This window comes from Arthrobacter sp. BPSS-3, from assembly GCF_044628475.1.
In the GTDB taxonomy this organism is placed as follows: Bacteria; Actinomycetota; Actinomycetes; order Actinomycetales; family Micrococcaceae; genus Arthrobacter.
Window position 1 is genome coordinate 115,344 of the sequence record NZ_JBIMMV010000003.1, and the last position, 57,671, is coordinate 173,014.

Sequence of the window (57,671 nt, forward strand, 5' to 3'; positions counted from 1 at the left end):
GTCCGCCACCTGCGAATCCAGGCTGGGGCGCAGTTCCTCGGGCAGCGGCATCGGCCAGACCAGCTCGCCGGCGCGGTCCGCGGCGGCCTTCAGGGCGCCGGTGACGGACTCGGAGCCCATGACGCCGGCGGTGCGGTTGCCCAGGGCGATCAGCTGCGCGCCGGTGAGGGTGGCGACGTCGATGATCACGTCCGGGTGCTCCTCGCTGGCCGCGACGATGCCGTCGGCCATGACCAGGCGGCCCTCGGCGTCGGTGTTCAGCACCTCGACGGTCTTGCCGCCGAAGATGGTGAGGACGTCGGCGGGGCGCTGGGCCGCACCGGAGGGCATGTTCTCGGCGATGCAGAGCCAGGCGGTGGCCTTGACCGGCAGGCCCATCTCGGCCAGGGCCAGGACGGTGTTAAGGACGACGGCGGCGCCCGCCATGTCCGACTTCATCTCACCCATGCCCAGGTGCGGCTTGAGCGAGATGCCGCCGGTGTCGAAGGTGATGCCCTTGCCCACCAGGGCAACCTTGGCGGTGGCCTTGGCCGGCGCGTACTCGACCTTGACCAGGCGCGGCTGGCGGGTGGAACCCTTGCCGACACCCAGGATGCCGCCGAAGCCGTCCTTTTCGAGGCGCTTCTCGTCCCAGACGGTCACCTTGACCGGCAGGCCCTTGGCCAGGTCCTTGGCGGCCTCGGCGAAGGTCTCCGGGTAGAGGTGGCTCGGCGGCTGGTTGACCAGGGTGCGGGTGGCGTTGACGGCCTTGCCGATCAGCGCGGCGCGGTCCAGGGCCGGCTGCAGAAGGCCCTTGGTAGCGGCAAGGTCGGTGAGAATGCGCACGTTGCGGACCGGATCCTTGAGCCCGTCTTTGGAGGAGCGGTGTTCGGTGTAGGCGTAGGCACCCATGGCCGCACCCTCGGCGATCGCGGCGACGGCGGCGGGGTCCGGGGCGGGCAGGGCCAGGGTCACGGTGCCCAGGCCGGCCAGCTGCCGGACGGCCGAGCCGGCGGCGCGGCGCAGGGCCTCCTCGCCCAGGGCGGTGCCGGGCGTGACCTTGCCGACGCCGGCGAGGACCAGGACCGGGGCTCCGGCCTCGGGCAGGCCGGGCAGGCGGTGTGCCTGGTCGGCGGCACCGGTGACGCCGAGGGCGGCCAGCGAGTCGGCGAGGGCCTCGGCGGCCTTGGCGGTCAACGGGTTCTCCAGCAGGACGGGGCCGTCGGTGCCCTGTCCGACGCCCACGACGAGGGCATCGGAGGGGGACTTCTTCACGTCTCCGGCGACGGCGCTCAGTTTGACTTCGGTATTCTTGACCACCAGGACAGTCCTCAATTCTCTGTGCTTCGTAAGCAGGGACTGCATGTTTGGCGCCCTGCCATGGGACCCGGGCCACCGGGAACGACGTACGTCCCGCCGGCATCACCCGGGCCGGCCCTCAGGCCAGCTTCGATCGTAGTCTCTTGCCGCGGCCGGAACCGCATTTTCTGAGACGTGGCCCACAGTGGAGGCAGGAATTAGCCCGGCGGCCGGGGCGTTGGACCTGACAAAGGACAAATGCCGCGGCGACGCGGGCCCTGCGCCCAAGGCACCGCAGCCCCGCCGGGCGCCGGCAGTGCCCGCCAGACGGCCCCGCTGGTGCCGCAAGGAGGAAAGGAATACGTGATGGAACGGATAACAGGTTCCCTGCTTGATCCGGCAACGCTGTACGTCCGTGACGACGCGCTGTTCCACAGCCCCGAACTGAGGGGCCTTGACCTGCTGATGGGCTTCACGGGCTTCGCCGATGCCGGCCACGTGGTCCGTCAGATCACCACGGAACTGGTCGACAACCTGGACGCAGAGCTGGTGGCGGAGTTCGACGCCGACCAGCTGATGGACTACCGGTCCCGCCGCCCGCAGATCAGCTTCGTCGAGGACCACCTGCAGGACTACCAGGCGCCCCGCCTCTCGCTGTACCGGTTACGCGACGGGCTGGGCAAACCGTTCCTCCTCCTCGCCGGGTTCGAACCGGACCTGCAGTGGGAGCGGTTCGCGCGCGCCGTCGTCGGCATCGTGGAGGAACTCGACGTCAACCTCACCGCCTGGATCCACTCCATCCCGATGCCCGTGCCGCACACCCGCCCGGTTGGCGTCACGGTCCACGGCAACCGCCCGGACCTGATCGAGGGCATCTCCGTCTGGAAGCCCACCGTTGAGGTTCCCGCGGCCATCGGCCACATCCTGGAGCTGCGCCTCGAGGCCGCGCACCGGGACGTGGCCGGTTACGTCATCCACGTGCCGCACTACCTGGCTGAGGCCGAATACCCGAACGCCGCCGTCGCCGGCCTGGAATACCTCGGCGCCGCGACCGCGCTGATGCTGCCCACCGACCGCCTCCGTGAGGCGGGCCGGGAGGTCGGCCGCCAGATCGCCGAGCAGATCGAGGCCTCCGAAGACGTCCAGCAGGTGGTGTCCCGGCTCGAGACCCGCTACGACGAGAAGGCCGAGGGTACGGTCCGCCGCTCCCTGCTGGCCGACGAGAACGACCAGCTGCCCAACGCCGACGACCTCGGAGCCGCGGTGGAGGCCTACCTGGCCCGTAAAGAACCCGGCGAATAAATAATCTTTATCCGTCGCGGGGGCATAATGGGGGAGTGACGTACCCCCGTGCCTGGCTCATCTGGATCATCGGGGTTTTCGCCTATCTGGTTGCCGTGAGCCAGCGCACCTCCTTCGGGGTCGTCGGCCTCGAAGCCACCGCCCGCTTCCACGCCAGCGCGGCCGAAATCTCCTTCTTCACCGTCCTGCAGCTGCTGGTCTACGCGGCGTTGCAGATCCCCGTGGGCATCCTGGTCGACAGGTTCGGCTCCCGGGCCATGCTGGCAGGCGGCGCCCTGCTGATGGGCCTGGGCCAGCTCCAGCTCGCCTTCGCCGACAGCATCCCCGGCGGCGTGCTGGGCCGCGTCCTGGTGGGTGCGGGGGACGCGATGACATTTGTCTCCGTGATCCGGCTCATCCCGCTCTGGTTCGCCGCCTCCCGGGTTCCGCTGCTGACCCAGCTCACCGGCATGTCCGGCCAGCTCGGCCAGCTCTTTTCCGTGGTGCCCTTCGCCTTGATCCTGCATTCCGCCGGCTGGACCCCCGCCTTCCTGACCCTCGCCGGCATGTCCGGGCTCGCCCTGGTCCTGACCGTGGTGCTGCTCCAGGACCTGCCGCCCGGGCACCCCGCACCGGCCCCGGCCCAGGGGCTGCGCGCCACGGGGGTATCGCTCGGCGACGCCTGGCGGCAGCCGGGAACCCGGCTGGGCCTCTGGAGCCACTTCACCGTGCAGTTCAGCGGCACCGTCTTCGCGATGACGTGGGGCTACCCCTTCCTGATTTCCGCGCAGGGGCTGAACGCCGGGACGGTGTCCGCCCTCATGGCCCTCTATGTCGCCGCCGCGATCGTGGCCGGTCCGTTGATGGGGAGCTTCGTCGCGCGGCACCCGCTGCGCCGTTCCACCATGGTGCTGCTGATCTCCGGGGCCACCGCCGCCGCGTGGGCCGCGGTCCTGCTGCAGCCCGGGCGGTCGCCGCTGTGGCTGCTGGCCGTCCTGGTGGTGGTGCTGGCCGTCGGCGGCCCGGGCTCCATGATCGGCTTCGACTTCGCCCGCACCTTCAACCCGGCCCACCGGATCGGGACCGCCACCGGCATCGTGAACGTGGGTGGTTTCATCGCCGCGCTGCTGGCGATCTTCCTGATCGGGCTCGCCCTCGACTTCCAGCACGGGGCGGGACTCTCGCCCGGCGGCCTCTACAGCCTGGACGCCTTCCGGGTGGCGCTTTGCGTGCATTTCATCCTGCTGGGCGGCGGCGCGACGGCGATCCTCATCATCCGGCGCAAGGTCCGCCGGCAGATGGCCGCACAGGGCGTGGTGGTCCCGCCGCTGCGGGACGCGATCGCCCGGCAGCGGCGCGTCGTGGCCGAACGACGGCGCGACGGCGGCACCGTCCGCTAGCTCCGCGGGCGCTGCTCCTGCTGCTTATCCACATAACGGCTCTGACCTGCTGACCGCGTGCGGTGCCCGGGGCGAAGCTGACGGCATGACAGCTCCCGATCACCTGACAATTTCCGGTCCCGCCGACGTCCTTGGTTTCATCCCGCACACACTGGGCTATTGGCCGGCCAGCAGCGTGGTGGCGATGACCATGCAGGGAAAGCGCCTCGGCGCCACCCTCAGGGTCGACCTCCCCGGCCCCGGCCGATTCGACCGGGCACACCTGCGCGCCTTCGCCCGTTCAGTTGCCGGCTACCTTGTGGCGGACCGGGACGCCGACGGCTCTCTCCTGGCCCTCTTCACCGCGCCGCCCGCGGAGGGCGAGGCCGCCGAACCGGGCCCCGTCAGCCACCCGGCGCCGCCGCAGCAGGCCGTGGACCGGCTGCTCCGGGAATTGGAGACCGCGCTGGCCTCCGCGGGGCTGCCAGTCCGGGACGCCTGGATCGTGGGGGACTGCTACTGGCGCAACGCCCACTGCTCGGACCCGGGCTGCTGCGCACCACCGGGCCGGCCCATCGAGGAGATCCGCGACAGCGTCCTCAGCGCCGAGATGGTGTTCCGCGGCAGCCGGGTGGGTGCGGCGCCGGGAACCGCCGGTTCTGCCGGGGCGCCCGGATTGTCCGGGCCGGCGGGAATGGGCGGTTCGGCGGATCACAGCCGACCGGGCCGGGACCCGGCCGGAGTGCTCGCGGTTGAGCGGGGCTTCCTCGACGGGTTCGGCACGCGCTGGCGGGACCGGCGGCAGTTCGAGGCGGTCCTCGACGTCTGGGAATGCGTCCTCGACGGGCCACCGGCAACACCTGATCGGGATCCCGCGCCAAGCAGTGTTGCGGCCCGGACTGCGGACGGGATGCCGGATGATCTGGCCGGCTACCTTCGGGCCACCCTGTGCGTGGCGTCCTGGCGGGATGCGGTGCTGGTCCTGGCCGCGGCCGGACGGCGGCCGGCCGTCGCCGGAGCGGAGGACTTCGGCCTGCTGGACGAAGGGCCGGGCGCCGACCCCCTGCTGCCGGACGGAATGACCCGGCCCGCAAATGCCCCGGCGGGAAGCCCCGGACCGGCCGCGCGGACCCTTCCGCCCCCGCCGGGGTATGGGGAGGTCCTCCTCGGCCTGGAGCCCGTCACTCCGGACTGGCGGCGGCTGTCGCGACTGGACGCTGTGCTGGATGTTCTCTCCACCTGCGGCGCCGGGGAGTCCCGGGCCGCGGCCCTCACCGGCCGCGGCTGGATCGAGTGGTGCCGGGGCCGCGGCTCCTACGCCGCGGCACTTTACGGCGCGGCCGCCGCCGAGTACCCGGGGTATCGTCTCGCGGAGCTGCTCGGAGAGCTGGCGCGGCGCGGAACCCTCTGCGGCTGGGCGGCCAGGAAGGAGTCGGCCTGGCAGAAATTCGACCCGGACGCCGCCTAGCCCGGACGCCGGACGGGCCCCTGATTCGGAAAAGCATGAGACAATGAAGGTCGAGACCCGGTTGGGTCCGTGTATCTGGTGTGTGTAGCGAACCTTGGAAACAGGGAACATTACGGTCGCTCCGGCAGTTCTACCTAGTGGCTCTGCTGGTCCCGATTTCACCTGATGGAAAACACGGACTTGACAGGGTCATAGTGGTGTTGCCCGTATGGCGATTCCACAGACCACCGCTAGAAAGGTTTTCTGTGACCCCGTCTTCCCAGAAGAAGGACCCCGCCGACCAGGCCGTCTTGTCCCCCGAGGAGAAGAAGGCGGCGGCGAATGCCAAGCGCGCCGCCACCCGTGCAGCGAACAAGGCTGCCAAGGATGCGGCCGCCGCCGCGGGCGACGACTCCGCCGCCGACGCCAAGCCTGCGCCCAAGAAGCGCGGCCCCAAGCCCGGCGCGAAGGCCGCCGCCGAGGCCGCCAACAAGTCCCAGGACGAGGATATTGACGAAGTTGAGGTCGACGAGGACCTCGACGACGTCACGCCCGACGCCACCGAACTGACCGAGGAGGGCGAGGAGGCGGCCGGCAAGACTGCCGCAGCCCCTACCGGATCCGGCTTCGTCTACTCCGACGCGGATGACGACGACGCCCCGGTCCAGCAGGTCATGTCCGCCGGCGCTACCGCCGACCCCGTCAAGGACTACCTCAAGCAGATCGGTAAGGTCGCCCTGCTGAACGCCGAGCAGGAAGTCGACCTCGCGCTCCGCATCGAGGCCGGCCTGTTCGCCGAGGAGAAGCTCGCCGCGGACGACGGATCCATGGATCCGAAGCTCAAGCGCGAACTCGAATACATCATCCACGACGGCAAGCGCGCCAAGAACCACCTGCTGGAGGCCAACCTCCGCCTCGTGGTCTCCCTGGCCAAGCGCTACACCGGCCGCGGCATGCTCTTCCTGGACCTGATCCAGGAAGGCAACCTGGGCCTCATCCGCGCGGTCGAGAAGTTCGACTACACCAAGGGCTTCAAGTTCTCCACCTACGCCACCTGGTGGATCCGTCAGGCCATCACCCGCGCCATGGCGGACCAGGCCCGCACCATCCGAATCCCGGTGCACATGGTCGAGGTCATCAACAAGCTCGCCCGCGTCCAGCGCCAGATGCTCCAGGACCTGGGCCGCGAACCCACGCCGGAAGAGCTGGCCCTCGAGCTGGACATGACGCCGGAAAAGGTCGTCGAGGTCCAGAAGTACGGCCGCGAACCCATCTCGCTGCACACCCCGCTGGGTGAGGATGGCGACTCGGAGTTCGGCGACCTGATCGAGGACTCCGAGGCCGTCGTCCCCGCCGATGCGGTGAGCTTCACCCTGCTGCAGGAACAGCTGCACTCGGTGCTCGACACCCTCTCGGAGCGCGAGGCCGGCGTCGTCGCCATGCGCTTCGGCCTGACCGACGGCCAGCCGAAGACTTTAGACGAAATCGGCAAGGTCTACGGCGTGACCCGCGAACGCATCCGCCAGATCGAATCCAAGACCATGTCCAAGCTGCGCCACCCGTCGCGGTCGCAGGTCCTCCGGGACTACCTGGACTAAGTCCCAGCATCACCGCCGGCACTGCCGGCACACCTCAGCGGGGCCGTGTCCCGCCCGGGCCCACCAGGGCCGGGCAAGGGCGGCCCCGCTGTCGTATACCCCGCCGTCGCATGCGCCGGGTGGCGCCGGCCTTCCCGGTCGGCGTTGCCGGGATATCAGCGCCGCAGGTTGAAACGACGAAGGGCCCCTCCGCAGTGGAGGGGCCCTTCGCAGTGGAGGTCTTAGTCGACCGGAACCGGTTCCTTTTCGTTGAGGCGGCCCGACTCGTCGTGCCAGTCGGAGCTGAGCGGGCGAAGGTTCGGTTCAACGGCGCGTGCGTGGTGGGCGCAGAAGAGAAGCTCACCGCCGGAGGCTCCGAGGACAACGCGGACATATGCCTGAGCTCCGCAACGGTCACACCGGTCAGCGGTAGTGAGTGTGCGGTCCGCAACTGCTGTGGTCATGTTCGGCCTCCTTAGTAGATCGATACGTCTATATAACCAGCATTCGCTCCCAATCCATGGCACGGATGGGCCACTTTCGCTGTGCGCGTATCACGTCCCCGTAACGGCGTGCGCCGGGCCACATTCCGTCGGGGAGTGGCAACCAAAAGAGCGGCCCGCGGCCGACTACCCTAGGAAGAGCGTATTTTCCGCGTTTCACCGAAGGAGTTCCCCACCCGTGGCACCAAGTTCTGATTACACCGCCCGGCACCTTTCCGTGCTGGAGGGCCTGGAGGCCGTCCGCAAACGCCCCGGCATGTACATCGGATCCACGGACTCACGGGGCCTTATGCACTGCCTCTGGGAGATCATCGACAACTCCGTCGACGAGGCCCTGGCCGGCTTCGGCCACGACATCAAGATCATCCTGCACGCGGACAACTCGGTGGAGATCCACGACGACGGCCGCGGCATCCCGATCGACGTCGAACCCAAGACCGGCCTCACCGGCGTCGAGGTCGTCTTCACCAAGCTGCACGCCGGCGGCAAGTTCGGCGGAGGCTCCTACACCGCCTCCGGCGGCCTGCACGGCGTCGGCGCCTCCGTGGTCAACGCCCTCTCTTCCCGCCTGGACGTCGAGGTGGACCGCGGCGGCAAGACCTACAAGATGTCCTTCCGCCGCGGCGAACCGGGCCGCTTCAAGGACCCCGGTACCCGCCCCGACCCGGCCGCGGTCTTCGAGCCGTTCGTCGACGGCTCCGTGCTCGACGTCGTCGGCAAGGCCAAGCGCGGCGTCACCGGCACCCGCATCCGCTACTGGGCGGACCGGCAGATCTTCACCCCGGACGCCAAGTTCTCCTACGAGGACCTCACCGCCCGCGCCCGGCAGACCTCCTTCCTGGTGCCCGGCCTCAAACTCACCGTGCGCGACGAGCGGAAGGTTCCGGGCACGCCCGGGGAGGCCGGCCCGCACGAGGAGGTCTTCCACCACGACGGCGGCATCTCCGAATTCGTCGAATTCCTCGCCGCGGACCCGGCGGTCACCGACGTCTGGCGGCTGCACGGCGCCGGCAAGTTCAAGGAGACCGTCCCCGTCCTGGACGAGCGCGGCCACAGCCAGCTCGCCGAGGTCGAACGCGACTGCGAAGTTGATGTGGCCCTGCGCTGGGGCATCGGCTACGACAGCACGGTCCGCAGCTTCGTCAACATCATCTCCACCCCGAAGGGCGGCACCCACCAGTCCGGCTTCGAGCAGGCCCTGGTGAAGACCTTCCGCAAGGCCGTCGAGGCCAACGCCCGGAAGCTCAAGGCCGGCAACGACAAGCTGGAGAAGGACGACATCTTCGCCGGGCTCACCGCCGTTCTTACCGTCCGCCTGGCCGAACCGCAGTTCGAGGGCCAGACCAAGGAAATCCTCGGCACCTCCGCGGTCCGGGCGATCGTCGCGAAGGTGGTGGAGCGGGAAATCAACGCCAAGCTCACCTCCGCCAACCGCAACGACAAGGCCCAGTCGGCGCTGCTGCTGGAAAAGGTCGTCAGCGAGATGAAATCCCGCATCTCGGCCCGCGTCCACAAGGAAACCCAGCGGCGCAAGAACGCCCTGGAAACCTCCTCGATGCCGACCAAGCTGGCGGACTGCCGCACGGACGACGTCGAACGCTCCGAACTGTTCATCGTCGAGGGCGACTCCGCGCTCGGCACCGCCAAACTGGCCCGCTCCTCGGACTTCCAGGCGCTGCTGCCGATCCGCGGCAAGATCCTCAACGTCCAGAAAGCCTCGGTGGGGGACATGCTCTCCAACGCCGAATGCGCCGCGCTGATCCAGGTGGTGGGAGCAGGCTCCGGCCGCAGCTTCGACATCTCGGCCGCGCGGTACGGCAAGGTCATCCTGATGACCGACGCCGACGTCGACGGCGCCCACATCCGCACGCTTCTGCTGACGCTGTTCTTCCGCTACATGCGGCCCATGATCGACGAGGGCCGCGTCTTCGCCGCCGTTCCGCCGCTGCACCGGGTGGAGGTCATCAACGCCGGCCAGAAGGCCAACGAGATGATCTACACCTACTCGGAGGCCGAGGTGCACCAGCTGCTGGGCCGGCTGGCGAAGGAAGGCAAGCGCTACAAGGAACCGATCCAGCGCTACAAGGGCCTGGGCGAGATGGACGCCGAGCAGCTCGCGGAGACGACCATGGATCCGCGGCACCGCACGCTGCGGAAGGTCCGGGTGGAGAACGCCCGCCAGGCCGAGGAGATCTTCGACCTGCTGATGGGCTCCGACGTCGCCCCGCGCAAGGACTTCATCATCGCCGGCGCCGCCAGCCTGGACCGGGAACGCATCGACGCCTAAGGCGCAAGGGTCGAAGGCGCCGCCCGCATCAGCTCAGCCGAGCAGGCCGGGCACAATCAGCAGCGCCGTCGGCGCTGCGAGCAGCAGGATGCAGGCCGCCAGCACCGCGTAGCGCAGCCCCTGCTGCAGCGGTGGCTGGGGCGAGAGCAGCCGGCTGACCCGGGTCGCCGTCGTCACCATGGCACCCGCCCCGCCGGTGGCCCCGGGCTGGGCGCTGTCCGCCTCTGAACTGCCGAAGGCCATCCGCGCCGCCGGTGCCGCGCCGGGGCCGGTGCCCGTGGCCGAGCCGCTGGCCACGATGGCGATGGCCTTGATCAGCGTGGCCTTGCTCTCGGTCTTGAGCGCGACGTCGTCGGCCAGCATCTCGATCAGTGAATTGACCGCCTCCTGGGCCAGCCGGGTGGTCGGCAGCCAGGGCAGGGCCTGGCGCCAGGCGGCAAAGGCCCAGAGGAGCAGATGGTGCCGCTGGCTGAGGTGGGCGTTCTCGTGGCTGAGGACCGCCCGCAGCTCGCCGGGTTCCAGCGCCGCCATCAGGCCGTCGGAGAGGACAGTCACGGAGCGGGCGCCGCCGGGCAGGCAGTAGGCCACCGGGGAGTCGTGGCTGATCACCATGGTGCGGGCCGCCTCAGCCGATGGGGAGGCCAGCAGGGCCAGGAGCTCACGGTGCCGCCGGCGCTGCCGCTGGATTTTGTAATAGGTCAGCAGCAGCGTGAAGACCAGGTGGGCGCTCAGCAGTGCGGCCGCGGACAGCGCGAAGATGTGCCAGAAGCCCAGCTCGGTGGTGGGTTCGTTGCGGAACACCATGCCCGCGAGGCCGCGTAGGCCGGCGATCAGGTTGTCCCCGATGGGTTCCAGCCCGTAGACCAGCATGGCGCCGATCATGGACAGGCCGCCGGCGAGGGCGATCGCCTGCCAGAGCAGCATCGCCGTCGAGGGGGAACGGGCGGGCCATTGGGCGCGCGAAAGGAGGATAGGCACCGGCCACGCCAGCGCTATCGCCAGGACCGCCAGAAAATATGAGGTCCAGAACACCGCTGTTAGTTGTGGTCCAGCAGTTTGCGCAGGGTTTCGGCCTCGGTGGGGGAGACGGAGCCGATGAAGCGGGCCAGGACGGCCTCACGGTCCGGTGCGGAGCCGAGGACCTCGTGCATCAGTTCGGCGGTGTGGTCCGCGCGGCTGGACACGGCCTGATAGCGGTGCGGGCGGGTGCCGCGTTCGCGCTCCACCAGGCCCTTGCGCTCCAGCCGGGAGAGGACCGTCAGGACCGTGGTGACGGCCAGGTCCTTGCCCTCGTGTCCCTCGGTACCGCCGGGGGCGCGGGTGCTTGTGGCCAGCAGGTCGCGCAGGGTGTTGGCCGTCGCGGCCTCCTGTCCCGCCCAGAGCAGGTCCATGACTGCCCGTTCCAGTTCCCCAAGACTTGCCATTGCCTGTGTCCTTCTAAGATGCCTCCCCGCCGGCGGCTGCCGCGGGAGGTCGTTAATTACTACAGCTTTCAATTTACCGTTTTTTCGCCCGACTTTCTACATGCAGTAGAACAGGGCCCCGGCGTGTCACCACGGGCCTTGGCGGCGATCCGTTGCGGCCCGGGGTGAGCCGTGCCACGCTGGGTGCGTACGGTCCGGCCAATGTTCTACACTCTGTAGAAGTAGCAATTCTACGAACTGTAGAAAACTCTCGGGAACCTAACCAAAGGGACTGCCATGGACGCCTTGGAAATTGCACGCTGGCAATTCGGGATCACCACCGTCTATCACTTCATGATGGTGCCGCTGACGATCGGCCTGGGCCTTGTGGTGGCGGTGATCCAGACCCTCTGGTACCGCACCGGCAAGCCCGAATACCTCCGCATGACCAAGTTCTGGGGCAAGCTGTTCCTGATCAACTTCATCATGGGCGTCGCCACCGGCATCGTGCAGGAATTCCAGTTCGGCATGGCCTGGAGCGAGTACAGCCGCTTCGTTGGGGATGTCTTCGGCGCCCCGCTGGCCCTCGAGGCGCTGCTGGCGTTCTTCGTCGAGTCCACCTTCCTGGGCCTCTGGATCTTCGGCTGGAAGCAGCTCAAGCGCGGCGTCCACTTGGCCTGCCTCTGGATCGCCGTCATCGGCTCCGCGCTCTCGGCCTACTTCATCATCGTCGCCAACAGCTGGATGCAGCACCCAGTGGGTGTCGAGATGATCAACGGCCGCCCGGTCATGACCGACGCCTGGGCCGTGTTCACCAACAACACCGCCCTCGTGGCCGTGCCCCACACGCTCTTCGGCGCCCTCGCCGTCGCCGGCGCGTTCCTGCTCGGCATCGCCTGGTACCACCTGTGGCGCCGCCGGTATGACGGGATCGATACGGTCGGTGCCGACGGCCGGGTCATCCCCGGCGAGTCCAGCGTCCCTGGCCGCGACCGTGCCGACCACGCCGTCTGGATCCGCTCGCTGCGGATCGGCGCCGTCGTCGCCATGATCTCCTTCGCCGGCACCGCCGTCACCGGCGACCTGCAAGGGAAGCTGATGTTCGTCCAACAGCCCATGAAGATGGCCGCCGCGGAGGCCGCCTGCCACGACGGGACCGGCTTCTCCATCCTGAGCATCGGCAACGTCGGCTCCAAGAACTGCGACGACGTCGTCGCCGTCATCGAGGTGCCGGGCCTGCTCTCCTTCCTGGCCAAGGGCGACTTCAGCACCGAGGTCAAGGGCGTCAACAGCCTGCTGGAACAGTACAAGGCCGACTACGGCACCCACCTGCCGGACAGCCCCATCTACGGCGACCGCGCCGGCAGGGAAATCCAGTACGTCCCCGTCATGGAGGTCACCTACTGGGGCTTCCGGATGATGATCGGTTTCGGCGGCCTCGCCGCTGCCGCTGCCGCCGCCGCGCTCTGGGCCACCCGCAAGGGCACCGTCCCGGCCTCCCGCGGCCTCATGCGGCTGGCCGTCTTCGGGATCCTGGCCCCCTTCGGCGCCAACGCCGCCGGCTGGATCTTCACCGAGATGGGCCGCCAGCCCTTCGTCGTCGCCCCCAACCCGGACGCCAGCGGCATCGACCAGGTCTTCATGTTCACCGCCGCTGCTGTCTCCCCGGGGGTGTCCGCCGGGGAACTGATCACCTCGCTGGTGGTCCTGACCGCCGTCTACGCCCTCCTGCTGGTGGTGGAGGTGAAGCTGCTGGTCAAGTACGTCCGCGGCGGCGTGGTCTCCGCCATGCCGGAACTCGCGCACGTCCCGGCGGACGAGAACGAGGACAAGACGCCCCCGGGCGGCACCCCCGGAACGCCGGGAGCCGACGATGTCCTGGCCTTCGCCTACTGAGCGCCCCGCCCACCACGTACATGACCCGACACTGACAGAGGACACCCAGCATGGAACTGCTCCCCACGATCTGGTTCATCGCCATTGCGGTGCTGTGGACCGGCTACCTCTTCCTCGAAGGCTTCGACCTGGGCGTCGGCATGCTGATGAAGCTCTTCGCCCGGAACAACACCGAGCGCCGCGTGCTGCTGAACACCATCGGACCGGTGTGGGACGGCAACGAGGTCTGGCTGCTGACCGCGGGCGGGGCCACCTTCGCGGCCTTCCCGCTCTGGTACGCCTCGCTCTTCTCCGCCCTGTACCTGCCGCTGCTGCTGGTGCTGGTGGCGCTGATCTTCCGGGCCGTGGCCTTCGAGTACCGCGGCAAAGTGGACACCCCGCAGTGGCGCGCCCGCTGGGACTGGGCGATCGCCCTCGGCTCCCTGGTGGCGGCCTTCGGCGTCGGCGCCGCCCTGGGACTGACCACCACCGGCCTGCCCGTGAACGCCAACGGTGACCGCGTGGGCGGCCCCTTCGCCTGGTTCAACGCCTACGCCGTCCTCGGCGGGCTCGCCGTCGTCGGCTTCTCCCTGGTCCACGCGCTGGCGTTCCTGGCGTTGAAGACCGACGGCGAGGTCCGGCACCGGGCGCGGCAGTGGTTCGTCCGGCTGCTGCCGGTGCTCCTCCTGCCCATCGCCGGCTGGGCGATCGTCATGCAGTTCCAGGGCGGCAGGGCCTGGACCATCGTTGCCGTGGTGGCCGCCGTCGTCGCGGCCGCCGCAGCCTGGAACTTCGCCCGCGGCGGCGCCGAGGGCAAGGCATTCCTCTCCCTGGGCGTCTTCCTGGTCCTCGGCACCGCCTCGGTGTTCGGCGCCGCGTTCCCGGTGGTGCTGCCCTCCACCCTGGACCCGGCCTTCAACCTGACCATTTCCAATGCCTCCTCCTCGGACTACACACTGGGCCTGATGACGATCGTCGCCTGCGTCGGCCTGCCGCTGGTGCTCGCCTACCAGGCCTGGACCTACTGGGTGTTCCGGCGCCGGGTCAGCAGCGCCCACATCCCGGAGGCGCACAGCTTCCTGCCCGCCATCGCCTCCCGGGCCCTGGCGCCCAAGGACTAGGCGCCGATGAGACCGCAGTTCCCCTCCGGCCCCGCCACCCGCTCCGCGCTCTACCTGCTGGGGTTCCTCGCCGCCCTGAAGGCCCTGTCCCTGGTGCTGATGGGCCAGGCGGTCGCCGGCATGCTGACGGGACTGGCCGGCCACCAGGAGGCGTGGGCCGAACAGCTGGGCTGGGGCCTGGCCGGCGTGGTGCTGAGGGCACTCACCACGTGGGGACAGGCCGTCGCCGCGCGCCGTGCCGCGCTGGGGGTCAAGGAGGAGCTGCGCTCGCAGCTTCTGGAACGGGCCCTGCAGACGGGCACCCGCGCCGCCGGGCCGTCCGACGGCGGACTGGCGGTGCTCGCCACGCGCGGACTGGACGCGCTGGATAACTACTACACGCAGTTCCTGCCGGCGCTGGTCAACTGCGCGGCCATCCCGCTGCTCCTGGGCGCCCGGATCCTCTTCGCCGACTGGGTCAGCGCCGTGGTGATCGTCCTGACCGTGCCCCTGGTGCCGCTGTTCATGATCCTGATCGGCCGGTATACGGAGGAACGGGTCCGGGAGGCGCAGTCCACGCTGGCCCGGCTCTCCGGCCACATGCTGGAACTGGCCAAGGGCCTGCCCGTGCTGGTGGGCCTGGGCCGGGCCAGTGCCCAGCGCAAGGCCCTGGAGGACATCTCCGAGGAATACCGCACCCGGACCATGGGCACCCTGCGCACCGCGTTCCTCTCCGCCCTGGCGCTGGAACTCATCGCCACCCTGTCCGTGGCCGTCGTGGCGGTTTTCATCGGCGTCCGCCTGGTCCACGGGGAGATGGGCCTCGAGGCCGGCCTGCTGGCCCTGATCCTCGCCCCCGACTGCTACCTCCCGCTGCGCGAACTCGGCACCGCGCACCACGCCAGCGACGAGGGCCGTGCCGCGCTCGCCGACACCACCGAAGTGCTGGACGCGCCCCGGCCGGAGCCGCTGCTGCCGGCGGACGGCACTCCGGGCCGCGCTGCAGCTGTGCCGCCCGTTGTCACCGTCAGCGGGCTGCGGGTCCGTTACCCGGGCCGGGACGGCGACGCCGTCGGGCCGCTGGACTTCACCGCGCCCGCGGGACGCATCACGGCCCTCGACGGCCCCAGCGGCGCCGGCAAGAGCACCATCCTGGGAGTGCTGGCGGGCACCATCGGTGCGGACGCCGACACGATGCTGGAGGGCCGCGTATCCGGGTATGCGGCCGCCGACGTGGCGTGGGTGCCGCAGCACCCGGTCATGGTGGCCAACACGGTGCTGGATGAGGTGCTGCTGTACCTGGGCGGCGCGGACACGGCCCCGGACCACGGGTCCCGCGAGGCCGGGGCGCGGCACTGCCTTGCCGCCTGCGCGGGGGAACACCTGGCCGCGAAGCACCCCGCCGGGCTCAGCCCCGGCGAGTTGCGCCGGGTGGCCGTGGCCCGGGGCCTGGCACGGATCGCCGCCGGAGCCACCGTCCTGCTGCTGGACGAACCCACGGCGCACCTGGACCGGACCTCGGCCGACGCCGTCAGCGAGGCGCTCACCGGTCTTCGCGGCCGGGCCACCGTCCTGCTGGTGGCCCACAACCGGCAGACCCGCGAACTGGCGGACACCGTGGTGCGGATCGGCGCGCCCGCGGCCGACGGCGGTACGACCGGCGGCGGTGCCGAAGCGGCATCGGCGGGCCCCGCACCGGCTGTCCCCTCAACCGTGGCCGTATCCGGTGTGGCCGTAGCCAGCCCACCTCCTGTGAACCGCCTCACCGCGCGCGCGGACCTGGCCGCCACGGGCCGTCCGGAACCCTCCGATGGCCTGAACCCGGACCGCGCGGATCAATCTGAAAACCCCCCGGCCCCCGAAGAGACCCCCGGCGCCAACGCGCGGCTGGGGAGGCTGCTGGCGCCGGTGGCCGGACGGTTCACCGCCGCCGGCGTCGTGGGCGTGCTGGCCGCCCTGTTCGCCGTCGCCCTCGCCGGGCTCTCCGGCTGGCTGATCATCCGCGCCAGCGAGCAGCCGCCCATCCTCTACCTGTTGACCGCGATCGTGGGGGTGCGCTTCTTCGGCGTGGGCCGGGCCGCGCTGCGCTACGCCGAACGGCTGCTGCTCCACGACGCCGTCTTCACCGCCCTGACCCGGCTCCGGGGCGAGCTGTGGGAGTCGCTCAGCCGCCGGGCCCTGTCACTGCGCCGCCTGCTGCAGGGTGGCAACGTCCTGGGTGCGGTCGTCGACGACGTCGACACCGTCAGGGACCTGCTACCCCGCGTGGTGCTGCCGCCGCTGACCGCCGCCGCCGTCGCGGCGGCCGCCCTCACCGGGGTGGGGCTCCTGCTCCCGGAGGCACTCCCGGCGGTGGCCGCAGCCGCCATCGCCAGCCTGGTGGCCGCCCCCGCGCTGGCCCTCTACGCCGACCGCAGGTCCGCCAGCGCCGAGCAGCGCCTGCGCTCGGGCGTGCTCCGCCGGGTGGCCGCCGCCCTGGACGCGCGCGCCGAACTTCACGCCAACGGCGTCGGCGGTCCCGTGCTGGCCGCCATCCGGCGCGATGACCGGGCAGCCACGGACGCGGTCCGGCGCTCCGCCGTGGCCGAGGGGCTGGGACACGCCTTGACGGTCCTGGCCTGCGGATCCGCCGCGCTGGGTTGTGCCCTGCTGGCCGCCCCGCAGGCCCTCGCCGGGTCCGCCCAGCCGGCCGCGGTGGCGGTGGTGGTGCTGCTCCAACTGGCGCTGATCGAACCCTACGCGGCGATGACGACGGCGGTCCGGCAGTACCCCGCGCTCCGCACCGTGCTGCGGCGGATCGGGGAGTCGGGCGTCCTGGCAGCGGACCGGGGCACGTACGGCGCCGGCGGTCCCGACGGCGGCCTGATTGCGCTGGCGCCGAGGCAGGACGGCCGTCCTGGCCTGGTGGCCGTGGACCTTGCCGCTGCCTGGCCCGGCGGCCCGTCGGTGTTCGAGGGCCTGACCGCGACGGCGGAACCCGGCCGCTGGCTCGCCGTCACGGGCGGATCCGGCTCCGGGAAGTCGACGCTGCTGGCCGTCCTGCTGGGGTTCCTCCCGGCCGCCGACGGCGAACTGAGGCTGACCGGCCGCGCCGCGTGGTGCCCGCAGGAGGCCCACCTGTTCGACTCGACCATCCGCGGCAACCTGATGCTGGGATTGCCCGGGGGAACCCGCCCCGGCGACTGCGCGGCCGACGGCGCGGCCGAGGATGCACCTGACGGACCGTCTAACGGAGCCTCTGGCAACGCAGCCGTGGAGCGCCGCCTGAGGGACGCGGTGGCCGCCGTGGGCCTGACGCCGCTGCTGGCCCGCCTGGACCGTGGACTGGACACCCCCGTTGGCCCGGGCGGTGCCTTCCTCAGCGGCGGCGAACGCCAGCGCCTGGCGGTGGCCCGCACCCTGCTGACCGGGGCGGACATCATTCTGCTCGACGAGCCGACCGCCCACCTGGACGCGGAGGCTGGCCGCGCCCTGCTGGCCGAACTGCGGCGCGGGCTGGCGGACCGGACGGTTGTCCTGGTCACCCACAACCCGGACGACGTCGATCCCGCCGACGCGCGGCTGGACCTGGATGACCCTGCCGCTGTGCGGGAACCGGCCGGAGTGAGCGGCCGGGCCTGACGCCCGTCTCCGGCAGGGCCTGACGCCCGTCACCGGGCCGGGCCAGGTGCTCAGCCCGAGGAGGCGACCGCGAAGAGCCCGGCCACTCCGGCCAGGTACAGCACCAGCACCACCAGCGAATCCACGCCCATGCCGAGCACCCGGCGCGCCGGCCGGAACAGCAGCCCCAGCATGTAGACCAGGGTCAACAGGATGGCCAGCGCCGTGAGATAGATGTCCGAGGCGTGGGCCTGGGGGAGTACCGGGGTACCCGAGATCAGGACGGCCACGAGGAACAGCACCGGCAGGAAGGCGTTGCCGCCGAAGATGTCGCTGACCGCCAGTTGGAAGTCGCCCTGCCGGACCGAGGCCAGGCCGGTGGAGATCTCCGGCAGGGAGGTGGCCAGGGCCAGGAACGTGGCGCCGAAGAGGACGCCGGAGAGGCCGATCTGGCCGGCGATCGCGTCGCCGCTGCGTTCCAGCAGCACACCTGATCCCAGCGTGGCGGCCGCCGCGACCAGGAAGATCCCCAGCGCCTTGCCGGTGCCGGTCTTTTTCCGGGACGACCCGGCGTCGGACTGTCCCGATGACTGTCCCGACGTGTGGGATGAAGCCTTCGCGTGGCCCTTGGGCGCGGACTGCCCGTCGGGGGCCTGGCCCTGGGCGTGCCAGGGGAGCGACTTCTGCGACCGCTGCACCAGGAGTAGGCCCAGCAGCCAGATCACGGCGATTAGCACCGCGGCCGGGGTGAGCCGGAACAGGACCAGCCCCGGAGGCATCTGGCTCCCGGCGATGACCACGCCCAGCACACCCACCACCGTGATGGCCTCGATGACCAGGGTCAGCGACGCCGCGCGGTAACTCAGCGGTTTGCCGCCCTTGGTCCCGACGACGTCGAGGATGACCAGGACCACCGTCTGGATGGCGATGCCACCCAGGATGTTGCCCACCGCCACGCCCACGTTCCCGGCCAGCGCGGCGCTGACGGTAATGGCGATCTCCGGCAGGTTCGTGGCCAGCGCCAACAGGATCAACCCGCCCAGGGCCGAGCCCAGCCGGAAGCGGGCATCGAGCACATCAGTCTGTTTGGACAATTGGATGCCGGCCACCCAGATCACGGCGGCGGCCCCGGCGAAGATCAGGGCCAGGGCCCACAGCGGCAACGACTCCATCACGTGCTCCCTTCCCGGCCGGAAGAACACCCGGCCACAGCTCCCACGGCCGTGCGCCGCGCAGATGGTCAGGCTACTTACTCTATGACCAGTACCCTGGGAGGGAGCCGGGAGCCGCCCACTGCTGGAGCCGGACCCGAGGGTCGGATAGCCTGACCCGATGATGAGCCGTGACGACAGCGAATCCCGCCAGGTCCTGGATGGCCGGCTGTCCTGGCGCCCCGCGGGGCCCGGCGACCTGGACGCCTGGGCGGCGCTGATCGCCCGGACCGCCGCCGTCGAACACCCCGTCTGGTACGAACGCCGCGAGGACCTGGCGCAGATCCTGTCCTCCCGGCAGAACCCGGCCGCCGCGAACACCATCCTTGGTTTCGACGGGCAGGGAACCGCGCGCGCCTACGGCCGGCTGACGAAGAACACCGACGGCGGGAAGGCCGTCGGGTTCGGCTGCGTGGATCCCGATTGGCAGGGCAGCGGGGTGGGCGGCGGCGTCCTGGCCTGGCTGGAGGAGCGGACCCGGCGGCGCTTTGCCGACGACGCCGAAGCAAACGTGGAACCGGCAACCCCCAGGCTCCGCCTCCACTCCGAGGAAGCACATGCCCGAGAGGCCCGGCTCTTCGAACGGCACGGCTATCGGGTGGTCCGCTACTACAACGAGATGCACCGCCCCCTGACGGACCCACTGCCCGCTTACCGCCTCGGCGGCGGGCTCGAGCTGGCCGACTTCGGTCCCGCGCTGCACGAGGAGGTGCGGCAGGCCCACAACGACGCCTTCCGCGACCACTGGGGCAGCGAACCGCGCGACGAGGAGGCTTGGGGCTTTGTCGTGAACGACCCGTTGGCCCGGCCGGACCTGAGCTGCGTGGTCCTGGACGCCGCCAACGGCCGGGTCGCCGGCTACCAGCTGGCCAGCCACGACCCGGACATCGCCGTCGAACGCGGCTTCACCGAGGGGTACACGGACCTGCTCGGGGTCCGCCGGGACTACCGCGGCCGGGGCATCGCCCGGGCGCTGCTGGCCGAGGCGATGCGCCGCTTCGCCGCGGCGGGCATGGACAAGGCCTCTCTCGACGTCGACTCCGAAAACCCCACCGGCGCCCTGGCGCTCTACACCGCCCTGGGCTACCGGGCCGTCAACCGCAGCATGGCCTGGGACAAGGAGCTCTGAGCCCCGCGGAGGCGTAAAATCCTAAGTGGGGGAAGGGCCTGGAAAGGGATATAACCATGCTCAAAGACCAGCCGGTCGGCGCCGTGTTGCCGGCCGCGGATATCGCCCGCGCCCGCGATTTTTACCGCGACAAGCTCGGGCTCGAGCCTGACAACCAGGATGCCCAGGACAACCTGCAGTACACCTGCGGCTCCGGGAGCAGATTCATGCTATACCTCACGCCGAACGCCGGGACTGCAAAGAACACGCAGATGGGTTGGATGGTGCCGGACCTTCCGGCCGCCGTCGAGGAACTGCGCGGAAAGGGCGTGGTCTTCGAGGACTACGACTTCCCGGGCCTGAAAACCGAGAACGGCATCGCGACGCTGCCGGACGGCAACTCCGCGGCCTGGTTCCTGGACAGCGAGGGGAACATCCTGAACCTCAACTCCGGCATGTGACGCCTGCCGGCGCCGGACGCTGTCGTCGGCTTTCTGCGCCGGGACACCGGGCCTGATTGCCGCCGGTTGCCACAAAGGGTCGCTCAGGCCGGCCGCTTAGCCGCCGTTTCCGGCAAATGGGCGCGGCGAGGCGCGAACTGGCGTGCGGGACGGTGCCCCGGGCGGTCAGGCCGCGCTAGCCGGCCACGTCGTGGAGATGATGGACGACGTCGTGCAGGAAGTACTGCGAAAAGGTCAGCACGGTGAACTCCGAGCCGTCGCTGCGGGTGCCCTTCCGGCCCCAGTCGCTCTCCGGGACGCGGGCGAAGGACGCCGCGATCTCCTCGCCGCGGGCCGTCAGCTCGTCACTCACCGTGGCGGGGTCGGCTCCGGCGTAATCCAACTCGATCGCGGTCCGGTCCTGGTCCCAGTCCTCGAAGCGGGCATCATCCTGGCTGAGCATGAGGTGGAGGCGCTGGTTGAAGAGCGCAAAGACGTCGCGGACGTGGCAGGCGTACTCCAGCGGCGACCAGGTGTCATCATCCGGTCGCATGGCCGCGTCCGGTCGCCGAAGGACGGCCTGCCAGCGGGGCAGCATGGCGGTTATTTGGTCCGGCGCCGTGGCCGGCGAGCAGGCGGAGGCCTGGAAGCCGCACTCGGGGCAGGGGGTGCCGAGCACCCAGGTCCAGTCTTTTGCGTCCGGGACGATAGGCATGCCAGCAGTCTAGGGGACTCGGCCCGCCCTCCAAGTGGCTCAGAGCCACGCCCGCGACCGGGCGGGTCAGCCCTCCGCGGGCGCCGGAGCGGTCCCGGCGGCGGGAGCCTCGGCCCCGGCCATGCTCGGCCCGATCGCGTCGACGGCCTGGGAAAGCGGGATGCCCGAACCGTCCCGGCGGCCGTGCTCCACCGGCAGGGAGCGCGCCACACCGGCCAGCGAGGACGCCTTGGCCGGACCGTGACCCGCCCAGGCCAGCAGGAGCGTGTCTTCGCCCTTGAGGAACCGATGCGCCCGGACTCCGCCGGTGCCGCGGCCCTTGGAAGGGTATTCGGAGAGTGCTGTCACCTTCGCGGCGCCCGGGGCGGTGCCCGGCAGGGCCCCCTCGGTTCCGGCGATGGTGACGACGACGGCGGCCTCGTCATCGGCGCGGGCGGTGCCGAAGTGCAGCACCCGGTCCCCGGCGGCCAGCTTGATCCCGGCCATGCCGCCGGCGGTCCGGCCCTGCGGACGGACCGCGGAGGCACCGAAGCGGAGCAACTGGGCCTGTCGGGTGATGAAGACCAGGTCGACGTCGTCGCCGTCGGCCGCCTCAACACCCACCACGGTGTCCTTGTCCTTGAGCGCGATGACCTCCCAGTCCTCGCGGTTCAGCGGGTAGTCCGGCTGGACGCGCTTGACCACGCCCTGGGTGGTGCCGATGGCCAGGACCCGGTCCAGCGGGGCGAAGGCCACCAGCGTCTCGCCCTTGAGCAGGGTGATGAAGTCCTTGGCCGGGACGCCGCCGGCCATGTTCGGGGTGCCGTTGGTGGGCGGCAGCACGGGCATGTCCACCACCTGCAGCCGCAGCATCCGGCCCTGCGAGGTGATGGCGGCGATCTCACCGCGGGCCGAGGTCTTTACCACGGAGCGGAAGACGTCGTGCTTGGCCCGCGGTCCGGCCTCCGCCAGGCTGTCCTGGTTGGCGGTCCGGGCGATCTGGCCGGAGGCTGTGAGGATGGCCCAGCACGGGTCGTCCGCGATCTCCAGGGCCAGCGGCGCGGCCTTGCCCTTGACCGGGGCGGCGGCCGCGGCGGCCAGGGTGGGGGAGACGGCCTCGGATTCGAGCAGCACCGTCCGGCGCGGCGTCCCGTACTTTGCCGCGATTTCCCCGAGCTCGTCGGAGACCAGGCCGCGCAGCAGTTCGGGGGAGTCCAGGATGGCCTGCAGTTCGGCGATCTCGCGCCGCAGCTCGTCCTGTTCCTTCTCCAGTTCGATCCGGGAGTACTTGGTCAGCTGCCGCAGCCGCAGTTCCAGGATGTAGTTGGCCTGGATCTCGGAGAGGTCGTAGATGGACATCAGCCGGGTCCGGGCCGCGGCCGCCTCGTCCGAGGAGCGGATGATCTGGATGACCTCGTCGATATCGACGATCGCGATCAGCAGGCCCTCCACCAGGTGCAGCCGGTCCTGCTTCTTCGCCAGCCGGAACGCGGTGCGCCGCCGGACCACGGTGATGCGGTGGGTGACGTAGACGCTGAGCAGTTCAAGGAGGCCCAGTGTCTGCGGCTGGCCGTCCACCAGGGTGACGTTGTTGATGCCGAAGGAGTCCTCCATCGGGGTGTAGCGGTACAGCTGCTGCAGCACGGCGTTGGGGTTGAAGCCGTTCTTCAGCTCGATCACCAGGCGCAGCCCGTGCTTGCGGTCGGTGAGGTCCACGATGTCGCTGATGCCCGAGAGTTTCTTGCCGTTGACAGCGTCCTTGATCTTCTCGATCACCTTTTCCGGGCCCACCATGTACGGCAGTTCGGTGACCACCAGGCCGGTGCGGCGGGCCGAGAGCTGCTCGACGTCCACCTTTGCCCGGGTCTTGAAGGAGCCGCGGCCGGTGGCGTAGGCGTCCCGGATGCCGTCCAGGCCCACGATCCGGCCGCCCGTGGGCAGGTCCGGGCCGGGGACGAACTTCATCACGTCCTCCAGCGTGGCGTCCGGGTGCGCGATCAGGTGCCGTGCCGCCGCGATGACCTCGCCGAGGTTGTGCGGGGCCATGTTGGTGGCCATGCCGACGGCGATGCCGGTGGCGCCGTTGACCAGCAGGTTCGGGAACGCCGCGGGCAGCACGTCCGGCTGGGTGAGCTGGTTGTCGTAGTTCGGGACGAAGTCGACGACATCCTCGTCCAGGTGGTCTGTCAGGGTCAGCGCCGCCGCCGCGAGCCGGGCCTCCGTGTACCGGGGCGCGGCCGGACCGTCGTCGAGAGAGCCGAAGTTGCCGTGCCCGTCGATCAGGGGCAGCCGCAGCGAGAAATCCTGCGCCATGCGGACCATCGCGTCGTAGATGGCGGTGTCGCCGTGCGGGTGCAGCTTGCCCATCACCTCGCCCACCACGCGGGCGCTCTTGACGTGGCCGCGGTCCGGTCGCAGGCCCATCTCGCTCATCATGTAGAGGATGCGCCGCTGCACCGGCTTCAGGCCGTCGCGGGCGTCCGGGAGCGCCCGGGAGTAGATCACCGAGTAGGCGTACTCCAGGAAGGACCCTTCCATCTCGGAGGTGACATCGATGTCGACGATGTTCTCGTGATAATCCTGGGCTTCCCCTGCCGGGGGCGTGGTTTGGCGGCGTGCCATGGGGCTGGTGGGTCCTTCTGCGCGGTGCTCAACGGGTGCTGCGTAAGTTTATGGCTAGGCTAAGCCTATGGTGGATCAGCCCGTGGACGGCGTATATCCGGAACATTGGGAAGCCGATGTCGTGCTGCGCGACGGCGGCACTGCCCACCTGCGGCCCATCCACGCCGCCGACTCCGACGCCGTGCAGGCCTTCCACGTCGGCCAGTCGCAGAAGTCCATCTACATGCGCTTCTTCGCTTTCAAGTCCAAGCTCTCCAGCAAGGAACTCAAGCGCTTCACCGAGGTCGATTACAAGGACCGGGTGGCGCTGGTGATCACCATCGGCGGCGACATCATCGGCATCGGCCGCTACGACCGGCTCGATGACCCGGCCGAGGCGGAGGTGGCCTTCAACATCGCCGACGCCCACCAGGGCCGCGGCATCGGCTCCATCCTGCTCGAACACCTCGCCGCCGCCGCCCGGGAAAACGGCATCCGCAAGTTCAGTGCCGAGGTGCTGCCGGAGAACCGCAAGATGCTGATGGTCTTCTCCGACGCCGGCTACGACGTCAAGCGGCACTTCGACGACGGCGTCGTCAGCCTCGAATTCAACATCGACCCCACGGACAAGTCCCGCGCCGTGATGGAATCCCGCGAGCACCGCGCCGAGGCCCGCAGCATCCAGGAGCTGCTGGCCCCCGACTCGGTCGCCGTGATCGGCGCCAGCCGCCGCTGGGGGACCGTGGGCTACCAGCTGCTTGAACACATCATCGAGGGCGGCTTCACCGGTCCGGTCTATGCGATCAACCCCGAGGCGCTGGAACTGGCCGGCATGCTCTCCTTCGCCCGGCTCTCCGAGGTGCCGGGCCCGGTGAAGCTCGCTATCATCGCCGTGCCCTACGACGAGGTCCCCAAGGTGGTGCAGGAGTGCGGCGAGGCCGGGGTCAAGGGCATCGTGGTGGCCACCGCCGGCTACGCCGACGACGGCGAACGCGGCCTGGCGCGGCAGCGGGAACTGGTCCGCCAGGCCCGGGCCAACGGCATGCGGGTGATCGGCCCGGCGTCGCTCGGGATCGTCAACACCAACCCCGCCGTCTCCCTCAACGCCTCGATGGCCCCCTCGCTGGCCCGCCGCGGCGGCCTGGGACTGTTCAGCCAGTCTGCGGCGATCGGCGTCTCGCTCTACGCCGCGTCCAGCCGCCGCCGGGTGGGGATCTCCACCTTCCTCTCCGCCGGCAACCGCGCCGACGTCTCCGGCAACGACCTGATGCAGTACTGGGAGGACGACGCGGACACCACCGCCGTCGGCCTCTACCTCGAATCGATCGGCAACCCGCGTAAGTTCTCCCGCCTGGCCCGGCGGCTGGCCCGCACCAAACCCGTGATCGTCGCCAAGTCTGACGCGATGGGCCTGAACCTGCCGCCGGGCCACTCCGTCCGCACTACGCAGGCGCCCCCGGAGGCGCTCGATGCCATGATGCGCCAGGCCGGCGTGATCCGGGTGGGGACCATCGAGGAACTCATGGACGTCGCGCAGATCGTCTCCAGCCAGCCGCTGCCCCAGGGTCCCGGCGTGGCCGTGTTCAGCAACTCCCGGGCCCTCGGCAAGGTGGTCTCGGACAGCGCAGAGGCCGCCGGGCTCGGCGTCGAGCGGATCGTCGCCGATGTCGATCTGGACACCGGCATGTCCCGCGCCCTCCCCGCCCTGCGCCGCAGCCTGCAGGAGACGCTGACGCTCGAGAACGTGCACGCCGTCGTTGTCGCGCTGCTGCCCGCCCGGGGCCTGACCGTGGAGAAGATCGGCGCCGTGCTGGCCGAATGCTCGGCCGCCGCCGGGAAACCCGTGGTGGCCGCGTTCACCGGCATCCTGGACCCTTCCATCTACGTCGAGGGTATGGTGGGCGACGCCGGCGAGGCCCCGCCCGTGCCCTGCTACTCGAACCCGGGCGCCGCCGTCGCCGCTCTGGCCGCCGTCGTCCGCTACGCCCAGTGGAAGGTCCGGGACCAGGGCCTCTTCGTCGAACCTGAGGGTTGCGACCCCGATGCCGCGCACCACGACCTCGAAGAACTGTTGCGCCCCGTCGGCGGCGAGCAGCTGGTCCGGCTGGACCAGGCCGCCGCGGACCGGCTGCTGGGCCACTACGGCATCCACGTGCTGCCCTCGGCGGGTTTCGAAACCGACGACGACGCCGTCGCCGCGGCGGAGAGGCTCGGCTGGCCGGTGGCGATCAAGACCACCGACCCGGCGCTTCGGCACCGCCTGGACCTGGGCGGGGTGCGGCTGGATATTCAGGACGCCGACTCGTTGCGGGCCAACATCGCCCAGATGCGACGGTCCCTGCAACGTTACGGCTCGCCCTCCCTGGAGGTTCAGACCATGGCTCCGGTGGGCCAGGCGTGCACCTTCCGGGCCATCGAGGACCCGCTGCTGGGACCGGTGGTCTCCTTCGGCCTCGCCGGGGACGCCGTGAACCTGCTGGATGACTGGGCGCACCGCGTTCCGCCGCTCTCCGGCTCGGACGTGCACGACTTCATCCGCTCGCCCCGGGCCTCGCGGAAGCTCTTCGGCTACCAGGGGCTGCCCGCCGTCGACGTCGCCGCGCTGGAGGACCTCGCCGCGCGGCTGACCCGGCTCAAGGACAACCACCCGGAGATCGCCCTCGTGGAGTTCAACCCGGTCCTCGCCGGCACCGAGGGGGCGGTGATCCTCGCCGCCGACGTGCGGATCGCCAACGCAGCCCAGCGCACCGACACGGCCCGGCGCGCCATGCGGGCCTGAGGCTCAGGTGCCTGCGGTCTTGTCCACATCGGGGCGCCGCGGTTAGCAAGTGACTAGCCGATCTGTGAAAATGGAACCCATGACCTCCCAGCCCCCAGCATCCCAGCCACAGGCTTCCCTCTCCGCCCGCCACGGTGCGCCGCACGCCGGCCTGCACGACCACAGCGCGCAGGGACAGAGCCTCACGGATGCGCTGGAGCAGGCCGGCTTCTACCCGCGGCTGGTCGCCGACGTGGTGGCCGACGCCCTCGACGGCCGGGACTGCGTCTCCCACCTGGTGCACCTCGAAACCCACTTCGACCGGGCCGAGGTCCGCCGCCACATCACGGTGCTGGTGCTCACCGAGGACATGCTGGTGATCACCCACGTGGACGACCAGCAGCTGGACGAGGCCGGCGAGCAGATGGTCGCCCAGGTCTCCACCGAGTCCGTCCCGGTGGCCCAGATCCGCTCCGTGGTGCTCAGCTACATTTACGCCCAGCCGCAGGACTACAAGCCCTCGGACCCGGTCCGCGAACTCACGCTCTCCATCGCCTGGTCCGGCGGCCAGCGGCTGGACATGGGCCCGGCCAGCTGCGGCGACCCCCAGTGCGAGGCGGACCACGGCTACAGCGGCACGATCGCCCAGGAGGACATCGTCCTGCGGATCAGCGCCGAGGCGGACGGCCTCCAGGCGGTCCAGGACGCCAAGCTCTTCGCCCGCGCCCTGCGCGCCGTAAACACCGGATCCGGCGCCCCGGCCGGCCACGGCGTCTCCACCCTGCCGCCGCGCTCCCGCGCCGGCGTCTTCGCCAACCGCCTGAGCCGCGGCCATCAGCGCTGATATGGGCGCCGACAGCACCGCCGGTTCCGCCTCGGTTCCGGGCGGGTCCGCCCTGCCCACCGGGCCGGCCCTGCCCTCGCCGCCGGCCTACGGCCGCAAGTCCATCGCCGAGGTCTTCGGCAGCGCGGCGGCCAGCATCGGCGTGCCCGGCTTCGAGAACCGGCTGTCGTTGCCCCCGGCGCGGCGGGTGTGCGTGGTCTTGGCCGACGGCCTGGGCCGGCAGCTGCTGAAGCAGCGCGCCGCCCACACGCCGTTCCTGCGCTCGGTGCTCCAGTCCGGGCAGGGTGAGGTCCCCGCCGGCGTCGATGCCGCCTTCCCGTCCACCACCGCGGCGTCGCTGGCCAGCTTCGGCACCGGCCGCTCCGCCGGCCAGCACGGCATGGTGGGCTACGACGTCGTGGATCCGGACCAGGACCGCGTGGTCAACATGCTCAGCAACTGGGACGACGGCGTCGACCCGCGCCGCTGGCAGCCGCTGCCCACCGTCTTCGAACGCGCCGCGGAGCACGCCGACGTCAGCACCGTCGCCCTGCCCCGCTTCAGCGACTCCGCCATGACCCAGGCGGCCCTGCGCGGAGGGCGGTTCATCGCCGGAACCACCGCGCACGCCCGCACCGCCGCCGCGGCCGAGGCGATGGCCGGGGCGGAGAGCGCGCTGATGTACTTCTACGTGCACGAGCTGGACAAGGCCGGCCACCGCTACGGTGCCGCGTCGGCCCAGTGGGAACACCAGCTGGAGGAGCTCGACGCGACCGTCAGCCGGCTGAACTCGACACTGCCGCCCGGCACTACCGTGCTGGTCACGGGCGATCACGGCATGGTGGACGTGCCCGAGTCGCAGCGCCTGGACTACTCCGCCGAACCGGCCCTGATCGAGGGCGTCCGGCACACCGCAGGCGAACCCCGGATGGTCCACCTCTACCTGGAGGAGGACGCGGGGGAGGCCGGCCGTAGCCGGCTGCTGGCGGCCTGGCGGGCGCGGTTCGGCGAACGGATCTGGGCCTTCACGCGCGAGGAGGCTATTGCGGCGGGGCTGTTTGGCGACGTGCGCGACGCCGTTGGCCCCCGGATCGGGGACGTGATGATTGCCGCCCGCGACACCCTGTCGCTCTACGACACCCGCCGGGTGCCCGCACGGGCGCTCGAGGTGGTGGGCCAGCACGGATCGCTGACCAAGGCCGAGCGGGAAGTCCCGCTGCTGTGCTTCAGCGCCGCCGGCAAGACCGGCAGCAAGGCCCGGCGCCGCTAACAGTCCATCGGGGTCGGCGACAATTCGATCGCTCGGTGGCTACTCGCTGCGGGTACCGAAAACGATATCGTCCCAGCTGGGGACGCTGGAGCGCTTGGGTTTGGCAGGCTGGCGTTCGGGCGTCTCAGCGGCACGCTCGGCCCGCGCCTCAGACCGCGACAGTTCCGGGTTCCGGTTGCCGGCGGGGAAGATGCCGTCCGGGGTCCGGGGCTGCTCGGGGGACTCCGGCCGTGCCGCGCGCCGCGAGGTGCCGCCGCCCAGCAGTTCGTCCAGTCCGGGGCTCGACGTCGGCCCCTGGTCATTGCCGCGCACCGGGCGCAGCTGGGAGGCCGCGATGGTGATTTCCCGGGTCTCGGTGCTGACCCCGTCGTGCAGCCGCAACGCGTCGCCGGCGTCTGCGGCGTCGTGCCGCGGCGCCAGCGTCAGCCGGGAGAGCATCGAGGGCCGGGCATCGCGGCGGCGGGTGAAGGCATCCGGCCCCGGAATGGAATGCGGTTCGGCCTTGGCCGCCGTCGGAGCGGAGGGCTTCTCCGGCTCCGCGGTCGTGTCGGCCTCGCCGGCTTCGGCCTCACCGGTGGTATCCGCGCCGCTGCCGTTGGAAGCGTGAAGGTCGGCGTCATCGGAGGTACCGGCGTCGGACCCGGTGTCGGTGTCGCTGTCGGAGGCATCGCCAGGGGCGGGAACCTCGGAGGGCCGGGGGTGGGCCGCCGGGACGCCCTGGCTCAGCATGAGCGCCAGCGCGTCATCAGCATCCTCGTCCACCCCGATCCGGTGCCCGCGGCGGGAGCGGAGCATGTCCAGCAGCCCGTCGTTGTCCCGGTCCTGTCGGGTATCCCCGGGCAGTGACCTGTCGGCCGGGACGATGCTGAGCTGCGCCGTCGCCGTGCGCGCGGCGGCCTCGGCGTCGGTCTCGAAGTCGAAGGGCCGGTCGGAAACGGCCGAGAGCCGGCGGGACGGGACGGGCCCGTCCATCGGCTCGAGTTCGCTGAGCTGCTGCGCCCAGCGGTTCGCGTTCTGCAGGGACTTCAGCGCCGGGCTGAACGTCCACGTGGCGGGCGGTTCCTCACCGATGGCGGTGTGGCCGCCGGCCGGCAGCGAAAACGCCGCCACCACGTTCCACAGGCCGTCGGGGCGCCGCCAGGAATCCCACTCCACGGTCTCCGGAGCGACGCCGTAGGCGCGCAGCCGGTGGCTGACCATTTCCTCCAGGGTGGCGGGCTGGTCGCCGAAATGTGAGCGGTAACCTTCGTGGCCCGCCGTGGGGGACGCAACCTCGATCCGGCGCGCCTGCTGGGCGACGTATTCGCGCTCGGCCAGCACTGGGCCTTCGTAGCGTTCAACCTTGGCCAGCGGCAGGCCCGAAAGCTCGGCGACCTCCGCGGCGGTCGCGCCGCTCCGGATTCGGGCCTGGATGTCCCGTGGGGACATGACAATTGGCTCCGGCGCCGGGCCCGGGGCAGTCTTCGAGGGCCGGTTCACGGCAGCCCGAAGCGTTTCATCGATCGGCAGCTGGAACATCTCGCCGCCGGCGCCACTGAACAGGAGATGCTCTCCATCGTCGTGGACGCCTACAAGCCGTAGATCCTGCATACAAATCCTCCACCCTGGCATTGCTAACACTCGAAACTCTGCCACTGCCGGGGACCAAAAGCGGTGAAGAGGGAGGGCGCGCCGCGAATTTCCGGCATTTTCCGACCTTCGAGGGCGCCTCTGGCGGGCATTGGATGAACGCCCGGGCCATCACGTCCCGACGGCGTCCGCCAGACTCTGGCGTGCTGAACCCGCGTAGGCAAGAATGACCCGACGCCGGGCACAAAAAACACCCGTCCGGCGTTGACGCCGGTGAACCGGACCCGGACCGGGCGGGGAAGAGAAAGGCCCCGGCGGACGGCGACGGCGACAACCCCAACAAGTGCGGAGTGTGAGCGAAAAGTAATGGCGACAGACTACGACGCGCCGCGGAAGAGCGAAGAGGACCTCAACGAGGACTCGATCGAGGAACTGAAGACCCGGCGGACCGACAAGCCCTCCGCGGTGGTGGACGAGGACGAGACCGATCTTGCCGAGGGATACGAGCTCCCCGGCGCGGACCTCTCCGGCGAGGAGTTGCTGGTCCGGGTGATGCCCGCCCAGGCGGACGAATTCACCTGCGCGTCCTGTTTCCTGGTCCGGCACCGCTCCCAGATCGCCCGGGAAAAGGACGGCCTGAAGTACTGCGTGGAGTGCGAGGGCTGAGGCGGGCCCTCGAAGCGCCCCGGCGGCGGATTAGCGGTTAAGACGTCAGCGGTTCAGCGGTTCAGCGGTTCAGGGGCTTAGCGCTTGAGCGCGGCGACGAACTCGGCGGGACGGCGGGTCGAGGCCAGCCAGTACGGCGTCCGGTCCATCGGGTCGGTGATCTCGATCCGCACCACCGGATCGATCCAGCCGCGGATGCACATGAAGGCCAGCCCGTTGAGCCGGGGGCCGCGTTCCGCCGTCGCCTCCCCGCCCTCGAAGGCCTCCACGGCACCGACGAAGCGGCGCTCGATCGTCGCCCGGCCCACCCGCAGGGTCCCCGCGGTGACCTGGAGCGACGGGGTGGAGACAATCAGCAGCACGGCCAGGATCACGAACAGCACCACCGCCGCGGTGATGCCCGCGGTCATGCTGATCGGAGCGAACACCAGGATGCCGGCCGCCGACAGTCCCGCCGCCACCAGCCAAATCCAGAAGCTCGGCCACAGCTTTTCGCTGAACAGGACGGTGGATTCGTCGGGGGTCTGGTTGGAGGCAGGCACAGCGGCGCTGGATTCGGGCATGAGGCCAGCTTTCCACTTTTCCCGGGCTATTTCACCTTGGCGGGACGTCCCGGGAGGGCCCCGACCCCCGGGCCCGCAAGGCATCCCCCCGCCCGCCGCCGCGGTAGGCCGAACCTTTCCGCGGGCGTTACAGTGGGGGACTGTGACTGAAGAAACAACCCCCGCGCACGCCGTCCCTGGTCCCACCCTGGCGGTCCAGTTGAAGATGCTCGACGACGGGCTGGAACCGCCGTCGTACGCGCACCCCGGCGACGCAGGCGCGGACCTGCGCGCCCGCGAGGACGTCATCCTGAAACCCGGCGAGCGGAAACTGGTGCCCACCGGCGTCGCCATCGCCCTTCCTGTCGGCTACGTGGCGCTGATTCATCCGCGCTCGGGCCTCGCCACCAAGCACGGACTGACCGTGGTGAACGCCCCCGGCACCGTCGACGCCGGCTACCGCGGGGAAATTGCGGTAACCCTGCTGAACACGGACCGCTCCGAGGCCATCGAGCTCCGGCGCGGCGATAGAATTGCCCAAATGGTCATCCAGCGTGTGGAGCACGCGGAGTTCGTTCCGGTCCAGGAGCTCAGCGATTCGGTCCGCGGCACCGGCGGCTTCGGTTCCACCGGCGGGTTCGGCGCGACGCAGGCCTGACCGGCCCCAGCTACACCGCCCGGCCCGTCAGGCCGGCACACCCGGGCCGCCCCGGACGAGCAGCGCCGGAACACAACGAAGGAGACAACCCCATGGTTTTTGGGCGTGGCAGGAAAGCCAAGCAGGAACAGCCGAGCGAGGCCGTCGAGGCCCCGGAGACCGGCGCCGACGACGCCGCGGACACGGCCCTCCGCGGGTCCGGCCCGTACGACGTCTCGGAGATTGAGAACCAGGACGGGTACGTGGACCTCGGCGCCCTGCTGATCGCACCGCGGGAGAACCTGCAGTTGCGGCTCGAGGTCGAGGAGGCCACCCAGCGCGTCGTCGCCGTGACCATGGACCTCGAGGGCTCCAGCCTGCAGCTGCAGGCTTTCGCGGCACCCCGGTCCGAGGGGCTCTGGGACGAGATCCGCGAGCAGATCGGCCAGTCCGTGGGAAGCCAGGGCGGCCAGGTGGAGGAGATCGAGGGCCACTTCGGCATCGAACTCGTCGCGAAGCTCCCCGCCGGCGACGGCAGCGAGGGCTACCGGGTGGCCCGCTTCATCGGCGTCGACGGCCCCCGCTGGTTCCTGCGCGGTGTGCTCGGCGGCGAAGCGGCCCTGGACCGGGAAGCCTCCCGTGACCTGGAGGACCTCTTCCGCAGGATCGTGGTGGTGCGCGGAGACAACCCGATGCCGCCGCGCGACCTGCTGCAGCTGCGCCTGCCAAAGGACACCAGCGCCACGGTCCCCGGCACGGCCGGACGCCCCACCCTGGACCAGCCCGAACGCGGACCGGAGACCACCCAGATTGGGTGACGCCCCCGGAGGCCTGTCCTCCGACGCCGTCCCGGTCCGCGGCCTGCCCGAGCGCGGCCGCGTCCTCTGCCGCGGCTTCATCGAATCCGTCACCTACGCCCCCGCGGGCGAGGTGGCGGCATTCACCGCGATCATCACGGACCACGACGCCCCCGCGGCGAGGCCCCGCCGAGTCCCGGCGGACGCCGCACCGCCCACCGCCCGCCGCCGCCGTCAGGTGGCCGCGGACCGCCTCCGCGTGGTGTGGCTGGGGCGCCGCCGCATCCCGGGTGTCCACGCCGGACTGGAGCTGAAGCTGGAGGGGATGGTCACCGTCCGCGACGGCCTGCCCACCATGTTCAACCCGCGCTACGAAATCCTGTCCCGCCTGGAGGAACACTGACCATGCCCGAGAGCTCCCCGTTCCAGGACCCCCGCCCCCGCGAATCCCAGCCCGGTTCCACCCGGCCCGGCGAGGCGCAGCCCGCGGGCACCCAGCCCGCGGGCACCCAACCGACCGTGGCCCAGCTGGCCGAGGACTACGCCGCGAAGGCGGGCCTGCACCGCACCAGCAACGGCAACATCGACGTGCTGAAAAGCGCCGGCGGCGTCCAGGGCCTGGCCGAGAGCATCCTGCCCGGCCTGGTCTTCCTGATCGCCTTCACGGTGTCCCGTGAGCTGACCCCGGCGCTGGTGGGCGCCCTCGCCGTCGCCGCCGCCTTCACCGTCGCCCGGCTGGTCCAGCGCAAGCCGCTGACCCAGGCGCTGGCCGGCATCGCCGGCGTCGGCCTCTCCGCCTGGCTTGCCAACACCACCGGCAAGGCCGAGGACTTCTACGTCCTGGGCTTCTTCACCAACCTGGGCTACATCGTGGCGATGAGCATCTCGATCGCCGTCCGCTGGCCGATCGCCGGGCTGCTGTTCGGCTTCATCCGCAACGAGGGACTGCACTGGCGCAAGGACCCGGCCCGCGTGAAGGCGTACCGGATCGGGACCTGGGTGATCATCACCGTCCTGGCCCTGCGCCTGCTGGTCCAGGTGCCGCTGTACTACATGGGGGAGCAGGGCCTCGCCGCCCTCGCCACCACCCGGCTGCTGATGGGGGCCCCGCTGTACATCCTGGGCCTCTGGGTGGCCTGGCTCCTGACCCGGCCCGCCGCGCCGGCAGCCGACGCCGGGCATCCCGTCGAACCCATCTAGCTCGCAGCTGAGGCCGTTATGAACGCTCATAACGGCCTCAGCTGTCAGTCAGGTGGGTCGGCCCGTCGGCGGCACGCGGGCGGTCGGGGCCTTAGCCGTCGAAGCCGTCGTCCTCCATGGCGTGGGTGTGCGCGGGCTGGCCGGAACGGCCGTCGTAGTCATCGCCGGACCCGGCGGTGTCCGCCACAGTGTCGCCGTCGCCCTCGCCGGCATCCGGGGCCGAGAGCAGGGCCCGCAGCTCGTCCTCCGCGGCGATGGTGGTAACGAAGAACAGCTCGTCGCCGCCGTCGATCACATCGTCCCGGCTGGGGGTGATGGGGGCCTGGTCGCGGAGGATCGCCACGAGCGTCGCGTCCTCGGGCCATTCGATGGCGCCCACCGTCAGGCCGATCACGTGCGAATCGTGCGGCACGGTGAATTCCACCAGCGACGAGACACCCGTCTGCAGCGTCAGCAAGCGGACCAGGTCGCCGATCTCCACGGCCTCCTCCACCAGCGCCGTCATGAGCTGCGGGGTGTTGACCGCGACGTCGACGCCCCAGGAATCGTCGAACATCCAGTCGTTCTTCGGGTTGTTCACCCGGCCCACCGTGCGGCCCACGCCGAATTCGGTCTTGGCCAGCAGCGAGACCACCAGATTGACCTTGTCGTCGCCGGTGGCGGAGACGACAACGTCGGCATCCTCCAGCCGGGCGTCCTTGAGCGTGCTCAGCTCGCAGGCGTCGCCCACCAGCCAATGCGCGCCGCGCAGGCCGCTGCGGCCGATCACCTCCGGCTTCAGGTCGATCAGCAGGATTTCGTGCTTGTGCGAGAGCAATTCGCGGGCAATCGAGGAACCGACGCTGCCGGCACCGACGATGACGACCTTCACTTAGGACTCCTTGGCGGGGGATTTGGCGAGGATGTGGGCCACCTCGGAGGTGCGGTCCACGCTGAGCATGGCGTGGACGGTGTCGCCGTCCTGCAACGACATGCCGGGCGTCGGGAGCATCCCCTCGCCGAATCGGGTGAGGTAGGCGATGCGGATGTCCGCTGCCTTCTCGATGGCGGTCAGCGGGTGGCCGACCCAGCCGGCGTCGAGGTCCACCTCGGCCAGCACCAGCCGGCCTGAGGGGTCGCGGAAGTCACCGGCGAGGTGCTGCTCGGGCAGGATCCGGCGCAGCACCTGGTCCGCGCTCCAGCGCACGGCCGCGACCGTGGGGATGCCCAGGCGCTGGTAGATTTCGGCCCGGCCCGGGTCGTAGATGCGGGCCACCACGTGCGGGACGTGGAAGGTCTCCCGGGCGACGCGGGTGGCCAGGATGTTGGAGTTGTCACCGCTGGAGACGGCGGCGAAGGCGTAGGCCTCCTCGACGCCGGCGCGCTTGAGCGTTTCGCGGTCGAAGCCGACGCCGGTGACCTTGCGGCCGGTGAAGCCGGTGCGGAGCCTCCGGAAGGCGCGGTCGTCCTGGTCAATGATGGCGACCGAGTGGCCGGCGTCCTCAAGGGTGTGCGCCAGGGTGGCACCCACCCGGCCGCAACCCATGATCACGAAGTGCGCCACATGTGCCTCCTAAAGGGTCTGTCTCACGTTGCTGCGTAAACTCTACCGGCCACCGGGGCCCGGCAGCCGCGCCCCGGCCGCCATGACATCGGGTGCGAATCAGACTAACTTTGTCTGGTGCTGACAATTTTCAATGCCGTGAAGCGGGTGCTGGTGGGGCGTCCCTTCCGCAACGACCGTCTGGCCCACACCCTGTTGCCGAAGCGGATCGCGCTTCCGATCTTCGCCTCGGACGCGCTGTCCTCGGTGGCCTACGCCCCGGACGAAATCCTGCTCACCCTGGCCCTGGCCGGCGTCAGCGCGGTGGCGTTCTCGCCGTGGGTCGGCCTGGCGGTGATGGTGGTGCTGCTGACGGTGGTGGCCTCCTACCGGCAGAACGTCCACGCGTACCCCTCCGGCGGCGGCGACTACGAAATCGCCAACGAGAACCTCGGCAAGTACGCGGGCCTGACCGTCGCCTCGGCCCTGCTGGTGGACTACGTCCTGACCGTGGCGGTCTCCATGTCCTCGGCCGCGGCGTACCTGACCACGGCCGTGCCCTCGCTGCACGGCCAGCAGGCCGCGATCGCCACGATCGGCGTCGTGATCCTGGCCCTGGTGAACCTGCGCGGCATCCGCGAGGCCGGCAGCGTCTTCGCCGTCCCCACCTACATCTTCATGCTCTCCATTCTCGGCATGACCGCCGTCGGTGTCTTCCAGGCCGTCACCGGCCAGCTGGGCCAGGCGCCGTCGGCCGAGTTCGAGATCGTCCCTGCGGCCGGCTTCGACGAGGGCCTGGTGGGCCTGACCGGCGCGTTCCTGCTGCTGCGGGCCTTCTCCTCCGGCGCCGCCGCCCTCACCGGCGTCGAGGCGATCAGCAACGGCGTGCCCAACTTCAAGAAGCCCAAGAGCAAGAATGCCGCCACCACGCTGCTGCTCCTCGGCGTCATCGCGGCGTCCATGCTGGCCGGCATCATCTACCTGGCCAACGCCACCAAGGTGCACATCGTGCAGGACCCGGCCAAGGAGTTCCTGCTCAACGGCCAGCCCGTTGACGAGGGCTACATCCAGAACCCGGCCATCAGCCAGATCGCGCAGACGGTCTTCGGCGCCGGCTCCATTCCGTTCTACATCGTGGTGGCCGCCACCGGCGTCATCCTCGTCTTCGCCTCCAACACGGCGTTCAACGGCTTCCCGGTGCTCGGCTCCATCCTGGCCCAGGACGGCTACCTGCCCCGCCAGCTCCGCACCCGCGGCGACCGGCTGGCCTTCAGCAACGGCGTGCTGGCCCTCGCTGCCGGCGCGCTGGTGCTGATCATCTCCTTCAACGCCGACGTCACCAAGCTGATCCAGCTCTACATCGTGGGTGTCTTCATCTCCTTCACCCTCAGCCAGCTCGGCATGATCCGGCACTGGGGCCGGGAGCTGAAGCTCGCCAAGGACCCGGCCGCAAAGCTGCGGATGCTCAAGTCCCGCACCATCAACACCATCGGCTTCGGCATGACCGGGCTGGTGCTGGTGATCGTGCTGATCACCAAGTTTGAGCAGGGCGCCTGGATCGCCCTGCTGGCCATGTTCATCCTGTTCCTGATCATGTGGAGCATCCGGGCCCACTATGACAACGTCGCCAAGGAACTCGCCGTGGACGAGGACTCCTCGCCGCGCGCCCTGCCCACCCGCGTCCACGCGGTACTGCTGGTCTCTCACGTCCGCAAGCCCGTACTCCGCGCCCTGGCCTACGCCCGCGCGTCCCGGCCGTCCCGGCTGGACGCCATTACCGTGGACATCAGCCCCGAGGAGACCGAGCAGACCCTCGCGGACTGGGAAAGGCTGGACATCCCGGTGCCCATCACGGTCCTGGCCAGCCCGTTCCGCGAGACGGTCACGCCCATCATGGAATACATCAAAAACATGCGCCGGGACTCACCCCGGGACCTGATCGTGGTGTACATCCCCGAGTACGTGGTGGGCAAGTGGTGGGAGCAACTGGTGCACAACCAGACCGCCCTGCGGATCAAGACCCGGCTGCACTTCGAACCCGGAGTGATGGTCGCCAGCGTGCCGTGGCAGCTGAAATCGTCCGAAGAAGCCAAGAGACTGCAGGATATTCAATGAGGAACGACCCCCGGACACCCGCCGCCACCGAACTGGTCGTCGACGTCGGCCGGGTGGCCCACGGCGGCCACGCCGTGGCCCGGCACGAGGGCCGGGTCATCTTCGTCCGGCACGGCATCCCGGGGGAGAAGGTCCGCATCAGGCTCACCGACGACGCCGAGGGCGCCAAGTTCTGGCGCGGTGACGTCATCGAGGTGCTCGAGGCCTCCGAGGACCGGGTGGAACACTTCTGGCACGCCGCCGACGCGCGCCGCGCCTGGGCCCACGGCCACCCGCCGGTGGGTGGCGCCGAACTGGGCCACATCTCCCTGGCCCGGCAGCGCCGGATGAAGGCCGAGGTCCTGGCCGAGCAGCTGCACCGCCTCGCGGGCATCGACGCCCACGCCCTGGCCGGCCTCCCGGGCGCCGGCCACGTCGAGGCGGTGGGGGCGGACGCGTCCTCGGCGGCGCCGGGCCTCGGCTGGCGCACCCGCACCGGCTTCGCGATGACCCCGTCCGGCCAGCTGGGCATGCATGCCTACCGCTCCGACGCCGTCCTGTCGGTCCGCGAGATGCCGCTGGCCGTGGACGGCATCAATGACCTGCGCCTCTGGGACCAGGACCTGCAGGGCATCGAACGGATCGAGGTCGCGGCCCCGGCCAATGGCTCCCGGCCGCTGGTGCTGCTGGTTCCCGCCCCCGGCACCCGTCCGCAACGGGTCGCCGCCATCGCGGCCCGCCTGCCGGAGACGGTCTCCGTCGCCCGGCTGGACCCCGCCACCGGTGAGGTCACCCAGCTGCGCGGCCGTACCTGGGTGCAGGAAACCGCCGCCGGCCACGACTTCCGCGTCACCGGCGACGGTTTCTGGCAGATCCACCGCCACGCCCCGGAAACCCTGGTGGGCGCGGTCAAGGAGGCCCTGCACGACGGCGGCTACCTCGCCCCCGGCTCGGCCGTGGCGGACCTGTACGCCGGCGCCGGACTCTTCACCGCCGCGCTGGCCGACGCCGTCGGGGTCACCGGCTCCGTGCTGTCCGTCGAGGGATCGCCCGGCACCAGCCGGGACGCCCGCAAGAACCTGCACCACGCCCCGCAGGTGGAAATCGTCCAGGGCAAGGTCGAACGGGTGCTGCGGCAGAAACCGCGCAGCTTCGACGCGCTGATTCTTGACCCGCCCCGGGCCGGCGCCGGCAAGGCCGTGGTCAGCCAGCTCGTGGACTCCGCGCCGCGCGCCATCGCCTACGTCTCCTGCGACCCGGCGTCGTTCGCCCGCGACCTCGGCTACTTCCAGCAGCGGGGCTGGGCACTGAAGTCCCTGCGCGGGTTCGACCTCTACCCGCATACGCACCACTTGGAGACGGTGGCGTTGCTGACTCCCGGGGGCCCGGGCCACTAGGATGGGCGGAGTAGTCCGACGTCGCGCGGGCTCAGCACCCCACAAAGTGCTTGGTTAGGCTTGCCTAACTAGCTTAGGGGTCTGCGGCGCGACAAAGATGAAACAGTTGCGAGAGGAGTCCTGCGATGAGCATTGTGGACAGCTTCGGTGCAAAAGGCAAACTTAATGTAGCCGGTACCGAATACGAGATTTTCCGGTTGAACTCCGTCGAAGGCGCAGACAGCCTTCCGTTCAGCCTCAAGGTGTTGCTTGAGAACCTGTTGAGGACCGAGGACGGCGCCAACATCACGGCCGACCACGTCCGCGCCCTGGCCGGCTGGGATCCCAACGCCGAGCCCGACACTGAAATCCAGTTCACGCCGGCGCGCGTGATCATGCAGGACTTCACCGGCGTGCCCTGCGTTGTCGACCTCGCCACCATGCGCGAGGCCGTCAAGGACCTCGGCGGCGACCCCACCCGGGTGAACCCGCTGGCACCGGCCGAACTGGTCATCGACCACTCCGTGCAGATCGACGCCTTCGGCAACTCCGGCGCACTGGAGCGCAACATGGAGATCGAGTACCAGCGCAACGGCGAGCGGTACCAGTTCCTCCGGTGGGGCCAGACCGCGTTCGACGACTTCAAGGTCGTCCCGCCGGGAACCGGCATCGTGCACCAGGTCAACATCGAATACCTGGCCCGCACCGTCATGACCCGCGAGGTTGACGGAACCCTGCGCGCCTACCCGGACACCTGCGTCGGCACCGACTCCCACACCACCATGGTCAACGGCCTGGGCGTGCTCGGCTGGGGCGTCGGCGGCATCGAGGCCGAGGCGGCCATGCTCGGCCAGCCCGTCTCCATGCTGATCCCGCGCGTCGTCGGCTTCAAGCTGACCGGCTCCATCCCGGCCGGCGCCACCGCCACGGACGTGGTGCTCACCATCACCGAGATGCTGCGCCAGCACGGCGTGGTCGGCAAGTTCGTCGAGTTCTACGGCGAGGGTGTCGCGGCCGTGCCGCTGGCCAACCGCGCCACGATCGGCAACATGAGCCCCGAGTTCGGTTCCACCGCCGCGATGTTCCCGATCGACGACGTGACCCTCGACTACCTGCGCCTCACTGGCCGGGCGGACGAGAACGTCGCCCTGGTCGAGGCCTACGCCAAGGAGCAGGGCCTCTGGCACGACCCGTCCCGTGAGATCAAGTTCTCCGAGTACCTCGAGCTGGACCTGTCGACGGTTGTCCCGTCGATCTCCGGCCCGAAGCGCCCGCAGGACCGCATCATCCTCTCCGAGTCCAAGGCCCAGTTCCGCGAGGATCTGCGCAACTACGTCAAGGTCGACCTGGCCGACGGCAGCCTGGACGAAGCGATCGATGAGAGCTTCCCGGCCTCCGACGCGCCGTCGTTCACCGCCAACGCCAGCCACCTCACCGAGGAGGCCCCGCACTCGCACGGACCGAAGGCCAACGGCCGCCCGTCCAAGACCGTGGCGGTCAAGACCGCCGACGGCCGCGAGTTCGAACTGGACCACGGCGCGGTGTCGATCGCCTCGATCACCTCCTGCACCAACACGTCCAACCCGTCCGTGATGCTGGCCGCCGCACTGCTGGCCCGCAACGCCGTCGAAAAGGGCCTTACCGCCAAGCCGTGGGTCAAGACCTCCGTCGCCCCGGGCTCGAAGGTCGTCACCGACTACTACAACAAGTCGGGCCTCACCCCGTACCTGGAGAAGCTCGGCTTCTACATCGTCGGCTACGGCTGCGCGACCTGCATCGGCAACTCCGGCCCGCTGGACGCCGAGATCTCCGAGGCCATTCAGGCCAACGACCTCTCGGTCACGGCCGTGCTCTCCGGTAACCGCAACTTCGAAGGCCGGATCAACCCGGACGTGAAGATGAACTACCTGGCGTCCCCGCCGCTGGTCATCGCCTACGCCCTGGCCGGCACCATGGACTTCGACTTCGAGAGCGACCCGCTGGGCCAGGACGAAGCTGGCAACGACGTCTTCCTCAAGGACATCTGGCCGAACCCGTCCGAGGTCCAGGAGACCATCGACTCCTCGATCGACAAGGGCATGTTCGCCCGCGGCTACGAGGGCGTCTTCGAAGGCGACGAGCGCTGGAAGGCCCTCGACACCCCCGCCGGCGACACCTTCGCCTGGGACCAGGACTCCACCTACGTCCGGAAGCCCCCGTACTTCGAGGGCATGAAGGCCCAGCCGGAGCCGGTTCAGGACATCAGCGGGGCCCGCGTGCTGCTCAAGCTCGGCGACTCGGTCACCACCGACCACATCTCCCCGGCCGGTTCCTTCAAGTCGGACACCCCGGCCGGTAAGTACCTGCTGGAGCACGGCGTGGAGCGCAAGGACTTCAACTCCTACGGCTCCCGCCGTGGCAACCACGAGGTCATGATCCGCGGCACCTTCGCCAACATCCGGATCAAGAACCAGCTGCTCGCCGGCGTCGAGGGTGGCTTCACCCGCGACTTCACGCAGGCCGACGGCCCGCAGGCCGCCGTGTACGACGCCGCCCAGAACTACCAGGCCGCCGGCACCCCGCTGGTCGTCCTGGCAGGCAAGGAGTACGGCTCGGGTTCGTCCCGTGACTGGGCCGCCAAGGGCACCGCGCTGCTGGGCGTCAAGGCAGTCATCGCCGAGAGCTACGAGCGCATCCACCGCTCCAACCTCATCGGCATGGGCGTCCTGCCGCTGCAGTACCCGGCCGGCCAGAACGCCGCCAGCCTGGGCCTGACCGGCACCGAGTCCTTCTCCGTCGAGGGCGTCACCGCCCTCAACGAGGGCACCACGCCGAAGACCCTCAAGGTCACCGCCACGGCAGAAGACGGCACCACCACGAGCTTCGACGCGGTCCTGCGCATCGATACCCCGGGTGAAGCCGACTACTACCGCAACGGCGGCATCCTGCAGTACGTGCTGCGCCAGATCTCGGCCAGCTAGCACCACCGGCCAAGCCTTCCCGCGAGGCCACCCGAAGCCCCGGACCGTCACAGACGGGCCGGGGCTTCGGCGTTCCCGGGACGTCGGCGTTGGCCGGCCCGGCGGGGGAGCGGCGCCCGCGGATCCGGGGCGCGCAACCTGCGGACACGCCAAGGCGTTAGAGTTGTAAGGCATGTCTACTACCCGCAAGGAGGGCCGTTGGGAATCTTGGAGAGCATCCGGAGTCCGCAGGACCTGAACACGTTGTCCCAGGCGCAGCTGGACCAGCTGGCCGCCGAGGTCAGGGAATTTCTGATCGGCAATGTGTCCCAGACGGGCGGCCATCTCGGGCCGAACCTCGGCGTCGTCGAATTGACCATCGCCGTGCACCGCATCTTCGACTCGCCGCGCGACAGCATCGTCTTCGACACCGGCCACCAGTCCTACGTGCACAAGCTCCTCACCGGGAGACAGGACTTCAGCACCCTCCGCCAGCAGGGCGGCCTCTCCGGCTACCCGGACCGGGGCGAGTCCGAGCACGACATCGTCGAAAGCTCCCACGCGTCGTCTTCGCTGTCCTGGGCGGACGGCATCTCCCGCGCCCGCCGGCTCACCGGCGACGGCGACCGGTACGTGATCGCCGTCGTCGGCGACGGCGCCCTGACCGGCGGCATGGCCTGGGAGGCCCTGAACAACATCGCCGCAGATAAGAAGCGCCGCGTCGTGATCGTCGTCAACGACAACGGCCGGTCCTACGCCCCGACCGTCGGCGGCCTCGCCGACTACCTCGCCTCGCTGCGGCCCACCATCGACTCACTCCGCGCCGCCCCCGCCTACGAGGGTGCCCTGGACTGGTGGAAGAAGCGGCTGCAGAGCGGCGGCCCGGTGGGCCAGTTCACCTACAAGAGCCTCCATGCCATGAAGAAGGGCATCAAGGACTGGTGGGCCCCGCAGGGCATGTTCGAGGACCTCGGCATGAAGTACATCGGCCCCGTGGACGGCCACAACCTCCAGGCCATGGAAAACGCCCTCTCCACGGCCAAGAACTACGCCGGGCCCGTGATCGTGCACGCCATGACCGAGAAAGGCCACGGCTACGCCCCGGCCCGCGCCCACGAGGCGGACCAGTTCCACGCCGTCGGCATCATCGACCCGGAAACCGGCGAACCCACCGAGGCCGGCGGCGCCAAGTCCTGGACCTCCGTCTTCGCCGACGAGATCGCCGACATCGCGGACGAGCGCGAGGACATCGTGGGGATTACCGGCGCGATGCTGATCCCCGTGGGCCTGCACAAGTTCGCCGCGAGGCACCCGGAGCGCGTGTTCGACGTCGGCATCGCCGAACAGCACGCCCTCACCTCCGCCGCGGGCATGGCCTTCGGCGGCCTGCACCCCGTGGTGGCCGTCTACGCCACCTTCCTCAACCGCGCCTTCGACCAGCTGCTGATGGACGTGGCCCTGCACAAGGCCGGCGTCACCGTGGTCCTGGACCGCGCCGGCGTCACCGGGCCCGACGGCGCCAGCCACCACGGCATGTGGGACATGGCGATGGTGCAGATCGTCCCCGGCCTGCACCTGGCCGCCCCGCGCGACGCCACCCGGCTGAAGGAAGAACTCCGGGAGGCCGTCGCCATCGAGGACGCACCCACCGTGCTGCGCTACTCCAAGGGGAGCGTCGGCGCCGAGGTCGAGGCGCTCGAACGCCTGGCCGACGGCGTCGACGTGCTCGCCCGCCGGCCCGCCGGCTCCACCGACAACGACGTGCTGATCGTCAGCGTCGGCGCCATGTCCGAGCTGGCCCTCGACGTCGCCGGCCGCCTCGGGGCGCAGGGCATCAGCTCCACCGTCATCGACCCGCGCTGGGTGCTGCCCGTGCCCGCCTCGGTGATCGCCCTGGCCTCCCATCACCGCCTGGTCATCTGCATCGAGGACGGCGTCCGGGCCGGCGGCGTCGGTTCCCGGATCCGCCAGGAGATGCGCGCCGCCGGCGTCGACACCGCCCTGAACGAGGTGGGCCTGCCGGTCGAATTCCTGGACCACGGCACCCGCAGCCAGGTGCTGGAGCGCGTCGGCCTGACGGCCCAGCAGATCACGCACGACGTCGTCGCCCAGGTTCTCGGCACGAAGGTGCCGTTCGCGCGCCCGCTGCCCGGCCAGGAACACCCCAGCACCGGCAGCCTGCCGATCCTCTGACCGAACCACCAAAGGAACACAGCATGAGCGGCATCATCTGCGTCTACAAGCGCGACGAGGAAGGGGTCCTGCACTTCCGGGAGGCCTGGATCGACGAGGAATACTCCGAGTTCGTGATGAACCACGGCGTGGTGGGGCACCAGAGCAAGACCGAGGAGACCGACGTCGCCGACCCGGACGCCGGCGAATCCCTGATGGAGGCCTTCGCCGCCCAGTGCGCCGAGGACGGCTACGCAGAGATCCCCGAGGAGGAACAGTCCTGGGTGGTGGCTCAGTACGCCCTCAAGACCAAGGAGGGCACCAGCCGGGACCGCTACCTCGAGGAGAAGGCCAAGGACGCGCTGATCAGCCACCTGGCCTGGCGCGGCCTGGGCGTGGTGGACCGGTCCGAGTTCTCGGACGCCAAGCTGAACATCTTCTGCCTGACCCCGGACGTGGCCAAAACGGTCAACGCGATCAAGGTCTGCATCCGCGGCGAGGCCCTGGACTTCACCAAACTCAGCATCGGGGCGGCGCCTTATGGCTCCACGGACTATAAACTGAAACACTCCGCCAAGCCGTCCTCCAGCTTCTCGCTGTAGCCGGCGGCACCTGCACGGAGCCGGACCCGGCTCACCTGGAATTGGGGGCAGCGACTGGAAGGACACGCAATGACGCGCAAATCCCCACGACCCGGCAGCACCCCTCTCCCCGCGGGACTGGCCGCTCCGGCCCGCCGCTCCCTGGCGCACGCCGGGGTGGAGACGCTGGAACACCTGGTTCCGCTGGGCCGCCGCCAGCTCGCCGGCATGCCGGGCATCTGCCCGCGCACCCTGGCCCAGCTGCAGGACGCCATGGACGAGCACGGATTGGAACTCCCCGCCGGCTAGGCCGTTATAGGCTGAATTCCATGACTGATTACCGACGCGTAGGAAATTCCGGACTGACCGTCTCCGCCGTGGGCCTCGGCTGCAACAACCTGGGCCGGGCCGGCACCGCCACCGAGACGCAGGAGGGAACAGACGCCGTCGTCCACGCCGCGCTCGACGCCGGCATCACCTTCTTCGATGTCGCCGACGTCTACGGCCGCGAACCGGGCCTGAGCGAAACCATGCTGGGCAAGGCCCTCGCCGGCCGTCGCGACGACGCCGTCATCGGCACCAAGTTCGGCCTCGACATGAACGGTGCCAATGGCAACGACTTCGGTGCCCGCGGCTCCCGCCGGTACATCATCCGCGCCGTGGAGGCCTCCCTGCGGCGGCTCGGCACCGACTGGATCGACCTCTACCAGTTCCACACCCCGGACCCGCAGACCCCCATCGAGGAGACCCTCGACGCGCTCAACGAGCTCGTGGCCAGCGGCAAGGTCCGCTACATCGGCCATTCCAACCGCGCCGGCTGGCAGATCGCCGAGGCCGAATACGTGGCCCGCGCCCGCGGCGGCGCCCGCTTCATTTCCAGCCAGAACCACTACAACCTGCTGGACCGCCGCGCCGAACAGGAAGTCACCCCCGCCGCGGAGGCCTACGGCCTGGGCGTCCTGCCCTACTTCCCGCTGGCCAACGGCCTGCTCACCGGCAAGTACGCCAAGGGCCAGGCCCCCGAGGGCTCGCGCCTGAGCCACACCCGCACCAACCTGGTCAACGACGCCGACTGGGACCAGCTGGGCCGGTTCTCCGCCTTCGCCGCGGAACGGGACCTCACCGAGATCCAGGTCGCATTCTCCTGGCTCGCCGCCCAGCCCTCGGTCAGCAGCGTCATCGCCGGCGCCACCCGCCCCGAACAGGTCCGGCAGAACGCCGCGGCCGTCGCCTGGGTCCCTGACGCCGCCGAACGGGCCGAGCTCGATGAGATCTTCCCGCGCACGCCGAAGGTTGCCCTGTTCTGAGCGAGCCCGTCCCCGGCGCCCCGGCCGCCGGTCCCCGCATCCTGATGGACGTCGACACCGGGATCGACGACGCCCTCGCCATCGTCTACCTGCTCTCCCGCCCCGAGGTGGAGGTGCACGCGATCACCTGCACCGCCGGGAACGTGGGCGCCCGGCAGGTGGCGCTGAACACCCTCTCGCTGCTGGAACTCTGCGGCCGCAGCGGGATCGAGGTGGCCACCGGCGCCGAGGTCCCGCTGCAGGTCCCGCTGGTCACCACCGAGGAAACCCACGGGCCGCAGGGCATCGGCTACGCCGAACTCCCCGCCCCGCCCCAGCCCATCTCGGACCGGCACGCCGTCGACCTCTGGATCGAGGAGGCCCGCGCGCACCCCGGCGAGCTCACCGGCCTGATCACCGGACCGCTGACCAACTTCGCCCTGGCCCTGCGCCGGGAACCCGATCTGCCGCGGCTGCTGAAGACCCTCGTGATCATGGGCGGCAGCTTCTACTACCAGGGCAATACGACGCCGACGGCGGAGTGGAACACCCACGTGGACCCGCACGCGGCCAAGGAGGTCTACGCGGCCTATCGTGGCCTGCCCGAGGACAAGCTGCCCGTTGTCTGCGCGCTGGAGAGCACGGAACGGATCGAGATGCGGCCCGAACACCTGCGCCGGCTGGGGGAGGCCGCAGGGCTGCCAGCGCCGGAGCTGGTGCTGCCGGAGCAGCCCGAGGGCCTGCGCAGCACCGCCGCGAACCCGCTGGTGGCCTGCCTCTCGGACGCGCTCCGGTTCTACATGGAGTTCCACCGGCTCTACGACCAGGGCTACGTGGCGCACGTGCACGACGCGTTTGCCGCCTGCGCCGCCGCCGGACGGACTGCGTTCAGCACCCGGCTGGCGACGGTCGACGTCGAGACGGACTCGCCGCTGCTGATGGGAACCACGGTGGCGGACTTCCGCGGCCTCTGGGGTCTGCCGCCTAACGCCCGGATTGTCTCCGGCAACGACCCCGACGCCTGCTTCGCCGAGCTGGTCGGCTCGGTCGGGGCGCTGGCCCGCACCCTGGGCCCGGAACCGATGCCGGACCCCGGGCCGGATCCCAGCCCAAACCCCGGGCAGCTCACCAGGGTCCGCAAAGGCTAAGATGGTAGCTGCGCCGAGGTGACATCAGGCGGACTTTGCCGACCCCAGCCGAAGGATCCCCATGTCACAGCAGCCCCTGACTCTCCCCGCGACCGGACCCCGTGCCGGTGAACCCCGCGGCCGCCGTCGCCTGCTCCTGGAGGTCTCCGGCGCCGTGGCCATCGCCGCCACCTACGTCTACCTGGTCCTGACCCAGCCCGTGGAACTGGCCGACGGCCCCACCAGCGCCTCCGCCCTCGTGGCCCTCGGCGGCTTCCTGCTCGGCGCCGTGCTGCTGCTCGTGGCCGTCCTGCCGACCCTGCCCACCTCCACCCTGGTGCTGATGCCGGTGGCGATCGTGCTCAACGTCGTCCTCGGCCAGCTGATCGGCACCACCGGGCTGCCGTTCTACATCGACGCGGTGGGTACCGTCCTGGTCGCGGTTCTCGCCGGACCGGCCGCGGGCGCCGCCACCGGCGTCCTGGGCAGCATCATCTGGTCCTTCTTCAACCCCACCGTCCTGCCGTTCGCCGCCGGCGCCGCGCTGATCGGCTTCCTCGCCGGCATGGCCGCCCGCGCCGGGCTGTTCCGCCGCTTCTACCTCGCGCCCGTGGCCGGGTTCGTCACCGGCATCCTCGCCGGCGTCGTCTCCGCGCCCATCGCGGCCTTCGTCTACGGCGGCACCGCAGGCCTGGGCACCGGCGCCCTGGTCAGCGCCTTCCGGGTCATGGGGGACACCCTGCTGGCCGCCATCACCAAGCAGGCCCTGATCTCGGACCCGATGGACAAGGCGATCGTCTTCACCATCGCCGCCCTCCTGGCCTACGCCCTGCCGCGCCGCACCACCTTCCAGTTCCCCTTCGTCCGCCGCTTCCGGGTCCTGGCCGGCAAGGCCCCGGCCACGCCCGACGCCTAGGGTGCGGCTGCACCCGCTCACCGCGCTCACGGCGGCGGCCTGCACCGCCGTCGTGACGACGGCGGCCGGCAGCTGGCCGCTGTCCCTGGCGGTCGCCGCCGGCGCGGCGCTGCTGGCCGCGGGGGCCGGCGTGGCCGGACGGGTGCTCGGATCGGCGGCGGTGATCCTCGCCCCGCTCCTGCTCTCCCTGCTGGTGCTGCACGGGCTCTTCTTCCCCGAGGGACGCACAGTCCTGGCCCAATGGGGACCGGCCCGGGTCACCACCGAAGGTCTTGCCTTCGCCCTCGAGCTGGCCACCCGCACCACCGCCTCGGTGCTGGTGCTGCTGCTGTTCTCCTTCACCGTCAGCGTGCCCGACCTGCTGGCCGCCCTCGCCGCCCGGCGGATCCCGCCCCAGTTCAGCTTCGTGCTCGCCTCCGCCCTGACCCTGGCGCCCGGGATGGCCGCCCGGCTGGAACGCATCCGGCAGGCCCAGGAAGCCCGCGGCCTGGTGGTCTCCGGCGGCTTCCTCTCCCGGCTCGTTGCCGCCCGGCTGCAGGCGGTGCCACTGGTCCTGGCCCTCGTGGACGACGCCGGCGTCCGTGCCCAGGCCCTGGACGCGCGCGGCTTCGGCAACCCGGGCCCGCGGACCAGCTACCGGGAACTCGAGGACCCGGTCGGGCAGCGGGTGTTCCGCGCCTGCGCCCTGCTGATCGCGGCCGCCGCCGTTGCGGTCCGGCTTGCCGGCGGCTGGTTGGCTATTGGCTGGTTGGGTGCCGGCTGGCTGGGGGTGGGAGCGTGAGCCTCCTCGCCGCCGCAATCCGTGGCTTCAGCTACCACGGCGACGACGCCCCGGCGCTGCGCGACGTCGACCTCACCCTGCGGCCGGGCACCCTCACCGCCGTCCTCGGCGGCTCCGGCAGCGGCAAGACCACCCTCGGCAAGATCCTGGCCGGCTGGCTCCGCGCCGGCACCGCGGGCACCCTCCGCGGCGGCCTGGCGCTCGGCGGGGAACGCCTGGAATTCACCGGCGGCGACGGCGACCCCCGGATCGACCCCGCCGCCTGGTCCGGCCGGGTGGGCTACGTGCCGCAGGACGCCGCGACCATGCTCTCCACCGTCCGCCACACCGTGGCGGAGGAACTCGCCTTCGGCCTGGAGAACCGCGGCGTGCCCCGCCCCGAGATGCTCCGGCGGGTGGCCCTCACGGCCGAACGGACCGGGCTCGGCGCACTGCTGGAACGGAACCCGGAACGGCTTTCCGGCGGCGAACTGCGACGCCTGGCCGTCGCCTGCGCCGTAATCGGCGAGCCCGAGGTGCTGATCCTGGACGAACCGCTCGCCTCGCTGGACCCGGCCGGGGCCCAGGGCATCGCGCGCCTAGTGGGCGACCTCCGGGCGGCCGGGACCGCCGTCGTCGTGCTCGGACAGGCCGCCGACGGGCTCGCCCGCAGCGCCGCCCACTGGCTGGTCCTGGCGGATGGAACGGCCGTGGCGGCCGGGGAGCCCTGCGACATCCCGGAGCAGGTGCTCCTGGACGCCGGGGTCCTGGCGGGCGACGCGGCCGGGGGAGTCCGGCACCCGGCGCCGGTCGACCCTGCCGCCGCCCCCGTCCTGGAGTTGCGGGACGTCGGCTTCGGCTACGCGCCCGGCGGCACCGGCCCGGCGCGTCCGAGGCGCCTGCTGTCCCGGCCCCGGCTTTGGCGCGAGCGGGCGAACGACGCCAGCACCCCTCCGCTGCTGCGGGGGCTGGACCTCGCGGTCCGGCCCGGCGAGATCGTTGCCGTGACCGGCCCCAACGGCGCCGGGAAGTCCACCCTGCTGCGGCTGGCCAACGGGCTCCTGCGGCCGCGACAGGGTGAGGTCAGGGTCCTCGGCGATCCCATCGCCGGAGTCCCCGCCGGCCTGGTGGCGGACTCGGTGGGCCTGCTCTTCCAGCAGCCCCGGGACCAGCTGTTCGAGCGGACCGTGCTGCGCGAGGTCGGCTTCGGCCTGCGCCGGCTGACCGGCCCTGACGGAGACACCACGGCGCGCGCCATGGACGCCCTCACCGCCGTCGGCCTGGCCGGTTCCGCCGCCTCGCACCCCGCCGAGCTGCCCTCGTCCAGCCAGCGGCTCCTGGCCCTGGCCACCGTGCTGGCCCGCCGCCCGGCCCTGCTGGCGCTCGACGAACCCACCGTCGGCCTCGACCGGCACGGCCTCGCCCGGCTGCACGCCGCCGTCGCGGACGCGGCCGGACGCGGCGCGGGCGTCCTGCTGGTCACCCACGACGCCACCTACGCGCGCGCGGCCGCGCACCGGGTCCTGGACCTCGACGGCGGCAGGCTCCGGGAGACGTGGCGGCGGCCCGCGCCCTGATCGCTGGCGATCTCCAACCCTTTTCCCGGTATTCCCCCAGCCACGGCCGATACCGTCCAGCCATGACCTCAAAAACCCTTGTCATCAACTCTGCCCTGGGCGCCCTGATTCTGGCGCTCGGAGCGGGCACCTACCTCTCCGTCACGGCCGCAGGGTCCACCACCCCGGCCGCCTCGGTGCGGACGGTTGCGGTGACCAAGGCCGGCATCTCCTCGGTGGCCACCGCCTCGGGCAACGTCACCTCCGCCACCACCACCGTGGTCAACGCCCAAAACTGCACCGGCGCCATCATCTCCGTCAGCGCCGCCGCCGGCCAGCAGGTCGCCGCAAGCCAGCAGTTGCTGACCATCGATCCCACCAACGCCCAGAACGCGCTCAAGACCGCCGAGGCCCAGCTCGCCTCCGTCACCGCGCAGGCCAACCAGCAGGAGGTCAGCGCCGCCGGGCAGGTGTCCTCTGCGAACCAGAGCCTCGTCAACGCCCAGCAGTCCGCCAACCTGGACGCCACCCAGCAGGCCGCGGCCGTGGCGGCGGCGCAGAAGGCCGTGGACGCGGACAACGCCGCCGTCACCGCAGCCCAGACCCAGCCGGTGCCCACCCCCAAGCCGGCCAACTGGACGGACCCCGTCGTCGCGGCCCAGAACCAGCTCGCCAAGGACCAGCAGGCGCTCACCACCGCGCAGAACCAGTCCTCCTCCACCCAGCTCAAAGACAAGCAGCAGCTCGCCACCGCGTCCACCGCGCTGGGCAACGCCCAGAACTCCGCGGCCTCCGCCGGCGGCACCAACATCACGAGTGCCCAGGTGGCGGTGGAGACCGCGCAGGCCAACCTGGCCTCCTGCAACGTCAACGCCCCCGCTGCCGGCACGGTCACCGCCGTCAACGCCACGGTGGGCGCCCTCGCCGGCTCCTCCGGCGGCTCGGGCTCCGCCGCGGCGGGGTCCACCGGAAGCGGCGCAACCAGCGGCGGGGCGTCCGGCGGGTCCGCCGCCTCCGCCGGCAGCAGCACCACCGCGGCCAGCGGCGGCTCCTCCACGGGCTTGGTCACCATCAGCGACACCACGCACCTCCAGGTGGTGGCCGGGTTCTCCGAGTCCGACATCGCCGCCATGAAGCCGGAGCAGACCGCCCAGTTCGTCTTCCCGGCCCTGAACGCCCAAGGCAACGCCCAGCCGGCCACCGCCGCACCGGTGACCGGCAAGGTGGTCTCGATCGCGCAGACCTCCAGCACCACCAACGGCGTCGTAACCTACCCGGTGACCGTGTCCATCGCCAACCCGCCCGCCGGCCTGCGCCTGGGCCAGAGCGCCAACATCACCGTCACCACCGCCGTCGCGGACAACGCGCTCCTGGTCCCGAGCCTCGCGGTGACCACCAGCGGCGACCGGCAGACCGTGAACGTCATCCGGAACGGCGTCACCACCCCCACCAAGGTCACCACCGGAATCACCGCCAACGGCAGGACCCAGATCCTGACCGGGCTCTCCGAGGGCGACCAGATCGAGCTGCCCGCCATCTCCAATACCCTGGACAGCGGCACCGGAACCACCCAGCAGGGCGGCGCCGGCTTTGGCGGGGCCGGGTTCGGCGGCGGCACCCGCGGCGGCGGCAGCCGGAACGGCGGCCAGTAGGCCATGTCGGCGGTCATCGAGCTGACCAACGTCAGCAAGGTCTATGGCAGGGGAGAGGCCGAGGTCCGGGCCCTGGACGGCGTCAGCATCGGCATCGAGCGGGGCGACTTCGTGGCCATCATCGGCGCCTCCGGGTCCGGCAAATCCACCATGATGAACATCATCGGCTGCCTTGATGCCCCCACCTCGGGCGGCTACTTCCTCGACGGCATCCGCACCGCTGACCTGGACGAGTACCAGCAGGCGCAGATCCGCAACCGCAAGATCGGTTTCGTCTTCCAGAACTTCAACCTCATCTCCCGCACCAAGGCCGCGGACAACGTGGCCATGCCGCTCGCCTACGCGGGCGTCGGGCGGCAGGAACGGCACACCCGGGCGCTGGCGATGCTCGACGCCGTCGGCCTCGCCAGCCGCGCGGACCACAAACCCTCCCAGCTCTCCGGCGGCCAGCAGCAGCGCGTGGCGATCGCCCGGGCGCTGGTCACCAACCCGGTGCTGCTCCTCGCCGACGAACCCACCGGCGCCCTCGATTCCCGGTCCTCCGACGAGATCCTGGACCTGTTCGAACGGCTGCACGCGGCCGGGCGCACCATCGTCATGATCACCCACGAGATGGACGTGGCGGAGCGCGCCGGCCGCGTGGTCCGGATGCAGGACGGCCGGATCATCTCCGACGGCCGGCAGCGTCCGCTCCGCGTCCCCGCCCTGGCGGCCGCGCAATGAGCCTCCTGGAATCCGCGCGCTTCGCCCTGGCCGGCGTGGCAGCCAACAAGCTGCGCTCGGTGCTCACCACGCTGGGCATCCTCATCGGCATCGCCGCGGTGATCGTCCTGCTCGCCGTCGGCGCCGGCACCAGCAACGCCATCAAGGCGCAGATCGGCAAACTCGGCACCAACGTGCTGACCGTCAGCCGCTCCACGTCGGTGGGCGGACGGGCCGGGGCCGGCACCGCGGTCAGCGGCACCCGGACCAGGAGCACCAACCTCACCCTGGACGACGAGAAGTCGCTGACGGACCCGGTGCTGGCGCCCGACGTCGCCCGCACCGCGCCGATCGTCCAGGCACAGGGGGTGACCGGGACGTACAACAACGCCACGCACTCGGTGGCGAGCTTCCTCGGCACCACGGCGCCCTACTTCACCATCAGCAACAGCACGGTGGCGGCCGGCAGCCTCTTCACCGACGCGGACCAGCAGGGGGCCGCTCCGGTCGCGGTGATCGGAGCCACGGTTGCCTCGGACCTCTTCGGCGCCTCCACCGCCTCCGCCGTCGGCCAGACCATCCAGCTCAACGGGCAGAACTTCACCGTGTCCGGGGTGCTCACCGCCAAGGGCTCCTCCGGCCTGAACGATCCCGATGACATCGTGGTTGTCCCGCTCTCGACGGCGCAGAGCAAGTTCACCGGCTACGCGCCGACGCTCGCCTCGATCACGGTCCAGGCGGCGTCCGCGGATGTGATGAACCAGGCGCAGAACGAACTGCAGATGATCCTGGACGCCCGGCACGGCGTGGATGCGATCAACCGCGATTACCAGATCCGGAACCAGGCACAGATCCTTACCACCGCCACCAATACCACCCAGACCCTGACCATCCTGCTGGGCGCCGTGGCGGCGATCAGCCTGCTGGTGGGCGGCATCGGCGTCATGAACATCATGTTGGTCACGGTCACCGAACGGACGCGGGAGATCGGCATCCGCAAGGCGATCGGCGCCTCCCGCGGCAGCATCGTCGCCCAGTTCCTGATCGAGTCGCTGATCATCTCCGTGATCGGCGGTGTGGCCGGGATCGCGATCGGGTTCGCCGGCAGCGCCTTCCCGGTGCTCGGTGTGCAGCCCGAGGTCCAGCCGTGGACGGTGTGGCTGTCGCTGGCCGTCTCCGCCGTGATCGGCCTGGTCTTCGGTGTCTATCCCGCCAACAAGGCCGCGAAGCTGCGGCCCATCGACGCCCTCCGCTATGAATAGGACAGCCATGAAGAACGTATTTGCCGGCGCCGAGGGCGCACGCCGCCGCCGCGGGACCGTTGGGGAGGACGACGGCGGGGCCGCCCTTGGGAGGACGGACGCCGAAGCCGCCGGCACCCAGGCGCTGCCGGTGACCGCGGAGACCGGGTCCTGGGGAGGCCCGCACCCGGCCACGGACGCGTTGCCCGCCGGTACGGCGACGGAGGCGCTGCACACGGCGGCGCTGCCGGCGTCGGCCCCGGAACTGCCGGACGCCGCGGACGAGCCGTTCGTCCCGCGCAGCCGCTACGTCATGGGCCGGTCCACCAAGATCCTCGTCTGCGTCGCCCTCGTGGCCGGCGGCATGTTCGCGGGCTCCGCCGTGCAAAAGCAGATCGACGCCGGCAACCGCTCCCAGCGGGCCAACTTCGGGACCTTTCAGAACGGCGGCAACGCCGGATCCCAGAACGGCGGAGGCGCCGGTAGCACGACGCCGGGCCAGGGCCGCCGCGGCGGACAGACGGGCACCGGCGGGACCACCGGCACCGCCGGCGGCAGTGGAACCGGCGCGGGCGGGCAGTCGTCGGCGCCGGCCCAGGGCGGGAGCAAGTAGGGCGGTCCCGGTGGTGCCGAACGTGCAGAACGTGCAGAACGTGCCGGCGCACCGTACGGGCTTCCGCGGTGCGGTCCGCCCCTCCCGGTAGAGTGCGGGGCAGTTTCCTATCCCTCTCCCGTCCCGAGGAGAGGCGCATCAACCAACCGGAGGTCCGCCGCCCATGAATCCCGTCCGCGCCGAGATCGGCACCGTCTTCGTCCCCGTCAGCGACATCGCGGCCGCGAGGGACTGGTACTGCGGCCTCATGGGCGTACCGGCGGACGGTGAGATCCTCTTCGACCACCTCTACCTCCTGCCGATGACCGGCGCCGGGCTGGTCCTGGACAGCAAAATCTTCTCCCCGGACGCCGTGTTCCGGGCGCCGGCCTTCCACCTGAACACCGGCGATATCGACGCCGCCCACCGCCACCTGACCGGCCTCGGCGGGGAAGTCATGGACATCACGGACGGCCGGTGGTTCACCTTCCGCGACCCGGACGGCAACCTCCTGATGATCTGCGAGTGTTAGCCGCCCAAGGTGGCAGCGGTAGCGGCAGACACAGCAAAGTGAGCAGACACAGCAAAACGCCGCCGTTTACCGCCCGGGGGCAGAAAACGGCGGCGCTTTGACCAGGCCGGCAGCCTACGCGGCCGGCTCCGAGGCCACGCCCGCGGGCAGGAACTTCTTCCCGTTGACCCGCTCCGAGGCGCCCACCCGGTCCAGGTAGGGGGTGATGCCGCCCAGGAACATCGGCCAGCCGGCACCCAGGATCATGCAGAGGTCAATGTCCTCCGGCCCGGCCACGACGCCCTCGGAGAGCATCAGCCCGATCTCCTCGGCCAAGGCGTCCTGCACCCGGCGCAGCACGTCCTCGGCGGTCGAGGCCGAGTCGCCGAAGCTCATCAGCGCCAGCGTTTCCTCGGGGATCCGGGGGGAGCCGGCCTTCACGGCGGCGGGGTCCCAGACGGAGGTCACGCCGTTGTCGATCAGGGCCTGCAGGTTCTTCGAGACCGGGAACCGATCGCCGAAGGCCTCGTGCAGGGATTCCTGGACGTGCTGCGCGACCGGCAGTCCCACCATGGCGCCGAGCACGAACGGCGTCATGGGCAGGCCCATCGGGCGCAGGGCATTGTCCGCGACGTCGGCCGGGGTGCCCTCGTCGAACGCGGCCGTGACCTCGCCCATGAGCCGCAGCAGGATCCGGTTGACCACGAACGCCGCGGCGTCCTTGACGAGGACGGCGGACTTCTTGAGTCCCTTGGCGAGGACGAACGCGGTGGCCAGCACGGCGTCGTCAGTCTTCGGCGCCCGGACGATCTCCAGCAGCGGCATCACGGCCACCGGGTTGAAGAAGTGGAAGCCCACCAGGCGTTCCGGGTGCTCCAGGTCCTCCGCCATGGCGGTGACCGAGAGCGAGGAGGTGTTGGTGGCCAGGATGCACTCGGGCGAGACGATCGCCTCGACCTCCTTGAACACCTGCTTCTTGACGTTGAGTTCCTCGAAGACAGCCTCGATCACGAAGTCGGCGTCGGCGAAGGCTTCCTTGGACACCGAACCGCTGACCAGTGCCTTGGTGCGGTTCGCGGCGTCAGGGCTGATCCGCTTCTTCGCCAGCAGCTTGTCCACCTCGCCGTGGACGTAGGTGACGCCCTTGTCCACGCGGGCCTGGTCGATGTCCGTCATCACCACGGGGACCTTGAGCTGGCGGGCGAACAGCAGCGCCAGCTGGCCGGCCATCAGGCCCGCGCCGACGACGCCGACCTTGGTCACCGGCCGGGCGAGCTTGCGGTCCGGGGCCCCTGCGGGCCGCTTGGCCCGGCGCTGCACCAGGTCCAGGAAGGCGTACACGGTGGAGCGGAACTCGTCGGTCTGCATCAGGTCGGCGAGGGTCTGGCACTCCAGCTCGGCCGACTCGGCCTGGGTCATGGTGCGGTTGGCCTCGAGGACGTCCAGGACCTTGGCCGGGGCGGGGGAAGCGTTGGAGGTCTTGGCCTCCACGAACGCCCGTCCCGCGGCGACCGCGCCGGCCCAGCGCTCGGCGACCGCGGGATCGGCGGGGTCGACGGCGGCGGCGCGTGCCGGGGTTTCGACGCCGGCGATCACCTTCGCGGCCCAGGCCACGGACTGCTCCACGAAGTCGGCCGGCTCGAAGATCGCGTCCGCGACGCCGAGGTCGAAGGCCTGCGGTCCGGTCAGGGTGCGGTTGTTGCTCAGCGGGTTCTCGATCATCACCTTGACGGCGTTCTCCGGCCCGATCAGCCGCGGCAGGATGTACACGCCGCCCCAGCCCGGAACCAGGCCGATGAATGCCTCCGGCAGCGCCAGGGCACCCGCACCGGTGGAGACCGTGCGGTAGGTCGACTGCAGCGCGATCTCCAGCCCGCCGCCCAGGGCCAGGCCGTTGATGAACGCGAAGCTCGGCACGCCCAGATTCGCCAGGGTGGAGTAGACCTCGTGGCCCAGTTGGGCCATCCAGAGGCCCTGCTCGCGGCCGCTGACCGACTTGACCGTGGACAGGTCCGCGCCGGCGACCAGGAAGTACGGCTTGCCGGTGACGCCGACGCCGACGATCTCGCCGCGGGCGGCCCGCTCGCGCAGGCCCTCGAGGACGGTGCCCAGCTCCACCAGGGTGTTCGGGCCCAGGGTGGTGGGCTTGGAGTGGTCCAGGCCATTGTCGAGGGTGACCAGCGCGAATGTGCCCGGGCTGGTGCCGTTCACGGCTGGAAGCTCGATGTCCTGGACGTAGGAGTGGGTCACCGTCTCGTTCGGAAACAGGGTGGCAAGTTTCTGGAAATCGGCGGCGCTCATGCTGCTGCTCCCGTCTCGGTGGCGGTGTCGCCCGTGGTGGTGGTCTCGGTGCCGTAGTCGGCGTGGTGCGGGTTCTCCCAGATGACGGTGGCGCCCATGCCCAGGCCAATGCACATGGTGGTCATGCCGTAGCGGACTGACGGGTCCTCTTCGAACTGGCGGGCCAGCTGGTTCATCAGGCGCACGCCCGAGGAGGCCAGCGGGTGGCCGACGGCGATCGCGCCGCCGTAGCGGTTGACCCGGGGGTCGTCGTCGGCGATCCCGAAGTGGTCCAGGAAGCTGAGCACCTGCACGGCG

General features: G+C 70.6%; 47 protein-coding genes (2 of these 47 cut by a window edge). 34 read left to right on the top strand and 13 right to left on the bottom strand.

Annotated features, from left to right (window positions below):
- On the bottom strand, nt 1–1,299 hold the 5' portion of the coding sequence (locus tag ACFVY3_RS06320) for a leucyl aminopeptidase (RefSeq protein ID WP_400159132.1). Its footprint begins 228 nt before the window's first position; 1,299 of the gene's 1,527 nt are visible here — the first part of the coding sequence; its start codon is at nt 1,297–1,299; the stop codon falls past the left edge of the window.
- Nucleotides 1,300–1,641: 342 nt separating this feature from the next.
- On the opposite strand from ACFVY3_RS06320, the gene ACFVY3_RS06325 reads away from it, so the two are divergent.
- From ACFVY3_RS06325 to ACFVY3_RS06340, 4 genes are all read left to right on the top strand, one after another.
- On the top strand, nt 1,642–2,580 hold the full coding sequence (locus ACFVY3_RS06325) for a proteasome assembly chaperone family protein (protein WP_290258145.1): 939 nt from the start codon (nt 1,642–1,644) through the stop codon (nt 2,578–2,580).
- A gap of 35 nt (nt 2,581–2,615) precedes the next feature.
- A complete protein-coding gene (locus ACFVY3_RS06330) occupies nt 2,616–3,959 on the top strand; it encodes a nitrate/nitrite transporter (protein ID WP_377972974.1) in 1,344 nt (447 codons plus the stop codon).
- Between the two features lie 85 nt (nt 3,960–4,044).
- Nucleotides 4,045–5,406: a DUF4192 family protein gene (locus ACFVY3_RS06335; RefSeq protein WP_400159133.1), complete on the top strand. Its 1,362-nt coding sequence runs from the start codon at nt 4,045–4,047 to the stop codon at nt 5,404–5,406.
- Nucleotides 5,407–5,651: 245 nt separating this feature from the next.
- Entirely contained in the window at nt 5,652–6,983 is a 1,332-nt protein-coding gene (locus ACFVY3_RS06340; RefSeq protein ID WP_290258141.1) for an RNA polymerase sigma factor, read from the top strand.
- A 221-nt stretch (nt 6,984–7,204) separates the two neighbouring features.
- Here ACFVY3_RS06340 and ACFVY3_RS06345 read toward each other — a convergent pair whose 3' ends face one another.
- A complete protein-coding gene (locus ACFVY3_RS06345; protein WP_377972972.1) occupies nt 7,205–7,426 on the bottom strand; it encodes a hypothetical protein in 222 nt (73 codons plus the stop codon).
- A gap of 217 nt (nt 7,427–7,643) precedes the next feature.
- On the opposite strand from ACFVY3_RS06345, the gene ACFVY3_RS06350 reads away from it, so the two are divergent.
- The gene (locus ACFVY3_RS06350) at nt 7,644–9,752 is read left to right on the top strand and encodes a type IIA DNA topoisomerase subunit B (protein ID WP_400159134.1); all 2,109 of its coding nucleotides are present in this window, start codon (nt 7,644–7,646) and stop codon (nt 9,750–9,752) included.
- 33 nt (nt 9,753–9,785) lie between these two features.
- Here the strand turns inward: ACFVY3_RS06350 and ACFVY3_RS06355 are convergent, their stop codons facing one another.
- A complete protein-coding gene (locus tag ACFVY3_RS06355) occupies nt 9,786–10,784 on the bottom strand; it encodes a M56 family metallopeptidase (RefSeq protein ID WP_400159135.1) in 999 nt (332 codons plus the stop codon).
- Between the two features lie 5 nt (nt 10,785–10,789).
- A complete protein-coding gene (locus ACFVY3_RS06360; RefSeq protein WP_290258137.1) occupies nt 10,790–11,176 on the bottom strand; it encodes a BlaI/MecI/CopY family transcriptional regulator in 387 nt (128 codons plus the stop codon).
- A gap of 276 nt (nt 11,177–11,452) precedes the next feature.
- Here ACFVY3_RS06360 and ACFVY3_RS06365 point away from each other — a divergent pair, with 276 nt between their 5' ends.
- Genes ACFVY3_RS06365 through cydD form a run of 3 tightly spaced genes read left to right on the top strand, consistent with a single transcriptional unit; the run spans nt 11,453 to nt 17,751 of the window.
- Nucleotides 11,453–13,051, top strand: a complete 1,599-nt coding sequence (locus tag ACFVY3_RS06365; protein ID WP_400159136.1) for a cytochrome ubiquinol oxidase subunit I — start codon at nt 11,453–11,455, stop codon at nt 13,049–13,051.
- Nucleotides 13,052–13,101: 50 nt separating this feature from the next.
- On the top strand, nt 13,102–14,151 hold the full coding sequence (gene cydB / locus ACFVY3_RS06370) for a cytochrome d ubiquinol oxidase subunit II (RefSeq protein WP_400159137.1): 1,050 nt from the start codon (nt 13,102–13,104) through the stop codon (nt 14,149–14,151).
- A 6-nt stretch (nt 14,152–14,157) separates the two neighbouring features.
- A complete protein-coding gene (gene cydD, locus ACFVY3_RS06375) occupies nt 14,158–17,751 on the top strand; it encodes a thiol reductant ABC exporter subunit CydD (protein ID WP_400159138.1) in 3,594 nt (1,197 codons plus the stop codon).
- Nucleotides 17,752–17,801: 50 nt separating this feature from the next.
- Here cydD and ACFVY3_RS06380 read toward each other — a convergent pair whose 3' ends face one another.
- Nucleotides 17,802–18,902: a sodium:calcium antiporter gene (locus ACFVY3_RS06380; RefSeq protein WP_400159139.1), complete on the bottom strand. Its 1,101-nt coding sequence runs from the start codon at nt 18,900–18,902 to the stop codon at nt 17,802–17,804.
- Nucleotides 18,903–19,062: 160 nt separating this feature from the next.
- Here ACFVY3_RS06380 and ACFVY3_RS06385 point away from each other — a divergent pair, with 160 nt between their 5' ends.
- Together ACFVY3_RS06385 and ACFVY3_RS06390 are read left to right on the top strand one after the other, a co-directional pair.
- On the top strand, nt 19,063–20,070 hold the full coding sequence (locus ACFVY3_RS06385) for a GNAT family N-acetyltransferase (RefSeq protein ID WP_400159140.1): 1,008 nt from the start codon (nt 19,063–19,065) through the stop codon (nt 20,068–20,070).
- Nucleotides 20,071–20,126: 56 nt separating this feature from the next.
- Entirely contained in the window at nt 20,127–20,510 is a 384-nt protein-coding gene (locus ACFVY3_RS06390; RefSeq protein WP_290258131.1) for a VOC family protein, read from the top strand.
- Between the two features lie 175 nt (nt 20,511–20,685).
- Here ACFVY3_RS06390 and ACFVY3_RS06395 read toward each other — a convergent pair whose 3' ends face one another.
- Nucleotides 20,686–21,204 (bottom strand): DinB family protein, encoded by a 519-nt coding sequence (locus tag ACFVY3_RS06395; RefSeq protein WP_400159141.1) that lies wholly within the window; start codon nt 21,202–21,204, stop codon nt 20,686–20,688.
- Nucleotides 21,205–21,270: 66 nt separating this feature from the next.
- Nucleotides 21,271–23,805 carry a DNA topoisomerase (ATP-hydrolyzing) subunit A gene (locus tag ACFVY3_RS06400; RefSeq protein ID WP_400159142.1) on the bottom strand — a complete coding sequence of 845 codons (2,535 nt, stop codon included), beginning with the start codon at nt 23,803–23,805 and terminating at the stop codon, nt 21,271–21,273.
- Between the two features lie 67 nt (nt 23,806–23,872).
- Here ACFVY3_RS06400 and ACFVY3_RS06405 point away from each other — a divergent pair, with 67 nt between their 5' ends.
- The 3 genes from ACFVY3_RS06405 to ACFVY3_RS06415 all read left to right on the top strand — a co-directional run bounded on the left by ACFVY3_RS06405 (nt 23,873) and on the right by ACFVY3_RS06415 (nt 28,635).
- The gene (locus tag ACFVY3_RS06405) at nt 23,873–26,563 is read left to right on the top strand and encodes a GNAT family N-acetyltransferase (protein ID WP_400159143.1); all 2,691 of its coding nucleotides are present in this window, start codon (nt 23,873–23,875) and stop codon (nt 26,561–26,563) included.
- 79 nt (nt 26,564–26,642) lie between these two features.
- Nucleotides 26,643–27,386 carry a DUF5998 family protein gene (locus ACFVY3_RS06410; protein WP_290258122.1) on the top strand — a complete coding sequence of 248 codons (744 nt, stop codon included), beginning with the start codon at nt 26,643–26,645 and terminating at the stop codon, nt 27,384–27,386.
- 1 nt (nt 27,387) lies between these two features.
- Nucleotides 27,388–28,635: an alkaline phosphatase family protein gene (locus ACFVY3_RS06415; protein ID WP_400159144.1), complete on the top strand. Its 1,248-nt coding sequence runs from the start codon at nt 27,388–27,390 to the stop codon at nt 28,633–28,635.
- A gap of 39 nt (nt 28,636–28,674) precedes the next feature.
- Here the strand turns inward: ACFVY3_RS06415 and sepH are convergent, their stop codons facing one another.
- Nucleotides 28,675–30,225, bottom strand: coding sequence for a septation protein SepH (gene sepH, locus ACFVY3_RS06420; protein WP_400159145.1), 1,551 nt, complete (start codon nt 30,223–30,225; stop codon nt 28,675–28,677).
- A gap of 345 nt (nt 30,226–30,570) precedes the next feature.
- On the opposite strand from sepH, the gene ACFVY3_RS06425 reads away from it, so the two are divergent.
- Nucleotides 30,571–30,870 (top strand): DUF4193 domain-containing protein, encoded by a 300-nt coding sequence (locus tag ACFVY3_RS06425; RefSeq protein WP_364137748.1) that lies wholly within the window; start codon nt 30,571–30,573, stop codon nt 30,868–30,870.
- Between the two features lie 77 nt (nt 30,871–30,947).
- On the opposite strand, the gene ACFVY3_RS06430 is transcribed toward ACFVY3_RS06425, so the two are convergent.
- Nucleotides 30,948–31,433, bottom strand: coding sequence for a DUF3093 domain-containing protein (locus ACFVY3_RS06430; protein ID WP_364137746.1), 486 nt, complete (start codon nt 31,431–31,433; stop codon nt 30,948–30,950).
- A gap of 142 nt (nt 31,434–31,575) precedes the next feature.
- Between ACFVY3_RS06430 and dut the strand changes: the two genes are divergently transcribed.
- The 4 genes from dut (at nt 31,576) to ACFVY3_RS06450 (ending at nt 34,046) form a co-directional block, all read left to right on the top strand.
- Nucleotides 31,576–32,070 (top strand): dUTP diphosphatase, encoded by a 495-nt coding sequence (gene dut, locus ACFVY3_RS06435; protein ID WP_400159146.1) that lies wholly within the window; start codon nt 31,576–31,578, stop codon nt 32,068–32,070.
- Between the two features lie 92 nt (nt 32,071–32,162).
- Nucleotides 32,163–32,867 carry a DUF3710 domain-containing protein gene (locus ACFVY3_RS06440; RefSeq protein WP_400159147.1) on the top strand — a complete coding sequence of 235 codons (705 nt, stop codon included), beginning with the start codon at nt 32,163–32,165 and terminating at the stop codon, nt 32,865–32,867.
- Nucleotides 32,860–33,249 carry a hypothetical protein gene (locus ACFVY3_RS06445; RefSeq protein WP_290258114.1) on the top strand — a complete coding sequence of 130 codons (390 nt, stop codon included), beginning with the start codon at nt 32,860–32,862 and terminating at the stop codon, nt 33,247–33,249. Before ACFVY3_RS06440 ends, ACFVY3_RS06445 begins: the two co-directional genes overlap by 8 nt.
- A 2-nt stretch (nt 33,250–33,251) precedes the next feature.
- Nucleotides 33,252–34,046 (top strand): DUF3159 domain-containing protein, encoded by a 795-nt coding sequence (locus ACFVY3_RS06450; protein WP_400159148.1) that lies wholly within the window; start codon nt 33,252–33,254, stop codon nt 34,044–34,046.
- A 91-nt stretch (nt 34,047–34,137) separates the two neighbouring features.
- On the opposite strand, the gene ACFVY3_RS06455 is transcribed toward ACFVY3_RS06450, so the two are convergent.
- Together ACFVY3_RS06455 and ACFVY3_RS06460 are read right to left on the bottom strand one after the other, a co-directional pair.
- On the bottom strand, nt 34,138–34,917 hold the full coding sequence (locus ACFVY3_RS06455) for a TrkA family potassium uptake protein (RefSeq protein WP_290258112.1): 780 nt from the start codon (nt 34,915–34,917) through the stop codon (nt 34,138–34,140).
- The gene (locus ACFVY3_RS06460) at nt 34,918–35,589 is read right to left on the bottom strand and encodes a TrkA family potassium uptake protein (RefSeq protein WP_290258111.1); all 672 of its coding nucleotides are present in this window, start codon (nt 35,587–35,589) and stop codon (nt 34,918–34,920) included.
- Between the two features lie 117 nt (nt 35,590–35,706).
- Between ACFVY3_RS06460 and ACFVY3_RS06465 the strand changes: the two genes are divergently transcribed.
- From ACFVY3_RS06465 to ACFVY3_RS06540, 16 genes are all read left to right on the top strand, one after another.
- Entirely contained in the window at nt 35,707–37,683 is a 1,977-nt protein-coding gene (locus ACFVY3_RS06465; protein WP_400159149.1) for an APC family permease, read from the top strand.
- A complete protein-coding gene (locus ACFVY3_RS06470; RefSeq protein WP_400159150.1) occupies nt 37,680–39,059 on the top strand; it encodes a class I SAM-dependent RNA methyltransferase in 1,380 nt (459 codons plus the stop codon). Before ACFVY3_RS06465 ends, ACFVY3_RS06470 begins: the two co-directional genes overlap by 4 nt.
- A gap of 125 nt (nt 39,060–39,184) precedes the next feature.
- Entirely contained in the window at nt 39,185–41,998 is a 2,814-nt protein-coding gene (locus ACFVY3_RS06475; RefSeq protein ID WP_400159151.1) for an aconitate hydratase, read from the top strand.
- A gap of 198 nt (nt 41,999–42,196) precedes the next feature.
- Entirely contained in the window at nt 42,197–44,170 is a 1,974-nt protein-coding gene (dxs, locus tag ACFVY3_RS06480) for a 1-deoxy-D-xylulose-5-phosphate synthase (RefSeq protein ID WP_364137728.1), read from the top strand.
- Between the two features lie 23 nt (nt 44,171–44,193).
- Complete coding sequence (locus ACFVY3_RS06485; RefSeq protein WP_400159152.1) at nt 44,194–44,751, top strand: hypothetical protein; 558 nt, start codon at nt 44,194–44,196, stop codon at nt 44,749–44,751.
- Between the two features lie 69 nt (nt 44,752–44,820).
- Nucleotides 44,821–45,039 carry a hypothetical protein gene (locus ACFVY3_RS06490; RefSeq protein ID WP_290258105.1) on the top strand — a complete coding sequence of 73 codons (219 nt, stop codon included), beginning with the start codon at nt 44,821–44,823 and terminating at the stop codon, nt 45,037–45,039.
- Nucleotides 45,040–45,059: 20 nt separating this feature from the next.
- On the top strand, nt 45,060–46,037 hold the full coding sequence (locus ACFVY3_RS06495; protein WP_400159153.1) for an aldo/keto reductase: 978 nt from the start codon (nt 45,060–45,062) through the stop codon (nt 46,035–46,037).
- A 44-nt stretch (nt 46,038–46,081) separates the two neighbouring features.
- The gene (locus ACFVY3_RS06500; protein WP_400159154.1) at nt 46,082–47,164 is read left to right on the top strand and encodes a nucleoside hydrolase; all 1,083 of its coding nucleotides are present in this window, start codon (nt 46,082–46,084) and stop codon (nt 47,162–47,164) included.
- Between the two features lie 61 nt (nt 47,165–47,225).
- The gene (locus ACFVY3_RS06505; protein WP_400159155.1) at nt 47,226–48,059 is read left to right on the top strand and encodes an ECF transporter S component; all 834 of its coding nucleotides are present in this window, start codon (nt 47,226–47,228) and stop codon (nt 48,057–48,059) included.
- 1 nt (nt 48,060) lies between these two features.
- On the top strand, nt 48,061–48,840 hold the full coding sequence (locus ACFVY3_RS06510; protein WP_400159156.1) for an energy-coupling factor transporter transmembrane component T: 780 nt from the start codon (nt 48,061–48,063) through the stop codon (nt 48,838–48,840).
- A complete protein-coding gene (locus tag ACFVY3_RS06515) occupies nt 48,837–50,396 on the top strand; it encodes an ABC transporter ATP-binding protein (RefSeq protein WP_400159157.1) in 1,560 nt (519 codons plus the stop codon). The genes ACFVY3_RS06510 and ACFVY3_RS06515 overlap by 4 nt, the downstream gene beginning before the upstream one ends.
- A gap of 62 nt (nt 50,397–50,458) precedes the next feature.
- A complete protein-coding gene (locus tag ACFVY3_RS06520; RefSeq protein ID WP_400159158.1) occupies nt 50,459–52,027 on the top strand; it encodes an efflux RND transporter periplasmic adaptor subunit in 1,569 nt (522 codons plus the stop codon).
- Nucleotides 52,028–52,030: 3 nt separating this feature from the next.
- On the top strand, nt 52,031–52,750 hold the full coding sequence (locus tag ACFVY3_RS06525) for an ABC transporter ATP-binding protein (protein ID WP_400159159.1): 720 nt from the start codon (nt 52,031–52,033) through the stop codon (nt 52,748–52,750).
- A complete protein-coding gene (locus ACFVY3_RS06530; RefSeq protein WP_400159160.1) occupies nt 52,747–53,991 on the top strand; it encodes an ABC transporter permease in 1,245 nt (414 codons plus the stop codon). Before ACFVY3_RS06525 ends, ACFVY3_RS06530 begins: the two co-directional genes overlap by 4 nt.
- A gap of 7 nt (nt 53,992–53,998) precedes the next feature.
- On the top strand, nt 53,999–54,583 hold the full coding sequence (locus ACFVY3_RS06535; protein ID WP_400159161.1) for a hypothetical protein: 585 nt from the start codon (nt 53,999–54,001) through the stop codon (nt 54,581–54,583).
- Between the two features lie 163 nt (nt 54,584–54,746).
- Entirely contained in the window at nt 54,747–55,094 is a 348-nt protein-coding gene (locus tag ACFVY3_RS06540) for a VOC family protein (RefSeq protein ID WP_400159162.1), read from the top strand.
- Nucleotides 55,095–55,208: 114 nt separating this feature from the next.
- On the opposite strand, the gene ACFVY3_RS06545 is transcribed toward ACFVY3_RS06540, so the two are convergent.
- Nucleotides 55,209–57,374: a 3-hydroxyacyl-CoA dehydrogenase NAD-binding domain-containing protein gene (locus ACFVY3_RS06545; RefSeq protein WP_400159163.1), complete on the bottom strand. Its 2,166-nt coding sequence runs from the start codon at nt 57,372–57,374 to the stop codon at nt 55,209–55,211.
- Nucleotides 57,371–57,671, bottom strand: the 3' portion of a protein-coding gene (locus tag ACFVY3_RS06550; RefSeq protein WP_400159164.1) for a thiolase family protein. It continues 1,004 nt past the right edge of the window; only the last 301 of its 1,305 coding nucleotides appear in the window; the start codon falls outside the window, past its right edge; the stop codon is at nt 57,371–57,373. Before ACFVY3_RS06550 ends, ACFVY3_RS06545 begins: the two co-directional genes overlap by 4 nt.

Coding starts and splice junctions, on each gene's coding strand:
- ACFVY3_RS06335 (WP_400159133.1), top strand. CDS start 4,045: ATGACAGCTCCCGATCACCTGACAATTTCCGGTCCCGCCGACGTCCTT.
- ACFVY3_RS06345 (WP_377972972.1), bottom strand. CDS start 7,426: ATGACCACAGCAGTTGCGGACCGCACACTCACTACCGCTGACCGGTGT.
- ACFVY3_RS06360 (WP_290258137.1), bottom strand. CDS start 11,176: ATGGCAAGTCTTGGGGAACTGGAACGGGCAGTCATGGACCTGCTCTGG.
- ACFVY3_RS06365 (WP_400159136.1), top strand. CDS start 11,453: ATGGACGCCTTGGAAATTGCACGCTGGCAATTCGGGATCACCACCGTC.
- cydB (WP_400159137.1), top strand. CDS start 13,102: ATGGAACTGCTCCCCACGATCTGGTTCATCGCCATTGCGGTGCTGTGG.
- cydD (WP_400159138.1), top strand. CDS start 14,158: ATGAGACCGCAGTTCCCCTCCGGCCCCGCCACCCGCTCCGCGCTCTAC.
- ACFVY3_RS06380 (WP_400159139.1), bottom strand. CDS start 18,902: ATGGAGTCGTTGCCGCTGTGGGCCCTGGCCCTGATCTTCGCCGGGGCC.
- ACFVY3_RS06385 (WP_400159140.1), top strand. CDS start 19,063: ATGATGAGCCGTGACGACAGCGAATCCCGCCAGGTCCTGGATGGCCGG.
- ACFVY3_RS06390 (WP_290258131.1), top strand. CDS start 20,127: ATGCTCAAAGACCAGCCGGTCGGCGCCGTGTTGCCGGCCGCGGATATC.
- ACFVY3_RS06395 (WP_400159141.1), bottom strand. CDS start 21,204: ATGCCTATCGTCCCGGACGCAAAAGACTGGACCTGGGTGCTCGGCACC.
- ACFVY3_RS06400 (WP_400159142.1), bottom strand. CDS start 23,805: ATGGCACGCCGCCAAACCACGCCCCCGGCAGGGGAAGCCCAGGATTAT.
- ACFVY3_RS06405 (WP_400159143.1), top strand. CDS start 23,873: ATGGTGGATCAGCCCGTGGACGGCGTATATCCGGAACATTGGGAAGCC.
- ACFVY3_RS06410 (WP_290258122.1), top strand. CDS start 26,643: ATGACCTCCCAGCCCCCAGCATCCCAGCCACAGGCTTCCCTCTCCGCC.
- ACFVY3_RS06415 (WP_400159144.1), top strand. CDS start 27,388: ATGGGCGCCGACAGCACCGCCGGTTCCGCCTCGGTTCCGGGCGGGTCC.
- sepH (WP_400159145.1), bottom strand. CDS start 30,225: ATGCAGGATCTACGGCTTGTAGGCGTCCACGACGATGGAGAGCATCTC.
- ACFVY3_RS06425 (WP_364137748.1), top strand. CDS start 30,571: ATGGCGACAGACTACGACGCGCCGCGGAAGAGCGAAGAGGACCTCAAC.
- ACFVY3_RS06430 (WP_364137746.1), bottom strand. CDS start 31,433: ATGCCCGAATCCAGCGCCGCTGTGCCTGCCTCCAACCAGACCCCCGAC.
- ACFVY3_RS06440 (WP_400159147.1), top strand. CDS start 32,163: ATGGTTTTTGGGCGTGGCAGGAAAGCCAAGCAGGAACAGCCGAGCGAG.
- ACFVY3_RS06450 (WP_400159148.1), top strand. CDS start 33,252: ATGCCCGAGAGCTCCCCGTTCCAGGACCCCCGCCCCCGCGAATCCCAG.
- ACFVY3_RS06470 (WP_400159150.1), top strand. CDS start 37,680: ATGAGGAACGACCCCCGGACACCCGCCGCCACCGAACTGGTCGTCGAC.
- ACFVY3_RS06475 (WP_400159151.1), top strand. CDS start 39,185: ATGAGCATTGTGGACAGCTTCGGTGCAAAAGGCAAACTTAATGTAGCC.
- ACFVY3_RS06485 (WP_400159152.1), top strand. CDS start 44,194: ATGAGCGGCATCATCTGCGTCTACAAGCGCGACGAGGAAGGGGTCCTG.
- ACFVY3_RS06490 (WP_290258105.1), top strand. CDS start 44,821: ATGACGCGCAAATCCCCACGACCCGGCAGCACCCCTCTCCCCGCGGGA.
- ACFVY3_RS06495 (WP_400159153.1), top strand. CDS start 45,060: ATGACTGATTACCGACGCGTAGGAAATTCCGGACTGACCGTCTCCGCC.
- ACFVY3_RS06500 (WP_400159154.1), top strand. CDS start 46,082: ATGGACGTCGACACCGGGATCGACGACGCCCTCGCCATCGTCTACCTG.
- ACFVY3_RS06505 (WP_400159155.1), top strand. CDS start 47,226: ATGTCACAGCAGCCCCTGACTCTCCCCGCGACCGGACCCCGTGCCGGT.
- ACFVY3_RS06520 (WP_400159158.1), top strand. CDS start 50,459: ATGACCTCAAAAACCCTTGTCATCAACTCTGCCCTGGGCGCCCTGATT.
- ACFVY3_RS06525 (WP_400159159.1), top strand. CDS start 52,031: ATGTCGGCGGTCATCGAGCTGACCAACGTCAGCAAGGTCTATGGCAGG.
- ACFVY3_RS06530 (WP_400159160.1), top strand. CDS start 52,747: ATGAGCCTCCTGGAATCCGCGCGCTTCGCCCTGGCCGGCGTGGCAGCC.
- ACFVY3_RS06535 (WP_400159161.1), top strand. CDS start 53,999: ATGAAGAACGTATTTGCCGGCGCCGAGGGCGCACGCCGCCGCCGCGGG.
- ACFVY3_RS06540 (WP_400159162.1), top strand. CDS start 54,747: ATGAATCCCGTCCGCGCCGAGATCGGCACCGTCTTCGTCCCCGTCAGC.
- ACFVY3_RS06545 (WP_400159163.1), bottom strand. CDS start 57,374: ATGAGCGCCGCCGATTTCCAGAAACTTGCCACCCTGTTTCCGAACGAG.